Below are 55,877 nucleotides of genomic sequence, written 5' to 3' on the forward strand. Positions count from 1 at the left end.
CGGGCTCGTCGGCGCGGTCATCGGCGTCGCCCTCTTCGGCGCCGCCAGCTATCTGCCGACCTTCCTGCAGATGGTCGACGGGGCCAGCGCCACCGAGTCCGGGCTGCTCGTCCTGCCCATGATGGGCGGCATCGTGGCCGCCTCGATCATCTCCGGCCAGCTCATCAGCCGCACCGGGCACTACAAGCTCTACCCGATTCTCGGCGGCGCGGTCTCCGCCGTCGGCATGTGGCTGCTCTCCCGCCTCGGGACCGACACCCCGCGCCTCGACTACAGCATCTGGATGGCCGTGCTCGGCGCCGGCATCGGCCTCGTGATGCCGGTCCTGGTCCTCGCCGTGCAGAACGCAGTCGACCCCGCCGACCTCGGCACCGCCACCAGCGCCAACACCTACTTCCGGCAGATCGGCGGCAGCGTCGGCGCCGCCGTCTTCGGCACCCTCTTCACCAACCGCCTCGCCCACGCGCTCACGGAGCAACTCCCGGCCGGAGCCCGACTGCCCGACCCCGAGTCGATCACTCCGCAACTGGTCCACGCCCTGCCGCCCGCGCTGCGCGACGGCTACATCCGGGCGTACGCCGACGCCATGCCGCGGATCTTCCTCTACCTCGTGCCGGTGCTCGTGCTCGGCTTCGTGCTCGCCTTCTTCCTCAAGGAGAAACCGCTGGTGTCCCAGAACGCCCCCGCCGCCGAGACCGCCCCCCTGCCCCACGCGCGCACCGCCAACTCCGGCTACCAGAGCGGCGTTCCGGTCTGCGGCACGGTCCAGCACCACGACGGGACCACCGTGCCGCGCGCCGCCCTCACCCTCGTCGACGTACGGGGCCAGCAGGTCGGGCGCGGGGCCAGCGGCGCGGACGGGCGGTACGCGCTGAGCGTGCCCGGCGCCGGATCGTACGTCCTGATCGCGGCGGCCGGCGGGCACCAGCCGCAGGCCGTCGCCGTGACCGTCGGCGAACGGGCGGTCGACCTCGACGTGGTGCTCGGCGGCGCGGGCCGGCTCGCCGGGGCCGTCGTCACCGCCGACGGCAGCCCCGTGCGGGACGCCGCCGTCACCCTCACCGACGTACGCGGCGAAGTCGTCGCCTCCACCCGCAGCGGACGCGAAGGAGGCTATGTGATCGGCGAGTTGGTGGCGGGGGAGTACACCCTGGCCGCCAGCGCGCCCGCCTTCCGGCCAGCCGCCCTGCCGGTGAGCGTGCAGGCGTCCCGCGAGACCCGGCAGGACATCGAGCTGGCCGGCGGGGCCGTGCTGCGCGGCACCGTCCGAGCGGGCGGCGGACGCCCTGTGGAGGACGCCCGGGTGACCCTCCTCGACGCGGCGGGCAATGTCGTGGACACCCTCACCACCGGACCCGACGGCATCTTCCGGTTCGTCGACCTGTCCTCCGGCGAGTACACGGTGATCGCGGCGGGCTATCCGCCGGTCGCCACCGTCCTCCAGATCGCGGGCGGCGGACGCACCGAAAGAGACCTCCAACTCGGCCACGAGGACTGACTCTTCTTCAACTCCGGCGGCCCCTCCGCGCGGGCGTGCGCCTCTTGCGGAGTTGCCCCGCGCGCGGACGCCCGATGGCCGTACGGTGGTCGTACTGCCGCGGATCGAGGCGGCGGGGAAGGAGCCTTCCACCCATGGACAGTGGCACTCCGCCGACACCGCTGCGGCAGTTCGCCGTGGCCGGCCGGATTCCGCTTGCCGTGATCGTCGTGGACGGCGACGGCCTGGTGTCGCACTGGTCCTCCGGTGCGCGCAGGCTGTTCGGCCCCGCCAAGGAGGAGGCCGTCGGCAGGCCCGCCGCGGATCTGCTCCCGGTCTCCGGGGCGCTGGAGCAGGGATACGACGACTACGAGGCGTTCGAGGAGTTCGGCCCCGGGCTCGACGCCCCGCTGAACGGCCGCACCGCCTACCCCAGCGCGGGCCGGGCCGCCTTGTCCGAGCCCGGCCGCGACCGGGCCGACGTGCTGTGGTGGGCGTACCCGCTGATCGGCCCCGGCCCCGGCCGCCTCCTGGTGCTCGCCGCGGACGTCGCCCAGCTCCACCACGAGACCGGCGCCGACGGCGGCCCCGTCGAGCGGATAGCGCCCGGATTCGCCCTGCACACCGACTTCCCGGGCGCCGACGAACTGGCCCGGCGGCTGCCGGAGATCCTCCCCAGCATGAGCGTCGGCGAGAGCTCCCGCATCGTCGCCCAGGTCCTCGAACTGGGCTATCCCGTCCTGGAGTTCAGCCAGCACGACCGCGTCCCGGTGACACCCGACTGGGGAGTGCCCCGGCGTGCCGAACCGCGCTCCGCCCGGCGTCTGCACCCTTTGCAGCCGGTGTCGCGGACCTTCCCGCCCTCGCCCGAATTCGCCGCGGACCTCGAATACGCGGCGGTGCGCGAGCGGCTCGAATTCCTCAACGAGGTCAGCGGACGCATCGGCTCCTCGCTCGACCTGTCCCGCACGATCCAGGAAGTCAGCGCGGCCGTCGTGCCGCGCTTCACCGATGTCGCCGGTACTTACCTGCGCGAACAGGTCATAGCGGGCGAGGGCTTCCCCGACGGGCCGCCGGACGAGCGGACCCTGTGGCACCGCGTCGCCGTGGAGCACGTGGACGAACCGGGCCGCTGGGACGACGTGGTGCCGGTCGGAGAGTCCATGCCGTTCCCCGCCCACACCCCGTTCTTCCAGTGCATGACCTCGGGCGAGCCCGTCCTCGTGCCCCGCATCAGCGAGCAGATGGGCACCGCCATCGCCTCGCAGTTCGAGAAGCGCGACATCCGGCCGCTGATCAACGGCCGTTCGATGCTGGTGGTCCCCCTCAAGGCGCGCAACGTGGTGCTCGGCTTCATGATCCTGCTGCGGCACGCCGAGCGGGCCGAGTTCAACGACATGGACCGCGTGACCGGCGCCGAACTCGCCGCGCGCGCCGGGCTCGTACTCGACAACGCCCGCATGTACACCTACCAGGAGAGCGTCGCGGAGACGCTCCAGGACTCGATGCTGCCGCAGGTCACCCCGCGCATGGCGGGCTGCGACACCGCCACCCGCTATCTGCCCGGCACCCTCCTCGGCCGGGTCGGCGGCGACTGGTTCGACTCGATCAAACTGCCCGGCTCGCGGACCGCCCTGGTGGTCGGCGACGTCATGGGCCACGGCCTCAACTCGGCAGCGATGATGGGCCAGTTGCGTACGGCCGTGCAGACCATGGCCGCCCTCGACCTGCCGCCCGGCCAACTCCTGCGCAACCTGGACGACTTGGCGCAGCGCCTGGGCGAGCACTACCTCGCGACCTGCCTCTACGCCGTGTACGACCCCATCAGGGGCGAGCTGCTCATGGCCAACGCGGGCCATGTGCCGCCGGTGATCGTACGGTCCGCCGACGGCCGCAGCGAGCTCCTTGAACTGCCCACCGGCGCCCCGATCGGCGTCGGCGGGGTGCCCTTCGAGACGGCCCGCATCAGGGTCGAGCCCGGTGACCGCTTGGTCATGTGCACGGACGGTCTGGTGGAAGTGCGCGGCGAGGACATCGGCGTCGGCCTCGCCACGCTCTGCGAGTACGCGGCCCACCCCGCGGCCTCCATGGACGACGCCTGCGACGCGATCATCCGCGCCCTCAACACCCGCGGCGGCCGCAAGGACGACGTGGCGCTGCTCATGGCCCGGCTCAACGGCATCGGCCGTGACGACGTCGCCGAGTGGCGGCTCGCCACAGATCCGCGGGAGGTGGGCCGGGCCCGCCGCCTGGTCCGCCGGCAACTCGCGCTGTGGGGCCTGCCGGAGATCTCCGAGACGGTCGAGCTGCTGGTCAGCGAGGTCGTCACCAATGGCATCCGGCATGCGCACGGCCGCCGGGTGGAGCTCCGCCTGGTCCGCGCCGAGGCGCTGCTGTGCGAAGTGGTGGACGACGACCACACTCTGCCGACGCTGCTGAGCGCCGGCCCGCGCGACGAGGCGGGCCGCGGGCTCCGGGTGGTCAGCGCGCTGGCCAGGGAGTGGGGCACCAGCCGCACCGGCGACGGCAAGACCGTCTGGTTCGACGTGGCGCTTCCCCGCACCCGGCGCGGGCCCCGCTGACCTGTGCCGCCCTTTCCGGCGCCCCCTCAACACGCCCCCTCAACTCCCCTTCTTCGAACGGCAGGTGAAGGTATGCGCCGGGCGCTTGTCCGCGCGCGGCCCGGCGCGGTAGACCGATCTTGACACTGTGCATGCTGCCCGGGGAGTCGGTCGTGAGTGTGACAAGTAGGTACAGGGACGCCTGGGAGGCCTTCTGGCGCGAGGCGCCGAACGAGCCGGGCGCGGTCTTCTGGGATGCGGAACCGGCCCTCACGGCCGCCCGCCACCTGGCCCATTTCGCCCCCCGCATCGACCTGCCCGACCTGCCCATGGTGGACCTCGGCTGCGGCAACGGCACCCAGACCCGGTACCTCGCGGAGCGCTACCCGCAGGTGACCGGGGTCGACCTCTCGCTCGCCGCCGTCGAGCACGCCCGCCACCAGGACCCGCGGGGCCTTGCCGAGTTCGCTCAGATCGACGCCGCCGATCCCAAGGCCGTCGACGGGCTGCACACCCGGCTCGGCGACGCCAACGTGTATGTACGGGGCGTCCTGCACCAGTGCGAACCCGCCGACCGCCAGCCCGTGGCCGACGCCATCGCGACGCTGGTCGGCGCGGGGGGCCGGGCGTTCGTGGTGGAGCTCGCCGAAGCCGCGAAGCCGGTCCTGATGGGACTCGCCGCAGGTCCGGCGGGGCCGCCGCCCAAGCTCCGCCCCGTCTTCGCCCACGGCATCGCGCCGGGCGAGGTCACCGACGACGCCCTGGCCGGCCTGCTCAGGGCCGCCGGTCTCACCGTCCTCGCGGAGGGCGAACTGCCCCTCACCACAACTGAGTTCACCGAGGAGGGGCGGCGCCTCGAGCTGCCGTCCCGCTGGCTGGTGGTGGGCGCGGCGCGATCCGGCCGCGACCGGGCGCCCGTACACTGACCCGAATTCACTCGCGTACGGCGCAACGCACCGCGCTCGGCCTCCCTCTTCCCGGGCAAGCGACAAGCAACCCCCTGAGAAACCCCCGGGCCCTCGCCGGTTCCCGGGAGAAGGAGAGCCGTGTTCCGCAGAGCGGTCCGTGCCGTGACCGTCGCCGGTCTGGCCCTGCTTCCCCTCCTCGGGGCCGGAGCCGGCGGCGCCGCCGCGGCCGGGGACGCCCCCGCGCGTGACGCGAGTCCCGCCGGGCCGCGTCTGGTGCTCGACTGGGAGCAGGTCGAAGTGGGCGGCTGGGTCGGGGTCGGCATCACGGGCATGCCCGCGGGCTGGGACGCCGTGACGGTCAGCTCGCCCGCCCTTGAGGCGCCGGTCCGCCTCACCCCCAAGCGGAGGGGCGCGCCCGACTCGCGCCGGTTCCCCGAATCGGAGGGCGAGGACGTCCGCTCCGGGATCGCGCCGGGCACCTATCCGGTGACCGCCACCCGCGACGGGCACACCGTGGCCACCACCCGGCTCACCGTCACGGCACCGGCCCCCGCGCTCATCACCCGGTTCGTGGCCGGCCCCAAGAGCGGCAATCTGGGCAGCGCGGACTCCACGCCCCGGGTGACCGTGCGGCCCGGCAGCGAGATCGTCGTGCTCCTCGCCGACCACAACCCGGCCCGCGACGAGGCCACCCTCACCGTCCGGTCCAAGGCGTTCCGGGAGCCGTTGACCATCAGCACGGACAACTCCGACGACCCCGGCTGCAAGTGCGACGACGGCGCCACCGTGTACGCGGGGCACACCACCCTGCGCGGCGACCTCCCGGCAGGGACGTACGCGCTCACCGTCGCCAGCCACCAGGGAAAGCGGACCAGCACCGCACAGCTGTCGGTGGGCGGCAGGCCCGTCGTCACGCACTACGGCCGCTGGCTGGCCCTGGGGGGCGTCGGGCTGGCGCTGACCGGAGTGCTCGCGCTGGTCCTGCGCCGCTCGCGGCTCAAGCGCCGTTAGGCGGCGGCCCGTTGGGGGTCAGGACACGTTGTCGCTCAGGGTGAAGGTCGCCCCGTCGGGGTCGCTCAGGCGGGCCCAGGAACCGGTGGGGGAGGCACCGGAGGCCAGGATCGTCGCGCCGTACGCGCGGGCCTTCTCGGCCTGGCCGTGCGGGTCCTGGACGGCGAAGTGGGTGTGCCAGTGCGGCCGCAGGGAAGGGTCGGGGGCGGCCTCGACGGCGCCGGACGTCAGCCGGGCGACGACGTGTCCGGCATGGCGCAGGACCACCTCGTCGTGCTCGTACTGGACGTCGCAGCACCCCGGGCGCCCGCAGGCCCAGTCGAGGACCTCGCCGTAGAAGATCGCGGCTTCGAAGGCGTCGCGGGTGTGCAGCCGGGTCCAGGCGGGGGACGTGTCCCGCCAGGACTCCCAGTTGGTGATGAGCGAGCCCTGCCAGATGCCGAAGACGGCGCCGTCGCGGTCGGCGGCGAGCGCGCCGCGCCCGGTGTGCAGGGCGACGGGGCCGACCGCGACCGTGGCGCCGCGTTCGCGGATGCGGGCGGCGGTGTCGTCGGCGTCCGCGACGGCGAAGTACGGCGTCCAGGAGACCGCCACCTGAAGGGCCGGAGCGAGCGCCCCGATACCGGCGACGGGAACCCCGTCCGCGAGGGCGATGCGGAACTCCTCGCCCAGGGATCCGGGCCGGAACGTCCAGCCCATCACCGCGCCGTAGAAGTCCAGGGCCGGATCGAGGTCCCTGGCCATCAGGCTCACCCAGCACGGCGCGCCGAAGGCATCCGCGCTCGAAGGGCGCGCGCCGTGGGCGGCCCCGGTTTCTGTGTCTCTCGGTGACGGTGTCACGAAAACCCTCGCTCTCAGGAATTCGGCAAACCGGCACATAGTCACTTGCATTATCGCGCGCCGGGTCCGGCGCCGCACCCCGGAGCTCGCGTTGCGGATCCGACCGCACGAGCCGATGTCGGGGTTGTCCGCGCTGTGCTCATTCGGCTACTTCTGGTAGCCCGTGCGTGGTGGCGGACGCCCTCGACCCCTGCCACCTGGTCAGCGGTCCGGATCGCAGCTCGCTCTGCGGCGGCCGATCGTACGCAGAGCGAGCATGAGGGCCTCGTCGTCGCCCCGGGCCGCCATGTGGACGGCCCCTTCCTCCAGGACCGTCCACAGCTCGGGGAGCGGGGCGGTCGCCGGGGTCGTCCGCAGGATGACGCCGCTGGGCGGATCGAGGGAGCGCAGCCCGGTGAACAGGGTGACGGGATCGCTGTCCCCGTTCATGCTCGGGTCGAGCACGGTGACGTCGGGCAGCAGGACATGGGCCTGCGCCAGGGCGAGCCGCGGGCTCGGCGTGTGGGCGATGACGCGGAAGTGCCGGTCGCGGTGGATCCGCGCGCGCAGCACCGCGGCTTCCTCGTCGGCGGCTACCAGCAGCACGGTGATCACGCCTCCAGCATGGTCGCACCGGCCGGTACCAGCCACGCGAACCCGGACCCCGCGCCCGGCCGGGGCCCGTCAGCCGAGGGCGGCGCCCGCGATGAGGCGGGCCGTCTCCCGGCCGGCCCGCAGGGCGCCGGCACCGGTGGCGGGTACGCAGTGGCCGGCCGCCGGGTCCCACTCGGCCATGATGACGCCCGCGTGGTCGCTCTCCGCCTCGTGCAGGCTCGACGGCCAGTGCCGCTCGGCGAGGGCGGCCAGGAAGTCGCGGGAGTTGCGGCAGTCCACCGCCGTGTCGGCCGTGCCGTGCACCAGCACGACGGGCACACCGGTCGCGGGCGCCGCGGCCAGGTCCTCCAGCGGGACGGAACCGGTGCTGCGGGCCGGGCGCCCGTACAGCCCGGCGATGCCGACGACCGCCCGGGGCGGCGGGCCGCCCACCAGGTCCGGGCGCAGCGCCGTCCCGATCGCCGCGCCCGCCCCGGCCGACCACCCCGCCACGACGAGCCGCCCCGGGTCGCCGCCGAACCCGGCCGCGTTCTCCCGTACGTACCGCAGCGACGCGGTGAGGTGCGCGCGGCCGCCGTCGGGGGCGTCGGGGCGCCAGTCGGGGACGAACACGGTCACGCCGTGCGCGGCGACCTCGCGGGCGAGCGGCGCGAGGACGTACCGCTCGTCGGGTCCGCTGCCGTGCCAGAGCAGGACGACCGGGGTCGGGCCGGGGGCGTCCGAGGGGCGGTGGATGTCGAGGAGTCGGGGCGTGGGTGTGCTCTCCGCCGCGTACGGGACGGACTGGAAGGTGCTGTGCGGCATGGGGTTCGGTCCTCGGGGTGGGTGCGTTCGGTGAGCCGGTTGGTTGGCTCAACTGGTGTACTGCTGCGGTGAGTTCAGGTCGGCGGGGTGCTCAGGCGTCCCCGCGCCCCCATCGCGCGTACGGCACGCGGCCGAGCTCGCGGACGTCGCCGAGCGTGCCCCACTCGTCCTTGCCGAGGCGGGACAGCGGCAGCAGCCTCGTGATGTCGGGGTGGCCGTCGACCATGGCCTCCTCCGACACCGCCGCGTGCACGACGCGTCCGAAGACGACGGTCGAGTCGCCGATGCCGAGGGTGCTGTGCAGCTCGCACTCCAGCGCCACCGGCGACTGGGCCACCCGCGGCGGCTCGACCCGCAGGCTCGGCTCGGCGGCCACGCCCACCGCCTCGAACTCGCTGACGCCGGGCGGGAAGTCGGTCGCGGTGTCGTTGATCTGGCCGAAGAGGGGTTCCGGCGCGAAGCTGACCACGAACTGCCCGGTGGCCTCGACGTTGCGCAGCGAGTCCTTGCGGCCCACGGAGGTGAACTGCACGACGGGCGGTGCGACCGAGGAGATGGTGAAGAAGGAGTGCGGCGCGAGGTTGGGGGTCCCGTCGGGGGCCACCGTCGACACCCAGGCGATGGGCCGCGGCACCACGGTCGCGGTGAGCAGCCGGTAGAAATCGGCGCGGGACATGGCGGCGGGATCGAAGTCGATACGCATGGTGATCAGTATCCAACGGCACATCGTCGCCGCCCGCGGCAGCGGACAGGCGGAGGAGGCGGTACGGGATTCCGGCCGCGGACCTCGGCCCGACCGGTTCGGGCCGGGGCTCCGCGTGGGAGGATGCCGCCATCATGAGTGCGTCCTGGGCGGTGCGGAGTCTGCGCGCGGCGGTGTTCGCCGCCGTCTGCGTGCTGCTGGCCGCCGGGGGGCACGGACTCGCGATGGGGGAGCTGCCGCCGCTATGGATCCAGGGCGCGGGGTTCCTCGGGATCTTCGTCCTCGGTTTCCTGCTGGGTGGCCGGGAGCGGTCGCTGGCGGGGATCGGTGCCGCGATGCTCGCCACTCAGGCGGGTCTGCACGTCGCGTACGAGGCGGCCCGGCCCCGCACCGCCATGGCCATGCACGGGATGCGGATGACGCACGCGCACGCGGTGACGCCGCACGCTGTCGCGGCGCACGGCGCGGCCGCGCTGGTGGCGTCCTGGTGGCTGCGGCGCGGGGAGGCCGCCGTCTGGTCCCTGCTGCGCAGGGCGGTGGCGTTCGTGCCCGGCCTCGCGGCCTGGTGGCGGGCCGGGGCGAACGCGCTTCCCGATCCCGCGCACCTCGGGCCCGTACACCGGGAGGCGGCCGAGCCGCAGCCGCTGCGGCAGGTGCTGCTGCGGCACGCCGTGTCGCGTCGGGGGCCGCCGGCGGCGTGGTCGTAGCCGCGCTGACCTCAGACCACCTCTCCCGTACGGAGTTCCGCTCATGTTCCCCATCCGCACCTCCCTTCGGCATGCCCTGCGCCGGACCGGACTCGTCGCGGCCCTCGCGTCGGCCGGAGTCCTGGCCGCCGCGGGCGCGGCCTTCGCCCATGTGACGGTCCACCCCGGCAGTTACGCGAAGGGCGCCACGGACGGCACCCTCACCTTCCGCGTCCCCAACGAGGAGGACAACGCCGGCACCACGAAGATCGACGTCGTCGTGCCCACCGACCACCCGGTCCTGGGCGTGCTCGTCACCCCGCAGGCCGGCTGGACCGCGCAGGTGACGACCGCCAAGCTCAAGACCCCGGTCAAGACCGACGACGGAACCATCACCGAGGCCGTCTCGGAGATCACCTGGACCGGCGGGAAGATCGCGCCCGGCCAGTACCAGGACTTCGACGTGGCCTTCGGTCAACTGCCCTCCGATGTGGACCAGTTGACGTTCAAGACCTTGCAGACCTACTCCGACGGCAAGGTCGTCCGCTGGATCGACGAGGCCAAGCAGGGGCAGCCCGAGCCGGCGAACCCGGCGCCGGTCCTGCACCTCACCAAGGCGGCGAACGGGGAGACCGGGCCGGCGGATTCCGCCTCCCCGAGCGTCTCACCCGCCGCGCCCAAGGCCACCACGGCGTCGTCCAGTGACTCCACTGCTCGCGGTCTGGGCATCGCCGGGCTGGTCGTCGGCGTGCTGGGCCTGGCCGCCGCCGTGATCGCGATCCGTCGCGGCCGGTCGCCGCAGTCCTGACGCGACAGCGGTCCGTCCCGTCCGGCAGCGCCGCCGACGGGACGGACCGCATCGGCCCACCCTGCCAACGGAGTTGACGCCGGTGCCGGGTCAGCGGCAGTAGAGGGCGGCGCGCAGGTCGAGCTTGTGGTCGAGGCGCGTGAGGTCGCGGCCGGTGAGGCGTTCGATGCGCTGGATGCGGTAGTGCACGGTGTTGACGTGCAGGTGCAGGGCTTCGGCCGTGCGGGCCCAGGAGCCGTTGTGCCTGAGGAAGACTTCGAGCGTCTCCAGGAGCATGCGGTGGGAGGCGCCTTCGCCGCGGGCGAGGGGGCCCAGAACGCGGGAGCTGTAGATGGCGCGTACGTCGGCGGGTATCCCCGCGAGGAGGGCGTCCAGCGTCGTGAGGTCGTCCACCGAGGTCACGAGGGCGGATCGCGGCGCGGTCGCCGCTGCGACGGCGCGGGCGTAACGGGCTTGCGCCAGGCTGCCCGCCAAGCCTTGTGGCGCGGGTGCCGCGGCGCCGATCCCGCCGTGGAGCGGGGCGGCGGGGCGGCAGGCGTGGACCAGCGGCCAGCTCTCGCGCAACTCCCTTGCCGTTTCCCCTGATTCGTCGCCCTGGACGACGGCTACGGCCTCGCCTCCCGCGAGTTCGGCGACGGCGAACGTCCGGGAGGGGGCGTAACGCAGGGCCTCGGTCAGCGCGGCAGCCGCGGTGCCGGTCTCCTCGTCGCCGCCCTGCCGGGCTGTGATCACCTCGTACGGGCCGGGCCCGGCCAGACCGCAGGCACGCAGTGCGGTGTGCAGCGATGCCTCGTCGGTGCTGCCCGCGTCGATGAGGGACACCAGGGCGAACGCCCTGCTCGCGGCCGTGACCTCGCCGCGGGCGAGGCCGTCTCGGTACCGGGTCAGGATGTCGGCCGTCTCGGCCAGGGCGCGCGGCGGGGCCTCGGCGGCGCCGGGCAGGTGGAGGTACCAGCGGTCGAAGGGGGAGCTGTCGGCGTCGACGCGCACCGTGACGCCCGTGTGCTGCTTGAGGTCCTGCGCGGCGCGCTGGGCGGGCAGCCGCGGAGCCGTCGGGGTCCGGGCGACGGTGCGGCCGGACGCGCTGAGCAGGTAGCAGGCCGGCATGCCCAGGTGGGCGAACGCCCGGTTCAGCAGGACGTCGGGTTCGGCCCCCTCGGCCAGCAGGCCGCCGAGCTCGTTGCGTACGTTCTCCGGCAGCGCGTAGTGCGGCGTGGGGCGACGGCTCAAGTCGCCCCACTGGCGCAGGTACACCGCGTCGGTGATCGCCCGGAAGCTGGTACGCGCGGGCACGGCGAGCAGGACGATGCCGTGCTCACGGCAGGAGTCCACGAGAGTGCGCGGGACGGTGCCGTGGGTCTCCTCGCCCGCCAGGAGCGCGGCGGCCCCCGCCCCGCGCAGCGCCGACACGAAGCGGTCGGTCTTGGCCCCACCGTCCTTGGCGCTCCACCAGACCAGTCCGCTGAGCACGATCTCGCCCTGCTGCAGAAACCTGGCCGGATCCTCCAGGTCGGTGGCGGTGACCCCGCTGATTTCCCGCGTGAGGAGCCGCTCCTCTCCCCAGAGGAGGCTGAGGCCGAGCGGTTCGAGCTGGAGGAGGTCTTCGATGCGCATGCTCTTGCTCCCTTGCGTGCAGCCGGGCGAGGCACCCCAGCACCTCGCATCCACGAAGCAAATGCGGGCTGGCCCATCATAAATACCAAGGAATTCGACGCATATGCCTCTTGGTTGATCACGGGACCGGGTCGTGGAGCGCGGGGGCGGCCGAGGGTGGGCCGGGACTCGGAGGAAGACCTGGAAGATGCTGCCCAGGTATTCGTATCAAGCTCACAATTGCGGCAGGGAAGGCCGTAAGTGGGTCGCAGTCGAGATTCCGGGAGGCCGCCCCCGGGTACCCTCGCGGCAGTCGCAGCAGGGACTGTCCGATTGGGGACCCGATGAGCCACCTCAGCACACCGCCCCGTATCTCTCCCGACGCCTCCCGTGCGCACGGCGGCTCCTTCGTCGTGTACGGGGAGGTGGACCATCCGGCCACGTTCACCGTCCCGCAGCTGCGGGACGGCTGGGAGCAGCACCGGGCCGAGGTGGTCTTCGACTGCGCCACCAACGGACCGCAACACCACACCTTCGAAGGCCCCCTGCTCCGCGAAGTCGTCGCCGACGCCGGTCCGGCCTTCGACCCCCGGCGCCGCAAGGACCGCTCACGCTTCCTGCTGGCGGTCAGCGGCGGCGACAGCCATCGCACGGTCCTGTCCTGGGCGGAGATCGACGCCGACTTCTGCGACACACCCATCCTGCTGGCCACCCGCATGGACGGCGAGGACCTCGACCTCGCCGGAAGCCAGCTGGTGGTGCCCTCGGACCGCTGCGGGGCGCGCTACGTCAGCGGCATCACCAGCATCTGGATCGGCACCCCGGACGGCGAAACGACTCTCCGGTCCTCGTAGAAGTTCACCTCCGAAGCCGGACCGGGACGGCTTGCGAAGATACCGTCGGCGGCATGGTTGGTGATCTCCGAAGGTGGCGTCAGTGTCTGCTCAGCGGGGCGGTGTTCGCCGTGTGCATGGCCGGCACCACGCTGCCGACTCCCCTCTACAGCCTCTACCAGGAGAAGTTCGGATTCTCCGAGCTGACGGTCACCGTCGTGTACGCCGTGTACGCCTTCGGGGTCATCGGTGTGCTCCTGCTGGCGGGCAACGCGTCGGACGCCGTGGGCAGGCGCCCGGTGCTGCTGTGGGGCCTGGGGTTCTCGGCGGCGAGCGCCGTCTGTTTCCTGTGCGCCGCGGGGCTGGACTGGTTGTACGCGGGGCGGCTGCTGTCAGGGCTGTCCGCCGGCCTGTTCACCGGGGCCGCAACCGCGTACGTCATGGACCTGGCACCGCACGGCGGCGCCTCCCGGGCCACGTTCGTGGCGACGGCGGCGAACATGGGTGGGCTGGGCTGCGGTCCCCTGCTCGCCGGAGTGCTCGCGCAGTACGCCGGCTGGCCGCTGTACCTGCCGTTCGCCGTCCATCTCACACTGGTGGCCGGCTCGGTCGCCGTCCTGCTGCGGCTGCCGGAGACCGTACGGGAGCCACGGCCGCTGAGCACGGCACGACCGCAGCGGCCCGGTCTGCCCCATGAGGTGCGGGCGGTGTTCGTGCCCGCGGCGATCGCGTCGTTCGCGGGGTTCGCCCTGTTCGGGGTGTTCACGTCGGTCAGCCCCGCCTTCCTTGCGCAGTCCCTGAACGTGCACAACCGCGCCGTGAGCGGGTTGGTCGTCGCGCTGGCCTTCTTCGCCTCGACCGCCGGGCAACTGGCCGTCCCCCGGGTCGGGGTGGACCGGTCGTTGCCGCTGGGCTGTGCGGCCCTCCTCACCGGACTGGCGCTGCTGGCGGGCGCGCTCCGGTGGGACCTGATGCCGCTGATGGTGCTGAGCGCAGTCGTCGGCGGAGTCGGGCAGGGGCTGTCGTTCCGCGCGGCACTGTCCGCGGTGGCCGAGGCGTCGGCCGCGGACCGGCGCGCGGCGGTGATCTCCACGCTGTTCGTGGTGGCCTACGCGGGCATCTCGGTCCCCGTGATCGGGGTCGGAGTCCTGACGAGCCTCATCGGCCTGGAGGGCGCGGGGCTGGTGTTCATCGCGTGCATGGCCGTCCTGGCCTCGGCCGCGGCGGTCTACCTGCTCCGGCGGCCACGACGAGCGAGGGCCTGAGCGTACGCACCCGGCGACCCGAGCACGCCGGTTGGCGAACGGCGTCCCCCCGACCCGTTCGAAGCTGTTCCGGCGCGCCACCGCGGGCTTCTCGGCTGTGCGGTATCACGATGAGCCTGCTGACCCGATATGAGTCATTCGCCGCTTCCTGGCATCTGGGCGCGGTCGTAGGTCGCCACGTATACGCGCGGAGGACGGCTATGGAGGAGAACGACGACACCGAGGCCGTTCGCCGCTCCGCCCGGGGCGAGGACACCGCGGTGCCGGCTGCCGGACGGGCTCGGTTTCGCGCCCCGTGGGCAGGCGGGCCGCCGCCCGGCCCGGCCCGCCCGGAGTTCTGGCGCAGTCCGTTGCGGGGGCCGTGGCTGACCTCGGTGTTCGGGCTGATCCTGCTGATCGGTGTCACGGTGCTGTTCGTGACGGGCCTGCTGTCCTACGCCGCGTACAACCCGGAGCTGGCGACGGTCAACGATCAGACGCCGGACAAGGGGTGGCTCGGGTTCTATCTGTTCTCCTGGCCGACGAGTCCGTACTGGTTGTACCGGCTGAACCAGGGTGTGCACGTCACCCTCGGTGTGGTGCTCGTCCCGGTGCTGCTGGCCAAGCTCTGGTCGGTCATCCCCAGGCTCTTCTCCTGGCCGCCCCTGCGATCGCCGAGCCACGCCATGGAGCGGCTGTCCCTCCTGCTGCTCGTCGGCGGTGCCCTGTTCGAGTTCGCCACCGGCGTGCTCAACATCCAGCTGCACTACATCTTCCCCGGCTCCTTCTACACCCTCCACCTGTACGGCGCGTGGGTCTTCATCGGCGCCTTCGTCGTCCACGTCGCCTTCCGCATCCCGGTCATGACACGCGCGCTGCGCAGCCGCCGGCTCCGTACCGAGCTGCGCATCCCCACAGCCGGTACGGAGCCCGAGCCGCCGGACCGGACCGGACTGGTCTCACCCCGGCCCGCGCCGCCCACCATGTCCCGACGTGGCGCACTGGGCATGGTGGGGCTCGGCTCACTGGTGCTCTTCGGGGTGACGGCCGGTCAGAGCATCGGCGGGGTCTGGCGGAAGACGGCGCTGCTGGCGCCGCACGGCCGGGACCCGGGCTCCGGGCCCAACGGCTTCCAGATCAACAAGACGGCAGCGGCCCTGGGCGTCACCGCCCGCGACATCGGTCCCGACTGGCGGCTCACCGTGGGCGGCGGCGGCCGGAACGTCGTCCTGACCCGAGCACAGGTCCTGCGGCTGCCCCAGAACTCCGCCGCACTGCCCATCGCCTGTGTGGAAGGCTGGTCCACCCCCGACCAGCTCTGGAGCGGAGTACGCCTCGCCGACCTGGCCGCTCTCGTCGGACTCCACGAAAACCTGCCCGAGGTCTTCGTCGAATCGGTGCAGCGCGGCGGATCATTCCGTTCGACGGTCCTGCGCGACAACCAGGTCAGGGACCCGCGGTCATTGCTGGCACTGCGCGTCAACGGGGCCGACCTCTCCCCGGACCACGGATACCCCGCCCGCATCATCGTTCCGGGCAATCCGGGCGTGCACAACACCAAGTGGGTCACCCGGCTCGCCTTCGGGGCAGCGGCATGAAGAGTGTCCGCGAACGCTACGGTGCCTCCCCTCTGCATCTGCTGCTCGTCCTGTGCTCGTTCGCCCTGACCCTCTACGCCGGGCTGCGACTGCTGAAGGGAGACGCGGCCGCGGTCGCGGTGTGGTTCGTCGGATCCGCGCTCCTGCACGACCTGCTGCTTGTCCCGCTCTACGTCGCGACCGACCGCATCGCGCAGCTACTGCTCGGAGGCCGCCGTCCGGCTGCCGCAGGGCCGGGCCGGACGAGAACGCCGCGGGTCAACTACATCCGTGTACCTGCCTTCGTCTCCTTGCTCCTGCTGCTCGTCTGGTACCCGCTCGTACTCCACCGGGTACCTGATTACCAACTGGCGACGGGCCTCACGCCGGATGTCTTTCTCGGGCGGTGGCTCCTGATCACGGCCGTCCTCTTCGCGGCGTCGGCGCTCTGCCTCATGACAGCCATGTTCCGCGGCCGCCCGCCGAAATCCACGTGAGCCACGGGACGTGCTCGACCCCGGTGAGGCCGTCCTCGGTCAGGTCGGCAGGTGTGCCGTGGTGGGTCCGTGTGCGGTGAGCCGTCCGGCTTCCAGGATGTGCACGGTGTCGGTGTACGCGGCGACCAGGTGTGTCTCGTGGCTGACCAGGGTGATGGCCATGTCGCGTTCGGCGCGCAGGCGTTGCAGGAGTTCCATGATGGCGATGGAGGTGTCGGGATCGAGTGCGGAGGTGATCTCGTCGCACAGTAGGAAGTCGGGGTCGGCGGTGAGGGCGCGGGCGATGGAGACGCGCTGGCGCTGGCCGCCGGAGAGTTCGTGCGGGTAGCGGTGGACGAAGTCGGCGGGCAGCTGGACCTGGTCGAGCAGCTCGGTGATCCGGGCTGCGGTCTGGGACTTGGTCAGCTCGGTGTGGCGGCGCAGGGGCCGGGCCAGGGCCGCGCCTATGGTGCGGGACGGGTTGAGTGCGGCCAGTGGGTTCTGCGGGACCAGCTGGATGCGCTGGTGGTGTTCGCGCCGACGCCCGCGGGCCGAGTGGGCCAGCGGCTGCCCGTCGAGGGCGAGGGACCCGGCATCGGGCCGCCGCAGGCCCGCGAGGACGCGCAGCAGGGTGGTCTTGCCGGATCCGGAGGGTCCGATGATCGCGGTCGCCGAGCCGACGGGCGCGGTGAAGTCGACTGTGTCGAGGGCCAGTTGGGATGCGCCTCGGCCGCGGAACGTCACGCTGACGGACCGTGCCGTGATCCCGGCCGAGCGAGGAACCGCGGATTCCGCCTTCTGCGGTGGGCGCGGCGCGCGTTGCCGGGGGAGGCGTGGTTGCGTGGTGGTGAGGCGTACGACGTGGTCGGCGCAGGCGTCGACCAGTTCGGGGTCGTGGCAGGCCATGACGATGGCCAGGCCGCGCGAGGTGGCCAGGTGGCGCAGCAGGCCGGCGATGTCGTCGCGCAGGGCCTCGTCGAGACCCGCGGTCGGCTCGTCGAGGAGCAGCAGGTCAGGGGTGCGGGCGAGGGCGCGGGCGAGGGCGACGCGGCGCTGCTGGCCGCCGGAGATCGCGGTGGGCCTGCGGTCGGGGAATCCGTCGTCCGTGGGCAGCTTGCATTCGCGCAGCAGGTCGAGGACGCCCCGGCCGCTCGCAGTGGTGGCGGTCTCCGCGATCAAGTGGCGGATCTTCATCCGGGGGTTGAGTGCGGAGCCCGGGTCCTGGCCTACGTAGGCGACCTGGGTACGGCGCATGGTCCGCAGCGCCGCTGCGTCAAGGCCGGGGACGTGGTGGCCCAGGACGTCGAACGCGGCGCTGTGGGTGGTGGCCTGGGCGGGCAACTGGCCGATCAGGGCGCGCAGCAGGGTGGTTTTTCCGGAGCCGGAGGCCCCGGTGAGGGCGTTGATCTCGCCGGGCCGGACGGTCAGGCTGGTGGGCCGGAGCAGGACGGGTCCGTCGGGGAACCGGATGCTGAGGTCGGTCACCGTGACGACGGGCGCGGATGCGCCGCCGCCGGATGACGCAGCGCCGGAGGCCTCGTTGACGGTGGACGACGGCAGGGGGTTGTTCACGGGGTGGTCACCGCCTTGCGTGCGGAGCGGGGGGCCAGGGAGGTGGCGGCCAGGTTGACGCTGATGGCGAGTGCGGCGATGGCCAGGCTGGGGGCCACGACCGCCCACGGGTTGAGGAGGATGCCCGAGGAGTTCTCCCGGATCATCAACGCCCAGTCCGCGGCGGGAGGTTGGGGGCCGATCTGGAGGAATCCGGCCATGGAGATGACGTAGACGGCCTCGACGAAGCGCAGGCCGAACAGGGCGAGGACGGTGGCGCGCAGGTTCGGAAGGAGTTCTCGGGTGGCGGTGTAGGTGAGGGATTCACCGCCGGCGAGGGCGGCTTCGACGTATCCGGCCCCGGCCAGCGGGGCGGCCGCGCTCGCGACGACGCGTACCGCGTAGGGGGTGCCCAGGACGATGGCGGCGCTGATGACGGCCCATCGTCCGCCGTCGGGCCAGGCGAGTGCGATGAGCATGATGCCCAGGACCGGCGGGAGCAGGATGAAGACGTCGGCGGTGCGTTCCACGGCCCGCCCCACGGCCGGGTGCAGGACGGCGAAGCAGCCCGCGAGCGCGGCGAGCGCGGTGACGACGACGGCGACCAGGAGGGCGCTGCCGATCAGGGCGGTTCCCCCGTGCAGGAGCCTGCTGAGAACATCGCGGCCGAGCTGGTCCCCGCCCAGCGGTGCGCCGTCGCCGGCGGCGGCGAAGGGAGCGGTGACCGGTGTGTCGAGGGGATGCGCGGCGAGGAACGGGCCGGTGAGGGCCAGCAGAACGAGCAGGACACCCGGTGTCAGACGGCGGACGACCCGGCCGCGGCCGTCGGAGAGCGAGCGGGCGCGGGCGGTGGCGAGGGTGCTCATGCGTGGCTCCCCAGGACTCGGGCGCGGACGAGGTCGGCGGCCAGCAGGACGACGCTGATGGCAGCGCCGGCGCAGACGACGACTCCGGCGATGAGGGGGGTGTCGCGGGTGGAGACCGCGCTGGCGAGCACGCTGCCGATACCGGGGTAGTTGAAGAGGGTTTCCACGACTGCGGTGCCGCCCAGGAGCATGCCGGTGGAGGTGGCCAGGCCGGTGGCGATGGCCGGGAGGGCACCGGGCAGTGCGTGGCGCCAGATGACGCGGCGCACCGGCAGGCCGTCCAGGTGGGCGGCCTCGACGTGCGGTGCGGCCGCCTGGTCGGCGAGCGCGCCGCGCACGATGGTGGTGTTCCATCCGGTCTGCGGGATGACGAGCGCGAGGACCGGCATGACCAGCATGGTCCAGGTGGCGGGTCTCCCGTCGGCACCTGCCACCGTCACCGCGGGCAGCCAGTCGGTCCACAAGGACAGGAGCACCAACAGGCCTACGGAGACGACGAATTCGGGGATGGCGAAGGCCGAGGTCGCGGCGTGGCCGATGACCCGGTCGGTGATCCGGCCCGGACGGGCGGCGGCCCAGCAGCCCAGCGCCAGCGAGGCCACTGCCGTCAGGGCGAAGGCGACGGCCGCCAGGAGCAGCGTGTTCGGGAACGGGTCGGCCAGCATGTGCGCGACCTTCTCGCCACGGGCGCTGACGCCCAGGTCCCCGGTGAACAGCCCCGTCATCCAGTCCCAGAACCGTTCCCACGCCGGCCGGTCCAGGCCCAGCAGGTGACGCCGTGCCGCGATGTCCGCGGCGCTCTCGCCCCGCTCGGAGGTTGCGGTGGCCGCGTCGCCCGGCAGCAGCTCGACGGCGGCGAACACCAGGGCGAGCAGGACGGCCAGCATGAGGACCCGCCGCCCCACAACCGCAGCCACGCGGCCGAGGAGCGGAAGCGGGAGGTGTCGCGCGGTGGCCGCCCGGACGGGGGCGGCCACCGCGCTGTCCTTGAGTGCGCGGCTCAACTCAGCCACGCGTTCTCAAGCTGGACGCGGCCGTAGCCGGGCAGCTTCGGCAGCCCCTGGACCTTCGGAGCGGCCAGGTCGACGCCGTCGGCCATGCCCCACAGCAGATAGCCGGAGCGGTCGTACTCGATCTGCTGCAACTCGTGCATGGCCTTGGCCCGCGCCTGCTGGTCCGTGGTGCCGATGACCTTGCGGTAGGTGGCGTCGAACTCCGGGTCGCTGAAGCCCGATTCGTTCTGGCCCGCGCCGCTGAGCAGGGTCTTGGATGCGAAGAACACGACGGAGTCGTTGGTGCCCCAGTAGTTCGTGTAGAGGTCGCCCTTGAGCCAGGTCTTCTCGTAGAACGCCCCCGACTCCTGCTTGACCACCTTGATCTTGATCCCGGCCTCCCGCGCCTGCGAGGCGAACAGGGTCGCGGAGTCGGCGATGCCGGAGACGTCCTCGGTGGTGTAGAGCTCGTAGGTCTTGGAGAGGTCGAACTTGGCGTCCGCCAGGAGGGTCTTGGCCTTGGCCAGGTCGCGCCGGCGCTGCGGAATGTCCTTGGCGAAGTCGGGGTCGCCGGTTCCCATGATGTCGTTGGCGACGTTTCCGTACCCGGACAGCGCCTGCTTGACCATGGCCTCGCGGTCCACCACCAGGCGCATCGCCTCCCGCACTCGCGGATCGGCGAACGGGCCGTCGGCGGTGCGCATGACGATGGGCATCGACATGTCGTCGGGCCGGCGGATGACCTGGATCTCCTTGCGGGACTGGGCGGTGCGCGCGGCGACCGGGCCGGCGTTGGAGGCGACGTCGATCTGCCCGGCGAACAGGGCGTTGGCCATGGCCTGCGGCGTCTCGAACATGGTCACCTCGACCGCGTCGAGGTGGACCGTGCCGCCGTACCACTTGTCGTTGCGCACCAGGCGGGCGTTGCCGCCCCGGTACCAGTCCAGCTTGAACGGACCGGTGCCCGGCGCCTTGTCCACCGCCTTGTCCGGAGTGTCCTTCTTCATGACGAACGTCGTGAACCGCGTCATGAGGGGCAGTTCGGCGTTGGCGTATTCGGAGGCCACGACCACCGTGTCGGCGCCTTCGGCCGTGATGCTGTCGGCGTTCTTGACTCCGGGCAGGCGAGCGGCGCCGGCCGGGGTGTTGCGCAGCCGGCGCAGCGACCAGACCACGTCGTCGGCGGTGACCGGGCTGCCGTCGTGGAAGGCGGCGCCCTTGGCCACCTTGAAGCGCCACGTCTTCAGGTCCGCCGAGGGCTCCCACGAGGCCAGCCGGGGCACGGTGTTGGACTTCGTACCCGGGACGGCGAGCGTGTCGAAGGTGAGCGCGAGGATGAGGTAGTCGCTCTCGTTGGCCTGTGTGCCGTGCGGGTCGCGGGTGATGGCGCCGGCCCGGCCGAGCGCACCGATGCGCAGGGTGCCGCCCGTCCTGGGCTTGCCGCCCTTGGCGGCGGAGCCGGCCGCGGTGCCACCGCTGCCCGAGGAGCACGCCGCCAGTAGTGCGGCCGCCCCCATCGCCCCGCCGGCCAACAGCACCTGACGCCTGTTGATGTCCACGTACGTCCTCGCTCAATGTTCCGGGCAACCCAAAGATGTCTTAGGTTTGCCTACCCTAACGACAATCATTTCTGCAAGAGGGGTGCGGTGGCTCGCCCGCGAATGACGGGGCGCGCGTTCGCGATCGGTCCCGCCTTGCGCGTTCCGGTGATCATAGGTCATAGGTAAGGTTTGCCTTACCTAAGTTTGATGCTAGCGTTCGAGCGCCGCCGGAAGTCGAACCATCCGCAGCGCTGAGTCAACTCGCCCTGTGAGAACGCCGGTTGGCGAGCGCCGCCGTCCGCGTACCGGCGGCGCTACCTGCCCTCCCCACACGGAACGGACTCCTTCGTCATGAGCACGGCAGCCGCACCTGTCCGCCAGCTCGCCCCCCACACCGTGGGTGAGCTCCGCACGGCAGCGGAGCGGATACTCGAAGAATTCGGAACCTCGGCGACATCCCCGGCGCTCCTGGAGCGCGTCGCCAAGACCGCGAGCGGGTTCAGTGACAGCCTCCGCCACGACTGCCGGCCCGTCGACACCGCGGACGGCCTGTTCGTACTGCGGGGCCTGGACGTCGATGACGCCTCCATCGGCGCCACGCCGGACAGTTGGGCCACCGCCGGCGACAGCGGCACCCTCCACGACATCACGCTCCTGCTGCTGGCCAGCGTGATGGGCAACCCGATCGCCTGGGAAGGCCAGCAGGACGGCCGCTTCGTCCACAACATCGTTCCCTCGCCCGGCCACGAGAGCGAGCAGACCGGCGCCAGCAGCAGCGTGCTGCTCAGCCCGCACACCGAGGACGCGTTCCACCCGGGCCGCGCCCACCTGCTGATGCTCGGCTGCATGCGCAACCACGACAACATCGCCACCACAGCGGCCAGCATCCGCAGGACGGCCCTGCCGGAAGCCGATGTGGAGACCCTGTCGCAGCCGGTGGTGCCGATCCTGCCGGACGACGCCTACGCCGAGGCCCAGGGCTACGCGGACGCGGAACCGCCCGCGGTTCCCGCCCTGTTCGCGGGCGAGGACGGGACGACGCTGCGCTTCGACCCCGCCTACACGCCTCTGGACCAGGCCGACGACACCTACCGCGCGGCCTACGGGCGCCTGTCGGACGAACTGGCCCGCGTCTCCGTCGCGGTCAGCCTGGCCCCCGGCGAAGTCCTCGTCGTCGACAACGACATCGTCGTCCACGGCCGTGTCCCCTTCCAGGCCCGCTACGACGGCACCGACCGCTGGCTCAAGCGCGCCTCGGTCCGCGTCCCCGGGCGCCGCACACGCCCCCTCGCCGAGGCCGAGGAGCACGGCTACGGCCAGGCCGCGATCGAAGCCCACGCCGGCTGAACCGCCCCTGACACTGGAGGACTTGACCCATGACCGACGCACAGACCCTCAAGGCCGACGGCGCGATATCCGCCGACGACACGCGCTTGCGGCTCCTGTCCAAGAGTGACCTCGCCGGGATCGACATCACCCCGGCCGATGTGGTCGCCACTGTCGAAGGCGCCTACCGCACGCTCCACGAGGGCCAGTCGGACAACCCCCGCAAGCTCACCGTCAAGCCGCGCGACGAGCACTCGGTCGCGTACGCGATGCTCGGCCGGGACGGCTCGCGCAACGTCGTCGCGATCAAAACCTCGTACAAGCACGGCCTCGACGTCGGGCGCGCGGAGCAGCACTACTACACGACGCTCAGCCTCTACGACGACGTCACCGGTCTTCCGGTGGCGATGATGGACTGCTCCCGCATCGGCTCTCTGCGCACCCCGGCCGTCTCTGCCCTGCTGGCCCGTGAATGCGCCGTACCGGGTGCGCGCAGCGCCCTGGTCATCGGCACCGGCACCCAAGGCCGCCTGGCGCTGCCGTTCCTGCTGACGACGCTGCCCGATCTGGACCGGCTGACGCTCTTCGGTACGCACCCGGACGGCATCGCCGCGGTGCGTGAACAACTGCGGGTGCACTTCCCCGAGCGGGACGTGGAGATCGTCACGGACGTACGGGCCGCCGCCGCGGACGCCGATGTCGTCGTGGCCACCGCCGGCGGCCACACTCCGGCCGCCGTCGAAGCGGGCTGGCTCAAGCCGGGTGCCCTGTCGATCCTGGTCGGCCACGGCCTGGCGCCCTCGACCCTGCACCGCGCCGACCGGGTGATCGCCACCAGTGAGGCCCAGATGAAGGTCACGGGCACCGACATGGCCGACGCCGACGGCCAACTGCCCCCGGTCGACAGCGAGTTGGCGCCGGTGATCGCCGGAATCACCGCGGGCCGCCGCTCCGCCGAGGAGAAGATCTTCGCCTACAACAGCGGCCTCGTCGTCACCGACATCGCGCTCGGCCACCGGTTCGCGCAACTCGCCCTCGCGCAGGGCCTGGGCACCGAGGTGCCGCTGTGGCAGTGACCGCCCCGCACAAGACGGACGTGCCGAGCCTGGCCGCCCACCCCGATCCGGATACCGACGGGGTACTGGACAGCGGACTGCTCCACGAGCTGTCCTACGCCTTCGGCGGCCCCTTCCACTTCCTGCTGCCGCATCGCTTCGACACCAACCTCGCCGCCTTCCGCACCGCGCTCGGCGACGCCGGTGTGGAAGGGCGCGTGTACTACGCGAAGAAGGCGAACAAGGCGGCCGTATGGATGGAGCGCTGCGCCCTCCACCAGGCCGGGGTCGACGTGGCCAGCGTGGGTGAACTGCGGGAAGCTCTCGGCCACGGGGTACGCGGCGAGAACATCGTGGTCACCGGTCCCGCCAAGAGCGACGAGCTGCTGAGGCCGGCCCTGGCGCAGGGCTGTCTGATCGCCGTCGACGCACTGGACGAACTGGACATGCTCATCACGCTGGCACTGACCGGCGCGGTGCGACCGGCCAGGCTGCTGCTGCGCCGCCTGCCTCCCACGCAGCCCCACAGCCGGTTCGGCATGAACACCGCAGAGCTGGAGACCGCCCTGGACCGATGCGTACGCGTCGGCGACGCGGTGCGGATGGAGGGCTTCAGCTTCCACCTGTCCGGCTACGCAACCCAGCCCCGGGCCGACCTCGCCGCGGAACTGGTCGAGTGGTGTCTCAAGGCCCGGGTCCTCGGGCTGCAGGCCGACCGGATCAGCATCGGCGGAGGCTTCGCCGTCGACTACACCCCGGCCGAGGCGTGGCACACCTTCCTCGCCGAGCAGCGTCCCGAGCACTACCACGCACGCAAGACGTTCCAGAGCGGCGACTTCTACCCGTACCACTCCCCGGTCGCGGGCGCGGACGCCCTGCGCACCATCCTCGCTTCCGTCCCCGAAGGCGGGCAGGCCAGCCTCGCCGAGCGTCTCAAGGAGACGGGGACGCTGCTGATGATGGAGCCCGGACGCGCCCTGCTGGCCGGCGCCGGTTCCACGGTCTTCCGCATCCAGGGCCTCAAGGAACGCGACGGGTACCGGATCGCCACCGTCGACGGGACCAGCCTGAGCCTGTCCGAGCAGTGGTTCAACAGCGAATACCTGCCCGACCCGGAACTGGTGACCCCCACGGGCCGCTCCCGGGGCACGGGCATCCGTCCCACATGCGTCGGGGGAGCCTCATGTCTGGAGTCGGACATGGTCACCTGGCGCAAGAGCGCGCTGCCCGCCCGCGCCAGGGTCGGCGACCTCCTCGTGTACCCGAACACGGCCGGCTACCAGATGGACTCCAACGAGTCCCCCTTCCACGACCTGCCGCTGCCCCCCAAGGTCGTCCTCGACCGGCTGGGCGACCGCCCGCGCTGGCGCCTGGACCGCCGAACCGCCGGCTGACATCCCCCCACTCACCCAGGAGCTCTTCCATGAACGCGGCCCTCGCCCGCCCAGCCGTGGTCTCACAGGTATCCGACCTCATCGGTTGCACCCCGCTGCTGGAACTCGCCACCACGGAGACCGGCAGCCGTCTGCTGCTGAAGCTGGAGATGTTCAACCCCACCGGCACCGCGAAGATCCGGATGGCACGCGCGATGATCGACGCCGCGGAACACTCCGGCGACCTGCGGCCCGGTGGCCGCATCATCGAATCCACCTCCGGGAACACCGGGCTCGGCCTCTCCGTCATCGCCGCCGAGCGCGGCTACACCTTCACGGCAGTGGTCGACCACCACGCCGCCGCCGACAAGCTCCGCGCCATGAAGGCCCTGGGCACCGAGCTGGTCTACGTCGTGGACGACGGCGCCGAGGAACTGGCCACCGCCGCCCGCGAGGAACTCGCCGAAGACATGGCCCGCGGCCAGGACAACACCATCTTCACCGAGCAGCACAACAACCCCGCCAACGGAGTCGGCTACTTCCCCGTCGCCCACGAACTGAACGCGGCCCTCGACGGAAACCTCGACGTCCTCGTCGGCGCCGTCGGAACCGGCGGCGGCCTGTGCGGCACCGCCCGCGAACTGCGCACCCTCATACCCCACTTCTCCACCGTCGGAGTCGAACCCAAGGGATCGATCGCCTTCGGCGGGCCGGCCCACGACTACTACCAGTCCGGCACCGGCACCCCCGAGGGCGCCGAGATCGGAGCACTGGTGGACTTCGACCTGATAGACGAGGGCGTGAAGGTCGGCGACGTCGAGGCGTTCGCGACCTGCCGGGCCGTTGCCCGTACCGGCCTGCTCATCGGAGGCTCCGCCGGGGGCGTGGTCCACGAGGCACTGACCCGCCTGCCCTCGCTGCCGCCCGGGACGACTATGGTCGCCCTGATCAATGACGGCGGGGAGAAGTACATGGACACCGTCTTCAACGACGCATGGATGCAGGCCCGCGGCCTCCTCGACCCCGACGCGGAACGGGAGATCGACGAAATCCTCACCAAGCTCCGCAGGAACCGATAACCGATGCTCACCACCCTCCTCCGCGACAGCCGCGCCCTCGCCGCGCTCGCCGTCCCGCTGATCCTCACCCAGCTCGCCCAGGTCGCCCTGACCACCACCGACACCGTCATGATGGGCTTCCTCGGCACCCAGGAACTGGCGGCGGGCGGCCTGGCCATCGTCATCTTCAACCAGCTGCGCACCATGGGCGTCGGCCTGGTCACCTCCGTCGGCAACCAGATAGCCGCCGCCGGAGCCCGCGCCGAGCAGGAAGCCGCTCAGGGAACGGAGCAAGGCCGCGAGGAGGTGCGGGGCATCGTCCGCGCCGGCATGGCGCTGGCCACGCTCGCCGGCATCGCCGGCGCCGTCCTCATGATCCTGATCGGGCGGGCACTGCCCTGGCTCGGTCAGGACGCCGGTGTCGCCGACCGCGCCCAGACCATGATCTTCGCGCTGGCCCCCGGTCTGCTGCCCTGCCTCTGGTTCCAGGTGATCCGCCAGTTCACCGTCGGCATGCGGCGCCCGCAGGCCCTGCTCCAGATCACCATCGCCTCCGTCGCGGTCAACGCGGGCCTCAACTGGCTCTTCATCCAAGGCACTTGGGGCCTGCCCCGCATGGGACTGACCGGCATCGGCATCGCCACCTCCAGCGTCTACCTGCTCACCTTCGTCGCCCTGTACCTCTCGGCCCGCAAGGACAGCGCGCTCGCCCCCCTGCTGTCCCTGGACCTGATGAAGGCGGACCCCGCCGTCCTCGGACGGCTGCTGCGCCTGGGCATCCCGATCGCCGCCACCTACGGCTCCGAGGCCGGCTTCTTCTCGCTCACCGCGCTGATGGCCGGATCCTTCGGACCGGCCGCCCTGGCCGCACACACCGCGGTCAACCAACTCGTCTACATCGTCTTCCAGGTCGCCGTCGGCCTCTCCCACGCCGCATCGATCAACGTCAGCCGGGAACTGGCACTGGGCCGCTACGACGACGTCCGCAGGATCAAGAACACCGCGCTGGCCTGCGCCGGTGCCGTCATGACCGTCGTCGGCATCCTCTACCTCACCCTGCCGAAGCTCGTCCTGGCCCCGTTCCTGGAGTCCGGCTCCGGCCGGGCCCTCACGATCGCGAGCCATCTGCTGATCGTGACCGCGTTCCTCCAGTTCTTCGACTGCGCCCAGAACATCGGCGTCGGCCTGCTGCGCGGACTCGACGACACCAAGAGCGGATTCCGCATCACCCTCATCGGCTACTGGGCCGTCGGTCTGCCCGCGGGATGGCTCCTGGCCTACGCCGTGCACCTCGAAGCCGTGGGCCTCTGGCTCGGCCTGCTCACCGGCCTCGCCACCACCGCCATCCTGCTCCTGCGCCGCTACTCCGCCTCCCTCACCGCACGGGCCGACGACCGCACCGCCGTGGCGGCCTGAACAATGTCTACAGTCATGTAGACGCTGGGCCGAATTCTCACTAAGGTATGCCTCAGCTAACCAACGCGGGGGCCGATCCTGCATGGCCGTCCGCCTTTCCCGGCGGCGCGGTCGCAGTGACCGCAGGCCGCCCGGCATTCCTGCTCGCTCCATATGTAAGGACGTTCATCGTGCCCAGACCTGGACGGTCGATCGTGGCCCTGCCGATCGTGGCTGCTTCGCTTCTCGTACTTGCGGGCTGCGGCGGCTCGGGGAACGGCAAGAGCGCCGACAGCACACCGACGGCGGGCGCCTCAACCTCTCTGGCCGGTCAGTCGATCACCGTCTACAGCGGGCAGCACGAGCAGACCGTCAAGGCGCTCACCGCGGACTTCGAGAAGCGCACGGGCATCAAGGTCCAGCTCCGCTCGGGGGACGAGGCCGAACTGGCCAACCAGATCCTGCAGGAGGGCGAGGCGTCGCCGGCCGACGTGTTCTACGCCGAGAACCCGCCGGCGCTGACCGTCCTGGAGGAGAAGAAGCTGCTGGCGCCGGTCGCTCCCGAGACCCTCAAGGCCGTCCCGGCGGCGGACAGTTCGCCGACCGGCGGCTGGGTCGGCGTCTCCGCCCGTACCGCCGCGTTCATCGCCGCCTCCGGCACCCCGGCCGACAGCGCCCCGCCCGCCTCGGTGCGGGACCTCGCCTCGCCGGCGTGGAAGGGCCGGCTCGGCATCGCCCCCGGCGAGACCGACTTCGCCCCGATCGTCACGCGCATGATCAAGACCGATGGGACCGACGGCGCCAAGAAGTGGCTCCAGGGTCTGAAGGCCAACGCCAAGGTCTACAACAGCAATGAGGACCTGTCCGCCGCCGTCAACAGCGGTGAGGTGCAGGGCGGTGTCGTGGACCACTACTACTGGTACCGCCTGCGCGACGAGAAGACCGCCGCCGCCACCCACAGCAAGCTGCACTACTTCGCCAAGGGCGACCCCGGTGCGCTCGTCGACGTCTCCGGCGCCGGCATCCTGAAGACCAGCAAGCACCAGGCAGCCGCCCAGGCCTTCCTCGCCTACCTCGACAGCAAGGGCGCCCAGCAGCTGATCGCCGGCTCCCAGAGCTACGAGTACCCCCTCCTCGCGGGCGTGCCGGGCAAGGCCGGGCTCGCGCCGCTCGACTCCGTCGGAACCGTCGCACCCGTCGCCGACCTCGGCGACGGCAAGGCCGCACTGCAACTCCTCCAGGACACCGGCCTCCTGCAGTGACCACCCACCCCGGCAACGGCCCGTCACCGCTACGGCGGTGGCGGGCCACCGCTCTGCTCTCACCGCTCGCCCTGCTCGCCTTCGGCGTCGTGGCGCTGGTGGTCTCACCGCTGGCATTCGTGGGAATGCAGGCGGCCCAGGCCGGCTGGGACCAGGCCAACCGGCTGCTCGGCCGGCCGGTCCTCGCCACCCTGATCGGCAACACGGTCACCCTGGCCGCGGCCGTGACCCTGGCCACCGCGGTCATCGGCTTCACCGCCGCCTACCTCATCGAGCGCACCGACCTCCCGGGACGACGCTGGTGGACGGTACTGCTCGCGCTGCCGCTGGCCGTGCCCGAGTTCGTGCGCGGCTACTCCTGGGTCTCGCTCTACCCGTGGATGCACGGCTACTGGGCCGCGGTCCTCGTGATGACCTGCTCGCTCTACCCGCTGGTCATGCTCCCGGTCGCGGCCACCCTGCGGCGCACGGACGGCGCCGCCGAGGAAGTCTCGCGCAGCCTGGGCCGCGGGCCGTGGGCCACGTTGTGGCGGGTCACCGTGCCGCTCAGCCGGCCCGCGCTCGCCGGCGGCGCGCTGCTGGTCTCGCTCTATCTGCTCGGCGAGTACGGCGCGTTCGCGATGCTGCGCTACACCACGTTCGCCACCGCCATCTTCACCGAGTACAAGCTCGGCTTCGACGCCGCGTCGGCCTCCCTGCTCACCCTGGTACTGGTCGCACTCGCCCTGCTGCTGGTCGGCCTGGACGCCTGGGCCGGCCGTCGCGGCCGCGTCACCCGTCCCGGCAACGGGGGACGCCACGCCGCTCCCGCGCCGCTCGGCCGCTGGAAGCCGGCGGCGCTGAGCGCACTGGCCGCGGTGGCGGCCCTCTCGCTCGGCGTCCCGCTCTACGCGCTGGGCTACTGGCTGGTGAAGGGCGATTCGACCTCGCTGCCGTCGGCCTCCGTGTGGTCCTCGGCACTGACCACCCTCGGCTACGCCTCCACCGCGGCCCTGGTCGCAACGGCCGCCGCCGTGCCGGTGGCGCTGTACGGCTGGCGGCGCGGCACCCGGCTCGCCCGGACCGCCGAACGCGCGGCGTACCTCACCCGCGCACTGCCCGGCATCGCCGTCGCCCTCTCCGTGGTCTTCTTCGCCATCCGCTACGCCCAGCCGCTCTACCAGCAGCCCCCGATGCTCGTCACCGGGTACGTCATCCTCTTCTTCCCGCTCGCCCTCACCGCGGTGCGAGCCGCCCTGGCCCAAGTGCCGCCGGGCGTCGAAGAGGTCGCCCGCTCACTCGGTACGCGCCCGCTCGCCGTGTTCACCCGGGTCACACTTCCCCTGGTGCTGCCCGGACTCGGCGCCGCCGCCGCGATGGTGGCCCTCACCGCCAGCACCGAGCTCACCGCCACCCTGCTGCTTCGCCCCACCGGCACCCAGACCCTGGCCACCCAGTTCTGGATCTACACCAGCGGCCTCGCGTACGGAGCCGCCGCCCCGTACGCGGCGCTGATGGTCGTCATGTCCGTACCACCCGTGCTCCTGCTGACCCGCCGTGCCCTCGGCTCCCACCCCACCCCGGAGACCTCCCCATGAGCGGCCTCGCGATCACCGCCCTGCACGCGGCCCACGGCCGCACCCCGATCCTCCAGGGCGTCGAACTCACCGTTCCCGACGGCGAACTCGCCTGCGTCCTCGGACCGTCGGGCTGCGGCAAGAGCACCCTGCTGCGCGTCATCGCCGGATTCCACCCCGCCCAGCGCGGACAGGTCGCGCTCGGCCACACCGTGCTCGACGACGGGCGGCGCCGGCTCCCCGCCGAACGCCGCCGCATCGGCTACGTACCGCAGGACGGCGCCCTCTTCCCCCACCTCACCGTCGCGGCCAACATCGGCTTCGGACTGCCCCGCCCGCAGCGCCGCGACCGCGTCGCCGAACTCCTCGGCCTGATCGGCCTGCCCGGACTCGGCGACCGCCACCCCCACCAGCTCTCCGGCGGCCAGCAGCAACGCGTGGCCCTCGCCCGCGCCCTTGCCCCCAGGCCCGAACTCCTGCTCCTGGACGAGCCGTTCGCCGCCCTCGACGCCACGCTGCGCACCGACCTGCGCGCCGAAGTCGCGGCGACCCTGCGCGCCGCCGGAGCGACCGCGGTCCTCGTCACCCACGACCAGGACGAGGCGCTCTCCTTCGCCGACACCATCGCCGTGATGCGGGCCGGCCTGATCGTGCAGCAGGCCGCACCCGAGGTCCTCTACCGCGAACCGGCCGACACCGCGGTCGCCGGCTTCCTCGGCGAAGCCAACATCGTCCCGGCCGGTATCGAGGGCATGCGCGCCGACACAGCCTTCGGCATCCTCAAACTGACCGTCAACGCCGGTGCGGCGCGCCGGGGACCGGTGCTCCTGAGGCCGCGCCAGCTGCGGCTGAGCGTCACCCCGGGCCCCGGCAAGGTGCGCACCCGGGTCCACCGGTGCCACTTCCGGGGAAGTGATCACCGGGTGGAACTCGTCGCACCGGAGACCGAGGGACTGCCCGGCCTCCTGGTCGCCTACACGGACGTGGCATGGCCCGAGGGCGAGGCGTACGTCGAGGTCGACGGCCCCGCCCACCCCGTCGAGGAACCCGCGACGCTCCCGCCTCGTTGACAGCGAGACGGGAGCGCGCCGTGAACTCGTCAGCCTGATACGGGAGTTGGCCGTGCGGTCGCGTCCTTCCTCGCGGCGGCGGCCGGACGGGGGTTGAGGAGCCGCTCGGCCAGGTGCCCGAAGACCAGGCCGAAGCAGGTCCAGAGGGTGAGCTGGATGCCCAGGGCGGCCAGCCGGAACTGCCACAGCAAGGTGGCGGAGAAGTCCTTGGGGACTTCGTTGATCGCCGGGAGGAACGCGTAGGCCAGGCCGACGGCGAGCACGAAGAACGCTCCGGCCGCGACGGTGGCGTACCAGTTGCCCAGGCGGGGTGCCAGGCGCTTGCCCAGGATGACGGTGGCGATCGCGAGGAGCACGCTCAGCACCATCATCAGGAAGTACAGCGTGGTGCGCTTGCCGATGGTGTCGGGGTCGCCGATCGACGGCGGGTTGGCGGGGTACTTCAGGAACGGCACCACGTACACCGCCAGCAGACCGGCGCCGGACAGCAGGAGTGCGGTGGCGCGCGGGCCGAAACGGCCGGTGCGGCCGAGGGCGAAGCAGTAGGCGAGGGCGGCGATGCCACCGAGCGCCACGCCGTAGACGAGGACGCCGGTGGCGAGACCGGCGGTGGACTGCAGGGAGCGGCTGACCACTGCCATGCCGTGGTCATGGGTGTGGGCGTCTTCGTAGGCGATGGCCGCGTCCACGCGGGGCTCGCCGAGGAAGTAGGCGACGGCGAGCGCGAGCAGCCCGGCGGCGAGGCCGGCGAGCATGCCGCGCACCAGGAGGTTTCTGACGGTTGCGGAGTTCATGGTGTCGGGTCCCCGGTCAGTGGCAGGGGAAGCCGAGCAGGTGGCGGCCGTCGTGCACCCACTCGTGCACGTTCTCGCCGGAGATCACGGAGGTGGCGCCCTGCTCGGCGCCGACGAAGTAGAGCAGGACCAGCATCAGGATGCCGAAGAAGACCGCCCAGGGCAGGATCGCCCCGACCGGCAGCTTGGCGGGAAGTGCGGGGGTGGCGGCGGGCTGGGCGACGGACTGCGCCATGGCAGGAACCTCCTGGGGAACTCGCGTCCCGTTTCGGTGGTGCACAGGACGACGGCAGCGGGTCTGACTTGCTCGACGTTCGCCGCCCCACGGACGGGGCGGCTGCTGCTGGGCTTACAGTGGCGCGACCGTGCCGGGCTCTCACCGGCTTCCGTCATGCCGTCGTCAATATCGGCGGAAAGGTACCGCGAAGCGGTGGGCACGCCAAGGGCGTACGCGGCGGTCATGAGGGGCGCAGCGGATCCGGTGTGCTCCCAACACCCGTCGTACGAAGGCCGGTTGACCGTGAAGGGGCGCACATGACCACCCGAGTGATCCTGGTCTCGCCGGCGAGCAGTGAGGCACTGCGTCAGGCGCGCTTCGATGCCGACAGCCCGCTGGACGCCGCGGGGATCCGCCGGGCCCGCTCGGCCGCCGATGCGCTGCCGGCCGCCACCCGGACCGCGGTCTCTCCCGGCGTCCGCTGCCGGCAGACCGCTGACGCACTCGGCCTGTCGGCGGTGCCGGACGCGGCCCTGGCGGGCTGCGCCATGGGGCGCTGGCACGGCAGGACCCTGGACGAGGTGAGTGCCGCCGAGCCGGCGGAAGTGGCCGCCTGGCTGGCGGATCCGGCGTGTGCCCCGCACGGAGGGGAGTCGCTGCTGACGCTGTGCGGCCGGGCCGGTGACTGGCTGGCGGCAGCGGCACGCCAGGAGGGCCGGGTGATCGCGGTGGCGGAGCCCGATGTCGTACGGGCCGCGGTGGTACGGGCCTTGGGGCTGCCGGAGCAGTTGTTCTGGCGGATCGATGTGCCCCCGCTGACCGCGGTGGAGCTGAGCGGCCGGGCCGGCCGGTGGAATCTGCGGGCCGGGCGGCCGCTGGGAGGCGCCGGGTAGGCTGGCGGGTGCAGCTGGTTCGCCCTGTCCGCCAGGCAGGTGCGTCGCAAGAGGGAACCCGGTGGGAATCCGGGACTGCCCCGCAGCGGTGAGTGGGAACGACCGCCGTCATACGCACTGGGTCCGGGAGTCCGGGTCCGGGAAGCGACGGCCAGTAGGTGTCTGCCCCGGCAGACGTGCCCGCGAGTCCGAAGACCTGCCACTGCCCGTACGCGATCGGTCGCGTGCGGAGATCCGGTGACCTCGAGGGCGGGTCGGCGCACACATCTGGCGGGCACCCGCGGCGACACAGCGCCGGGGACCGCCCGGTCTGCCGTCCCTTCGCGCTCTCGCCCCGTCTCCGGGTCGCTCTGAACAGCTCGCGAAGGAGAGTCCTGTGACCAGCAAGTCCACAGCCGCGGCAGCACGGGCCACCGTGCACGGCTACCCCCGCCAGGGGCAGCGGCGGGAACTGAAGAAGGCCGTCGAGGGGTACTGGAAGGGCCGCGTCAGCGCCGTCGAACTCCGGCGGACCGCCGCCGAACTGCGCGCCGCCAACTGGCGACGGCTCGCCGACGCCGGCATCCACGAGGTCCCGACCGGCGACTTCTCGTACTACGACCACGTCCTGGACACCTCCGTCATGGTCGGCGCGATCCCGGCCCGCCACCGGGCCGCCGTCGAGGCCGACGCCCTGGACGGCTACTTCGCGATGGCCCGCGGCACCCAGGACGTGGCGCCCCTGGAGATGACCAAGTGGTTCGACACCAACTACCACTACCTCGTCCCCGAACTCGCCCCCGACACCGTCTTCACCGCCGACAGCGCCCAGCGGGTCGCCGAGCTGAAGGAGGCCCTCGCGCTCGGCCTCACCGCGCGCCCGGTCCTCGTCGGCCCGGTCACCTACCTGCTCCTGGCCAAGCCCGCCCCGGGAGTCACGGCCGACTTCGAGCCGCTGACACTCCTCGACCGGCTGCTTCCCGCATACGCCGAGGTCCTCGCCGATCTCCGCGCGGCCGGGGCGGACTGGGTGCAGCTGGACGAGCCCGCCCTCGTCCAGGACCGCACCCCGGCCGAACTGAACGCGGCCGCCCGCGCCTACCGCGCCCTCGGCGCCCTCACCGACCGCCCGCGACTGCTGATCGCCTCGTACTTCGACCGGCTCGGCGAGGCCCTGCCCGTCCTGGCCAAGGCGCCCGTCGAGGGGCTGGCCCTGGACTTCACCGGCCCCGCCGCGGCCAACCTCGACGACCTCGCGGCCGTCGGCGGCCTGCCCGGCAAGCGCCTGGTCGCCGGCGTCGTCAACGGCCGCAACATCTGGATCAACGACCTGCAGAAGTCCCTGTCCACCCTGGGCACCCTGCTCGGCCTGGCCGACCGTGTCGATGTGGCGTCCTCCTGCTCCCTGCTGCACGTCCCGCTCGACGCCACCGCCGAACGCGACATCGAACCGCAGATCGCCCGCTGGCTGGCCTTCGCCCACCAGAAGACCACCGAGATCGTCACGCTCGCCCGGGGCCTCGCCCAGGGCACCGGCACCATCGCGGCCGAACTCGCCGCCAACCGCGCCGACCTGGCCTCCCGCGCCACCTCCCCGATCACCCGCGACCCGGAAGTACGCGCCCGCACCGCCGCCGTCACCGAGGAGGACGCACGCCGCGCCCAGCCCTACGCCGAGCGGGCCGCAGCCCAGCGCGCCCGCCTGCGCCTGCCACTGCTGCCCACCACCACCGTCGGCTCCTTCCCGCAGACCGCCGAACTGCGCACCGCCCGCGCCGACTTGCGCGCCGGACGCATCGACTCCGCCGCGTACGAGGAGCGGATCGAGACCGAGATCCGCGAGGTCGTCTCCTTCCAGGAGAAGACGGGCATCGACGTCCTGGTGCACGGCGAGCCCGAACGCAACGACATGGTCCAGTACTTCGCCGAGCAGCTCACCGGCTACCTCGCCACCCAGCACGGCTGGGTCCAGTCCTATGGCACCCGCTACGTCCGCCCGCCGATCCTGGCCGGGGACATCTCCCGACCGGAACCCATGACGGTGCGCTGGACGACGTACGCACAGACGCTGTCGGACCGCCCCGTCAAGGGCATGCTCACCGGCCCGGTCACCATGCTCGCCTGGTCCTTCGTCCGCGACGACCAGCCGCTCGGCGACACCGCCCGCCAGGTCGCCCTCGCCCTGCGCGAGGAGGTCAACGACCTTGAAGCAGCCGGGAGTTCGGTGATCCAGGTGGACGAACCCGCGCTGCGCGAGACGCTGCCGCTGCGTGCCGCCGACCGACCCGCCTACCTGGAGTGGGCCACCCGGGCATTCCGTCTGACCACCGGCGGCGTACGCGCGGACACCCAGATCCACACCCACATGTGCTACGCCGAGTTCGGCGACATCCTGACGGCCATCGACGACCTCGACGCCGACGTCATCAGCCTGGAGGCCGCCCGCTCCCACATGCGCGTCGCCGACGAACTGGCCACCGCCGGCTACCCGCGCGAAGTGGGGCCCGGTGTCTACGACATCCACTCCCCGCGCGTGCCCGGCGCCGACGAAGCAGCGGCCCTGCTGCGCAAGGGACTTGAGGCCATCCCGGCCGAGCGGTTGTGGGTCAACCCCGACTGCGGCCTCAAGACCCGCGGCTGGCCCGAGGTGCGAGCCTCGCTGGAGAACCTGGTGAGCGCGGCCCGTGACGTCCGAGGCGGCTTGCCCGGCACGGCCTCCTGAGCCGACCAGCGGCCGGGGCGGGCCCGCCCGGTGCCCGCCCCGGCCCAGCGCGGCCCAGGTCTCCCCGACTTCCTCGGCTCACGGGGCGGGTCTCCCCGGTCTTCGCAGCCGGTTCGCCGCCCGGCGCGTAACGTGGCGCGCCATGAAGATCCTCATCTCTGAGGAGCTTCGCTGCGGCCTGCGGCGATTCGTAGTGCGGGGCCCTGTGCAGGGTGTGTGAGCGGAGCTGCGAGCACAGATGGATGGCGATCTGCCGTCCGGGCACGGGCTGTTGGGGGAGCTGATCAGGCATCCGGAGGCATTGCGCCTTGCGGAGCTGTCGGAGCATCTGGCCTCTTCCGGCTGCCCGCCGAAGCACCCGCCGATGCGCTCCTCCCTGGGGGTGCCGACGCGGGCAACTCGCCGATTTTCAGCGGAAGTTCATCGATCCCCACCCGCCGATCGGCAGGTTCGGCCCTTGCCCCGACCGGCTGCGGGATCATCTCGAAAGGGGCGATCCGGCGGTTCCGGTCCAGCGCGGGAGACGCCCGGTGAGTTCGGTCCCTGGAAACGCGGACAGTTGGCCCACCACGTCGCCGACGTGCATGCCGAGCGCCTGCGCGGGGCCTCCGGGGGCGTGGTCGCCTCGATCCGCCACGTGGCGCCGGTAGACGCGTGGGCGACCCGCTGCCCTGCCGCGTACGAAGGCACGGCGGTGCGGGGCATGGCCTGACGGGGCGTCAGTCGCGTCGGCGTTGTGTGGTGCGGGCAGGGTGATCCGCTCAGGCTTGCTCGTTGTCGCGATCGACCGCGGGTGGGGGTTCCGGGCTTGCCGGGGCGGACTCGTGTCGGTCGGCGAGGTAGCGTTGAGTCCAACGGGACCTCTGCGGCAGGCCGGACGCAAAGTCCGAGAAGAAGCCGGTCTCGTCGTCCCGGTGGCCTGGCTGCTGGACATCGACGACACCCCTCTCAGCCAGGAATCCCTCTCGGCCTCCGATTCGTGTTCGACATCGAACCGATCGACTCGGCGCCCCCTAGCCCGCAAGCAAGCGACATCATCGCCGCCGACTGGTTGGCCCGCTGGATCCGGCGTCATCGCCCGCCACACCGAAGCCGGGCAACAGCGCCCCGACGCGACGTTCGCTCGCAAACACCGACAGCCCAATCGATCGGAACCGTGAACTCCAACGCTGTCCACGAAGGGAAACACCCGACATGAACGACCCGACTCGTATCACCCACGGCCCCGAGCGCCAGCTGCTCGAATACCTCCTTGACCACACTCGGGCCGAACTGATCGACACGGTGCGCGGCCTGTCTGAAACAGAGGCCCGCCGCCGTCTCGTCCCGTCCATGACGACATCGATCGGACTGGTCAAACACGCCGCGTTCGCCGAACGGAAGTGGTTCCAGCGCATCCTGGCAGGGCTGGAGGACTCCGAATGCGACGGTGCGATGGTGGGCGAGGCCAGTTTCGTGGTCAGCGACGACGAAACGGTGGCCGACGTGATCGCCGAATTCGAGCGCGCCAGCGAGCGCGCACGAGCGATCGCCGCGGACATCGATCTCGACGCCATCCGACAGCACCCTGTCTTCGGCACCGTCAGCCTGCGATGGATCTACCTGCTCATGATCCAGGAATTCGCCCGCCACGCCGGCCACAGCGACATCCTGCGTGAGCAGACCGACGCCACCCGCCGGACTTGAGCCAGACCACCAGCCCCCGCCCAGGCGGCCCCACGACGGGCGTCGCTCGACGCACCGAATCGGCGGACGGCACACTCGTATCAGGTGGGTGACCGAGCGACGGGGCACAGGCCCACTGTCCACCAGCCCGGAATTCCATTGCTGCCAGACGCCCGGGTATCGGACGGCCCGGCTCTTTACAGGAGCCGGGGGCCGTCCATACCTGAACTTGCCCGAGCCGAAGCCGGACCCCCACATCATCAAGCCTCTGGAGGGCCCTCCGCCAGTGGAGTTCAAGCCCAGTACCCGTGCCGTCCCACGCGTCGACGACACCCCCGGCCGAAGCGAAGAAATGGCCAGTCGCCGGATAACAGAAGATGGCCCGGATCCTTGAGGATCCGGGCCATCTCTGCAGTAGCGGGGACAGGATTTGAACCTGCGACCTCTGGGTTATGAGCCCAGCGAGCTACCGAGCTGCTCCACCCCGCGTCGGTAAACCCCACCGTACGCCATCACAGCCAGGCCGGAGACCACCGCCTGCCAGGAGCTTCTGTACGGCGAAGCCGACATCGGTGCAGTACTCGTACGCCCCCCGGCCTGGCCGCCCAGGCCGGACGGAACATCGGTGGTCCACACGTCATCGAGGCTCGCGTCCGCGTAGTCCGGCCGGATCGAATGTGCGGCCCGCGGCGCATACGGCGTAGGCCGTGAGGACTCTGTCCCCGACGGTATCGGTACGTACCAGCACCCGCGCTTCCGCCACGTCCTCGTGCGCGAGCAGCGCCGCTTCCATCTCTCCTGGTTCGATGCGGAAGCCGCGGAGCTTGATCTGGTCGTCCGCCCGTCCCAGGTACTCAAGCCGACCCTCCGGCGTCCAGCGCGCCAGGTCGCCGGAGCGGTACAGGCGGCTGCCGGGCGGCCCGAAGGGGTTGGCGACGAACCGCGCTGCGGCCAGCTCCGGGCGTCCGAGGCAGCCGCGGGCCAGCTGGGCACCCGCCACGTACATCTCCCCCGCCACGCCGGGTGGGACGGGAAGGCACGCGCTGTTGAGTACGTGTACCTCCAGGCCCGGCAGGCCGATGTGGAGCGCCCACGGCATCCCCTCAAAGGTGCTCTGCGAGTTCCTCGACCGCGTCTTTCCCACACGGGCGCTGGACTTGAACTCGACGGAGTGCTCAGAGACTTCAGCCCGACAGGCAAACTCTGACTCATATTTCCCGGGACCCCCTTCCGGGGTGTCGCGAGCACGCCGAGATCTTCCTGGCGTCGGGCCACATCCAGCGCCCGGCCGTAGGGAGGAGAGCGCATGATGCCTCAACGGCATCGGCGGCGCATGACCTGCACCGTCGTGGCCGCCGCGTTCGGAGTGGTCAGCAGCCAGCCGTTCGCGGCTTCCGCACCATCGACACCCTTCAGTACTACTCGGTGGCGTCGGCAAGGACCTCGCCTACGGCGGGGTTTCGGTGACCGGCGGGCTTCAGGACAACGGCCAGTCGATCCTGCGCGGCCGCGACAAGGTGATGGGCTCGAACTTCGGCGGCGACCTCGCCGTCTTCTACCGCCCCGCAGGCACCGACCAGTGGCAGGTGCTCGGCAAGGGCCTGCCCACCACGGCAGTCCTGCGACTGAGCCTCGGCCCGGACAGCCTGTACGCCGCCACCCACGGACGCGGCATCCGGTCCTTCGACGTACGGCGCTTCAAGGGACGCACGAACGACTGACCGGGCTCTGATACGACAGCTGGTGTGTGCCTCGAACTGCGACGGGGCGCACACCGGCCGTCGCGTTTCCCGTTCACCCCGAAGCCTGAGCTTCAGGAGATCAGATAGGCGGCCACATCCAACTGCAAGGCGAGTACGGTCGCCCCCTCCGTCCCCCAGGTCACCGTTGCCGAGCCCGGCCGGGCGGCGCGAATGGTGACATGCCAGGTTCCGTCCGGATCCATCGACTTGGCCGTGATCACGGCCAGCATCGGACCGCTGGTGTGCGGCTCCGGCCAGGGCCCGTTGCGACGTGGCGGCACCACCGCCGTGATGCCGGCCCCGACCCGCAAGCACAGCCGCTGGGTGGCGAGTTCCCCCGGGCGCAGAGTGACAGCGACCCTGCCCGTCAGACAGCCGGGGTGCGTGCGCGAGGCTCCTGTTGAGGGCGGCGGCGCATCGTGCGGTGGGGGCTTGCGCCCCGTGGCGGGCGGAACGGCAGGAGCGGATGAAGGGGCACTGGGCGGAGAGTCCGGCAAGGGGTTCGGGTTGGTGCTGTCCGCGCGCCCGGTCGATACAGGAACCGACGGCTGCTGCGGGGCAGCGCCCCCTTGGAAGCCGCTGCTGTTCGTGCAGGACACAGCCGTCAGGACCAGAGCGGCAAGCACCGGCAGCCGCCACAGCCGGCGATCCCCTTGCCTCGCACAGAGCAGGGCGACCGCCCTTTCATCTCCTTCACCAGGCACAGTGCTTCGACGTCGCGACCGGCCGAACGGTTCCGAGGGCACCCTCGGGCACGCCCGCCCGGCCGGAGCCAGGATGGCCTTACGGACCGAGCCGAAAGGGCTGCCATGCAGCGACGCCAGGATGCCGACGCGCGGGCGCGTGAGATGTGGGGACGCGACGCGCCCCGTTACGACAGCTGGATGCGCCACTACGACCGGTTCATGGTCCGCGACGGCCGTCAGTGGATCTTCGCCCAGGGGCCGCGGGACAGCCGTGCGAGTCAATGGCTGTGGGCGGCCACGGCCGCTGCGAGTCGCGCGGAGGTGAACGGCGTCCCGCACACGAGGCGCAGCACCGGCCCGAACGTGCCCGCCGTCGACAGCCCGGTGAAGTACAGCCACGACCCGCGTCCGGCGACAGGTTGTGAGTCTTCGAGGGCACACGCCGGCCCGCGGGATCCACGGTGCCGTGGGCCGGGAATGAGGGGTGAACCTCCTCTCCTCCTCGTAGCAGGTTCATTCGCCGGCGCGTAACGTCACGCCTCATGAAGATCTCCGTCTTTGCTGATGCGAGAGGCATGAGGTTTCCCGCCTCTGCTCGTGCAAGCTGTCGAGAACTGCTGTCAGAATCCCAACGCCGAGCCTCTGACCTGCGGTTGGACCACATTTCATGAAGATCCTCATCAGCGCCGACATGGAAGGCGCCACCGGAGTGACCTGGCCGGCCGATGTGCTGCCGGGGACACCGCAGTGGGAGCGCTGCCGGGCGATGTTCACGTCCGACGTGAACGCGGCCGTGCTCGGCTTCTTCGAGGGGGGCGCCGACGAGGTGCTCATCAATGAGGCGCACTGGTCCATGCGCAACCTGCTGCTCGAACGGCTCGACGAACGGGCCCAGATGCTGACCGGCAAGCACAAGTCGCTCTCCATGGTGGAGGGGATCCAGCACGGAGACGTCGACGGCGTCGCCTTCGTCGGCTACCACACGGGCGCCGGTACGGAAGGCGTCCTCGCGCACACCTATCTCGCCAACTCCATCACCGGCGTCTGGCTGAACGGCGTCCGCGCCAGCGAGGGACTGCTCAACGCCCATGTCGCCGCCGAGTACGGGGTGCCCGTGATCCTGGTGACCGGCGACGACCTCACCTGCGCCGACGCCGAGGGCTACGCACCGCTCGCCCGCAAGGCGGCCGTCAAGGACTACGTCTCGCGGTACGCGGCGGTGTGCCGCACCCCGGCGCGTACCGCCCGGGACATCAGGGCCGCGGCGCTGGAGGCCGCCCCGCTCGCCCGCCGGGTCGCACCCGTGGACGGCGGGCCCTTCACCGTGGAGCTGGAATTCGACGCCGAGCACCTGTCCGCCGCGGCCACTGTGGTGCCGGGCGTGGCGCATACGGGTGAACGGCGCGTCGCCTACACCAGTCCGACGATGTATGAGGGCATTCGCACTTTCAAGGCGGTCACGACGATCGTCTCGTCCGCGGTGGAGGAGCAGTATGGCTGAGGTGGAGACGGCGGATCAGCTGGCCCGTGACGAGGTGGTCGATTTCACCTCCGAGCTGATCCGGATCGACACGAGCAACCGGGGCGGCGGCGACTGCCGGGAGCGCCCGGCCGCCGAGTACGTCGCCGAGCGGCTCGCCGCGGCGGGACTTGAGCCCCTGATGCTGGAGCGCACCAAGGGCCGTACCAACGTGGTCGCCAGGATCGAGGGCAGCGACCCGTCCGCCGATGCCCTCCTCGTGCACGGGCACCTCGACGTGGTGCCCGCCGAGGCCGCCGACTGGAGCGTGCATCCCTTCTCGGGAGAGGTCCGCGACGGCGTGGTCTGGGGCCGGGGCGCCATCGACATGAAGAACATGGACGCGATGGTCCTCGCGGTCGTACGGGCCTGGGCCCGGCGCGGTGTGCGGCCCCGGCGGGACATCGTCATCGCGTACACCGCCGACGAGGAAGCGAGCGCGGTCGACGGGGCGGGCTTCCTCGCCGACCACCACCCCGAGCTCTTCGAGGGCTGCACCGAGGGCATCAGCGAGTCGGGCGCCGTCACCTTCCACGCCGGGCAGGGCATGGAGATCTACCCCATCGGGGCGGGGGAGCGCGGCACCGCCTGGCTCAGGCTCACCGCCCGCGGCCGGGCCGGCCACGGCTCCAAGGTCAACCACGCCAACGCGGTCAGCCGGCTCGCCGCCGCCGTCGTCCGCGTGAGCCGGCACGAATGGCCGGTGCGGATCACCCCGACCGTCCGCGCCAGCCTGGTCGAACTCGCCGCCCTGCACGGCATCGAGGCCGACCCGGACACCGAGGGGTTCGACGCCGACGAACTCCTCGGCAAGCTCGGGCCCGCGGCCGCCCTGGTCGAGCCGGTGATCCGCAACAGCGCCAACCCGACGATGCTGGAGGCCGGTTACAAGGTCAACGTCATCCCGGGAACCGCGACCGCGTACGTCGACGGGCGGATCGTGCCCGGCGGCGAGGCCGAGTTCCGTACCACCATGGACCAGCTGACCGGGCCCGATGTCGACTGGGACTTCCACCACGGCGGGGTCGCCCTCCAGGCGCCGGTGGACTCGCCGACGTACCAGAAGCTGCGGGCCGCCGTGGAGCGGTTCGCGCCCGAGGGGCATGTGGTGCCGTACTGCATGTCGGGCGGGACGGACGCCAAGCAGTTCTCGCGCCTCGGCATCACCGGCTACGGCTTCGCACCGCTGCGGATGCCCGCCGGACTCGACTACCAGGCGCTGTTCCACGGCGTCGACGAACGGGTGCCCGTGGCCGCCCTGCACTTCGGCGTCCGGGTCCTCGACCACTATCTGCGGTCCGCATAGGGGGAGTTGGAGACATGGTGCCCACCGGGCCTTACGGAAGCTGGCCTTCGCCGATCGACGCGGCGCTCGCGGCCGCGAACGACGGTCACGCCGAGTACGTCGGTGCGGTCGGCGACGAGCTGTGGTGGACCGAGCCGCGCCCCACCGAGGGCGGCAGGCGGGTCCTCGTGCGCCGCCGGTCCGACGGCACGGCGCAGCCGGTGCTGCCCGAACCGTGGAACGTGCGCAGCCGCGTGATGGAGTACGGCGGCCGGCCCTGGGACGGCGCCGACCGCGCCTCCGCGGGCCCGCTCCTCGTCTTCGTGCACTTCGCCGACCAGCGGCTGTACGCGTACGAGCCGGACGGCACCGGGGAGCCGAGGCCGCTCACCCCGCTCGGTGCGGTCGGCGGCGGGCTGCGCTGGATCGACCCCCGCATCGACCTCGCCCGGGGCGAAGTGTGGTGCGTCCTTGAGGAGTTCACCGGCGAGGCGCCCACCGATGTGCGCCGGGTGATCGTGGCGGTGCCGCTGGACGGATCGGCCGCCGAAGACCGCACCGTGGTACGGGAGTTGAGCGACGGGCGGCACCGCTTCGTCACCGGCCCCCGGCTCTCGCCCGACGGAGAGCGGGCCGCCTGGATCGCCTGGGACCACCCCCATATGCCGTGGGACCGCACCGAGTTGATGCTCGCGGACGTGGGGCAGGACGGCGACCTCCGCGCGGCCCGGCGGTTCGCCGGAGGAGCGGGCGAATCCATCGCCCAGGCCGACTGGGCCGCCGACGGGCGGCTGCTCTTCGCCTCCGACCGCAGCGGCTGGTGGAACCTGTACCGCGCCGACCCGGCCGAGGGGACGGCCGTCGCGCTGTGCCCCCGCGAGGAGGAGTTCGCCGGGCCGCTCTGGCAGGTCGGACGGCGCTGGTTCCAGCCCCTGGAGAGCGGTCTGATCGCCGTCGTCCACGGCCGGGGCACGACCGCGCTCGGCATACTCGACCCGGAGAGCGGCGACCTCGTGGACGCCGCAGGCCCCTGGACCGAGTGGACCCCGACGCTCGCCGCGCACGGCAGCCGCGTCGTCGGCGTCGCCGCGAGCCCGCGCACCGCGTACGAGGTGGTGGAACTGGACACCGCCACCGGCCGCGCCCGCGTGATCGGCCGCGAACACCGGGACGCGGTGGACCCCGCGTACTACCCCGAGCCGCTGATCCGCACGTTCACCGGGCCCGGCGGCCGGGAGATCCACGCCCACGTCCACCCGCCGCACCACCCCGGCCGGGCCGCCCCCGCCGGCGAACTGCCGCCCTACGTGATCTGGGCCCACGGCGGCCCCACCGGCCAGTTCTCCCTCGTACTCGACCTGGGGATCGCCTACTTCACCTCACGCGGCATCGGTGTCGCCGAGGTCAACTACGGCGGCTCCACCGGCTACGGGCGCGCCTACCGCGACCGGCTGCGCGAGCAGTGGGGCGTGGTCGACGTGGAGGACTGCGCCGCCGTGGCGCGGGCGCTCGCCGAGGAAGGCAGCGCCGACCCGCGCCGTCTGGCGATCCGCGGCGGCAGCGCGGGCGGCTGGACCGCGGCCGCCTCCCTCGCCGCCACCGACGTGTACGCCTGCGGCACCATCACCTACCCCGTCCTCGACCTCACCGACTGGGCGGCCAGCGGCACCCACGACTTCGAATCGCAGTACCTGGAGAGCCTCATCGGGCCCCGCGCCGAACTGTCGGGACGCTACCGCGAACGCTCGCCCGCCCAGCACGCGGACCGGATCACCGCGCCCTTCCTGCTGCTCCAGGGCCTGGACGACGTGATCTGCCCGCCCGCGCAGTGCGAACGCCTCCTGGAGAAGATCGAGGGCCGCGGCATCCCGCACGCCTACCTCACCTTCGAGGGCGAAGGCCACGGCTTCCGCCGGGCCGACACCATGATCCGCGCCCTGGAGGCCGAACTCTCCCTGTACGCCCAGGTGTTCGCGATCGACCGGACCGACATCCCCCTTCTGGAGCTCACCAAGTGACAGCCGTACCACTCACCCGCCCCGCACGCCTTCGTCCGGGCGCCAGGATCGCCGTGGTCGCCCCCAGTGGCCCCGTCGTCGAGGACCGGCTCCGGGCCGGCCTCGACATCCTGCGCGGCTGGGGCCTCGAACCGGTCGCCACCACCCAAGTCACCGAAAAACACCCGGAGTTGGGATACCTCGCGGGCGAGGACGAGAAGCGGGCGCGCGACTTCCAGGAGGCCTGGTGCGATCCCGGAGTCGACGCGGTGATGTGCGCCCGGGGCGGCTACGGTGCCCAGCGGATGGTCGACCTGCTCGACTGGACCGCGCTGCGGGCGGCCGGGCCCAAGGTGCTCATCGGCTACAGCGACGTGACCACCCTGCACGAGGCGTTCGCCGTGCGCCTGGGCCTGGCCACGCTGCACGGCCCGATGGCCTCCGCCGCCGCCTTCCTCCAGAACGCCGCCACCCAGGAATCCCTGCGCACCACCCTGTTCGAGCCGGAGGCCGCGATGACCCTCGGCCTGCCCGGCGCCCGGCCCCTGGTGCCCGGCAGCGCCCGCGGCATCACCCTCGGGGGCTACCTGGCCCTGCTCGCCACGAGCCTGGCCACCCCGCACGCCCGGCCGTCCGCGGCGGGCGGGCTGCTCCTCCTCGAAGACGTCGGCGAGGAGGACCACCGCCTGGACCGCTCCCTGACCCAACTCCTGCGCGCGGGCTGGCTGGAGGGCGTCACCGGCATCGCGCTCGGCTCCTGGCAGGAGTGCGGCCCGTACGAGGAGAGGGTGCGCCCGGTGCTGTACGAACGCCTGAGCCGGCTCGGCGTGCCGGTCGTGGAGAACCTCGGATTCGGGCACTGCGACACCGCGCTGACCATGCCCCTCGGTGTACCCGCGGTCCTGGACGCGGAGGCGGGCACGATCACGCTGGACGTGCCCGCCCTGTCATGAGACACCGGATCCGAACTCCCGTTCACCCCAAGAAACTTGTGTCCCGGGCGTTGACGCCGCAGTTTCACGTGTCACAGCATGAGGGCGCCCGGACCTGCCACGCGGGAGGTCCGGCTCTCCTGGGGAGGACGCCGTGACCCGTCGCCGTACCGTACCCGCGATCCGCAAGTCGCTGGCGACCGCCCTCGGCGCGGCGCTCGCCCTACCGCTGCTGGCGGCCGCACCGGCCGTCGCCAAGACGGACGGCCAAGTCACCGTCAGCGCACTGAAGTTCACGGTCCAGGTGGGCGGCCGGACCTGCGCGGTCGACGCCGACCTCTACCGTCCGGCCGGTGTCGACAAGGCGCACCCGGCGCCCGCCGTACTCACCACCAACGGGTTCGGCGGCAGCAAGTCGGACGGCTCGACCGACGCCACCGCCAAGGCGTTCGCCGCCCGCGGCTATGTCGCCCTCGCCTACTCGGGGCTCGGCTTCGGCACGTCGGGATGCCTGATCTCCCTGGACGACCCGGGCATCGACGGGCGCGCGGCCTCCCGCCTGATCGACTTCCTGGCCGGGTCCCGCGCCGCCGACGACGGCACGCGCATCGACTTCGTCACCCAGGACGGCCCGGACGACCCGCGGGTCGGAATGATCGGCGGCTCGTACGGCGGCGCCATCCAGATGGCCACGGCCGCCGTCGACCACCGCGTCGACGCCCTCGTCCCGCTGATCACCTGGAACGACCTGTCGTACGCGCTCGACCCCAACAACGCGGGCGACCCCAAGGTGCCCGGCGCCTTCAAGTGGCAGTGGACCAACGGGTTCTACCTCATGGGCGAGAGCCAGCCCATCACGCTGCCCAACCTCGACCCGTCCCGCTGGGGCTCGCTCGGCTGTGTGCACTTCGTGCCCGACGCCTGCAAGACCATCGGGCTGCTCAACTCGGGCCGCTACCGGGCCGCCCCCACCGCCGCGATGCAGCGCTACGCCCGCAGCGTCTCCCCGGTCAGCTACCTCGACCGGGTCCAGGCGCCGACCCTGCTCATCCAGGGCCAGAGCGACAACCTGTTCAACCTCAACGAGGCCACGGCGACGTACAACACGCTCAAGGAGCAGGGCACCACCACCAAGATGATCTGGCAGTCCTGGGGCCACAGTGGCGGCCAGGCGCCCGGTGAACTCAACCTGGCCGAGGGCAACCTGGAGACCAGCTACACCGGCAAGCGCATCCTCGCCTGGTTCGACCGCTATCTCCGCAAGCAGAAGCACACCGACACCGGGCCCGCCTTCGCCTACTACCGCGACTGGCGGAGCGGCTACGGCGAGGCCGCGGCCGTGCCCGCGCTCTCGCAGAAGGTCTACCTCTCCGGCGACGGCAAGCTGGTCGGCACCCGCTCGAAGGTGGTGCGCGGCAGTCGCGAGTACACCAACTGGCTCGTCCCGACGAGCCATTCGGAGAGTCCAATTGCCGGCCTGATCGGCCTGCCCGACCCCCAGCCGTACGACACGCCGGGCACCTACCTCGGCTGGGACACCGACCCAGTGAAGGCGCCCGTCGACATGGTCGGCTCGGCGAAGGCCACCCTCAAGGTCGTCTCGCCGAAGACCGAGAAGGTGCAGAACTCCGGCGACGCCGCCGACAAGCTCGTGCTCTTCGCCAAGCTGTACGACGTCGCCCCCGACGGCACCAAGACGCTGGTCCGCCGGCTGATCGCGCCGGTGCGGGTGCCGGACGTGACCCGGCCGTTCACCGTCGCGCTGCCCGGCATCGCGCACCGCTACGAGACCGGGCACCGCATCGAGTTCGTGATCGCCGCGAGCGACGACTCCTACCTCGGCAACAAGGGCGTCAAGCCGGTGACGGTCCTCAGCGCCCCCGACGGTACGGGGACGCTCCAACTGCCCATCGTCAACGGGAGGTTGAACTGATCTCCGCGTAGCCGGGACGCACGATCTCGTCGATGATGCGACGGCGTTCCGGCAGCGGCAGGAACGCCGCCTCGACCGCGGCGACGGTGAACTCCTCGAAGACCTCCGGGCCGTAGCCGAAGGCGTCCGCCATGTGCTGGAACTCCTCGCTCATGGTCGTGCCGGACACCAGGCGGTTGTCGGTGTTGAGGGTGACCGTGAAGCCGAGCCTGCGCAGCTCGTCGATCGGGTGCTTCTCGTACGAAAGGGCCGCGCCGGTCTGGAGGTTGGAGGTCGGGCAGACCTCCAGGGCGATCCGGTTGTCCCGGATGTACGCGGCCAGGTGGCCCAGGGTGCCGTCGGCGGCGATGTCGTCGGTGATCCGCACCCCGTGCCCGATGCGCTCGGCGCCGCACACCTGGACCGCCTCGTGCACCGACTCGGCGCCGACGGCCTCACCGGCGTGAATCGTGAAGTGGCAGTTGGCCCGCTTCAGGTGCTGGAAGGCGGGCAGGTGCTCGGCGGGCGGGTTGCCGATCTCGCCGCCCGCGATGTCGAAGCCCGCGACGCCGCGCTCGCGGTGGGCGACGGTGAGCTCGGCTATCTCAAGGGAACGTCGGGTGTGGCGCATGCCGGTGAGCAGCGCGCGGACGGTGATGCGGCCGCCGGTGCGGTGCTCGCCCGCCCGGAAGCCCTCGTTGACCGCGTCCACGACCTCGTCCAGGGTCAGGCCGCGCTCCAGGTGCTGCTCGGGCGCGTACCGCACCTCCGCGTAGACCACCCCGTCGGCCGCCAGGTCCTCGGCGCACTCGGCCGCGATGCGGTGCAGCGCCTCGCGGGTCTGCATCACCGCGCAGGTGTGGGCGAAGGTCTCCAGGTACCGCTCCAGGGAGCCGGAGTCCGCGGCGTCGCGGAACCAGAGCGCCAGCTCGGCCGGGTCCTCGGTGGGCAGGCCCGCATATCCGCAGGCGCGTGCCAGCTCGATGATGGTGGCCGGGCGCAGCCCGCCGTCGAGGTGGTCGTGGAGGACGGCCTTCGGGGCGCGGCGTATCCAGTCCGCGGGGGAGACCGAAGCGGCGGCGGCAGGGTTGTCTGACAAGTGCATGAGGCGGGAGTGTACAGCGTCCTGGGCGCGGACCGCCCGGGGCGTACCAAGCGCTCTGGGGGAAGCGGCGTTCGCCGGCTGCGGGCGGGCCGTGGCCGGTCGCAGTTCCCGGCGCTCCTTCAGGGCGCGACGCCGCACCGGACTTCCACCGGACCGCTCAGTTCGACTGGAGCACCGGGAGGGCCGGCGCGCCCGTCGGGAGCATGTGCTTGGCGGCCATGACCGGGGTGCCGTCGACCCGTACCACCTGCGTGATCAGCACGGCCGGGGTGTCCGCCGGGCGGTCCAGCTGCTCGCCCCTGCGGCGGCCCAGCAGCGTGGCGCTCACCCCGCTGTGCGCGCTCAGCGGCATCCCCCGAGAAGCCTCTACGAGGACGGTGAGCATCGAGGACGCGGGCTCGGCGGACAGGGCCTCGCCGAACCTCGGGTGCAGCCGCTCCAGTACGTCCTCGGGCGCCGCCCATTCATGGCTCAGGGCGACCGCGAGGCTCTCCCCGACCAGGACGGACTCCCAGAACCGCAGCTCCGATCCGGCGGGCGCGAGCAGGTGCTGGGTGGTGAAGTCGGTGGGCTCCTCCCGGCTGCGCAGCAGGGCCCGCACCCGGACCGGACCCAGCAGCTCGTCGAGCGGCTGGAGCTGTTCGAAGCCGCGCCTGGGCGGCCGGTCGTTGACGGTGCGGCCCACCCCGCGCCGCACCGAGAGCAGCCCGTCCTCCTGGAGCAGGAGCAGCGCCTCGCGCAGGGCGGGGCGGCTCACGCCGAGTTCGCCCGCGAGCTTCGGCTCCGAGGGCAGGGTGGAGCCCGGGGGATAGGTGCCGTCGTGGATCGCGTCCGCGATCCGCTCGTACAGCGCGACGACCGGCCTGCGCTGCTGCCCGCTCACTGCCATGAACCTGCCCTCCGTGTACCGGAGGGCCCAGCATGCCCCACCCCCACTTGTCTGACAAGGTGACCCGCCCGTTGTGCGCTCACCCGTACGGACCGCTCCACCGCACCCCGTAGCGGCGGATCCGTCAACCTGGGCGGAAGGGGAGCGGCGGCACCACACCCCAGAAAGGGCCGGCCATGAGCCCCAAGGACGCGTCGAGCGGTACGAGGACCAAGGCGGGCGGCAGCGCGAAGGGCAGGGCGGGCGGCGCGCTCACGCCGGCCAGGATCGCGGTCCTCGCGCTCGGCGTCCTGGCGCTCGTCTTCATCTTCGAGAACACCCGCCAGGTCAAGATCCGGCTGCTGATCCCGGAAGTCTCCATGCCCCTGTACCTCGCGCTGCTCGCGGTGTTCGTGGTGGGGCTCGGCTGCGGCGGCTACTTCATGAGGAGACGGAGCAAGTGATGCGCCTGCGGGCAGGTCAGTAACCTGGCCCGATGCGAAATGAGGCTGGCTTCCTCGCCGAGGGCCCCCGCGTGGGCATACGGAACTTCACCCGCCAGGACTCCGAGGAGTTCACCGCCCTCGCCGCGGCGAGCCGCTCCCTGCACGCACCCTGGCTCTTCCCGCCGACCGACGCCGAGGCGTACGCGATGTACGCGGACCGGCTCATCAACGACCCGGCCAGGCACGGCTTCCTGGTGTGCGAGCGGGACGGCGGCCGCATCGCCGGATTCATCAACATCAACAACGTGGTCGAGGGGGCCTTCCTGAGCGGAGCGATCGGCTACGGCGCCTTCGGGCCCGCCGCCGGGCGCGGCCTGATGAGCGAAGGCCTCGCGCTCGTCATCCGGTACGCGTTCGGAGCGCTCGGCCTGCACCGCCTCGAAGCGAACATCCAGCCCGCCAACGAAGGCTCCATCAAGCTGGTCCGCAGGGCCGGATTCCGTCTGGAGGGCTACTCGCCGGACTTCCTCTTCCTGGACGGCGCCTGGCGCGACCACGAGCGGTGGGCGGTCACCAAGGAGATGACCGAGCGGAGCGAGCGAGCCGTCGGCCAGGGCGTGTCCGGCGGGCCAGGGTCGTACACCCCCTAGCGCCGTCCGCCCTTGTAGTTGATCTTCATCGTGTCGAGATCGGTCACGGTCGACCGCAGATCGCGGAACCCGTGACCGAGCGCCTCCAGCGCGGACTCCGCCCGGTCCTCGGCGATCGCACCGGCCATCTCCTCGCCGTCGGCGGCGTCCGAGACGACGGTGAACCGCCACGAGAAGTGCTTCAGCGTCCGGTCGTAGGCGAGCGAGCCCTCCTCGGTGAAGGTCATCGCGGTCAGCCCGTGGTCGTCCACCTCGGCGAGCAGCCGCGCCCGCGAGGCCTCGCTCAGCCCGTCCCACACGCCGCGCACGATGACCCGGTAGGTGTGCCGCTCGCTCATGTCCCGCTGTCCTTCCGTACCGCACGTCCGTTGCGCGTAGATCGTCGCCGATGGGCGCAAGGGTGTCGACCGATATTCCACGGGCCGCACGCAATTCACGGCCTTTGCGCAATCCTGACCGGGTGGTCCTCTGGCCGTTGTCAGTGCCGCGGTGTTCCATGGTCATCGGGGGGTCGGCCGAAAGGGCTGCCGGGGCCCCGCACGAGGGAGTGAGGTTGCCTTGGCCACGACTGTGCGACGTGCCGTACTGACCCTGCCCGGCGCCCCGTTGGGCGAGCCGAACCCCCTGCCCGCGCTGCGGCCGCGCGACGAGACGCACGTTCTCGACGAGAAGGCGCGCGACGGGCTGCCCCGGGACATGGCCCGCCAGATCGGGTACGAGCCGCTGGAGACGCTGCTGCCCGTGCGCGTGCTGGACGGCTACGGGCGGGAGCGGACCGCGGTCGAGCTCGACTCGATCGTGATCGAGAACGACCGGCTGCGCGCCACCGTGCTGCCGGGCCTCGGCGGCCGCGTGCACTCCCTGCTCCACAAGCCGACCGGCCGCGAACTGCTCTACACCAACCCGGTGTTCCAGCCCGCCGACTTCGCGCTCAACGGCGCCTGGTTCTCCGGCGGCATCGAGTGGAACATCGGCGCCACCGGCCACACCACCCTGTCCTGCGCCCCCGTCCACGCGGCCCTGGTCCCGGCTCCGGACGGCGGCGACATGCTCCGCCTGTGGGAGTGGGAGCGGCTGCGCGACCTCCCCTTCCAGGTGGACCTCTGGCTCCCCGACGACTCCGACTTCCTGTACGTGGGCGTCCGCATCCGCAATCCGCACGAGAAGACCGCGCCCGTCTACTGGTGGTCCAACATCGCGGTCGAGGAGGGCGAGCGCACCCGGATCGTCGCCCCGGCCGACGAGGCCTGGCACTTCGGGTACGAACACGCCCTGCGCCGCGTGCCCGTCCCTGCATGCGACGGCGCGGACCGCACCTATCCGCTGCGCAGCGAGTACCCCGCCGACTACTTCTACGAAGTCCCCGACGGCGCCCGCCGCTGGATCGCCTCACTGGACGAGAGCGGCCGGGGGCTCGTCCAGACCTCCACGGACACCCTGCGCGGCCGCAAGCTCTTCCTGTGGGGCGCGGGGCGCGGCGGCCGCCACTGGCAGCAGTGGCTGACCGAGCCGGGCACCTGCGGATACGCCGAGATACAGGCGGGCCTCGCCCGGACCCAACTGGAGCACGTTCCGCTCGATTCGGGTGCCGAGTTCGCCTGGTTGGAGGCGTACGGGCCGCTGTCCGCAGAGGGGCCCGTCGTGCACGGCGCCGACTGGAAGGCCGCCCGCGCCGAGGTGGCCGGCAGACTGGAGCAGGCCCTTCCGCGCGCCGCGGTGGACGAGGCGTACGCCGCCTGGCGTCCGTTCGCCGACGCCGAACCCGGTGAGCGCCTGGCCACCGGATCGGGCTGGGGCGCCCTCGAAGTCCTGCGTACGGGAATGAAGCTGCCCGGCACCCCATTCCCCGAAGTGACGCTGACTCAGGAACAGCGTCCCTGGCTGGAGTTGCTGCGCACCGGTGTCCTTCCGGAGCCGCGCAAGGTGACCCCGCCGGGACCCACCCTGGTCGCCCCGCACTGGCGCGACATGCTGGAGACGGCACCCGCCGACCCGCTCACCGAATACCACCTGGGCGTCGCCCAGTGGCATGCGGGCGACCACGCCCAGGCCGTCCGCAGCTGGGAACGCGGCCTTCAACTCGCCCCGTCCCGCTGGCCGTTGCTGCGCTGCCTCGCCGTCGCGGACCGGCTGTCCGGCAACACCGGCCGGGCCGCCGACCGCTACGCCGAGGCCTTCGACGACTTCTGCGAGGAACGCAGGGAGGGCGCCCAGTGGACGGCCGCCTCCGCCGCGCTGGGCCGCGAAGCCATCGAGACGCTGCTGGCCGAGCACCGCCACGAGGAGGCCCGAGCGCTCTGGGGCCGACTGCGCCCCCCGGTCCGCGACCGCGGCCGGTTCCGCCTCATCGAGGCCCAACTCCTCCTGGCGGAGGGCGCCCCGGCCGCCGCCCGCGCCCTCTTCGACACGGGCTTCGAGGTCGCCGACCTGCGCGAGGGCGAGGAGACCCTGAACGACGTATGGACCCACCTCACCGACGATCCGCTCCCCGACAGATATGAGTACCGGATGCGGCCGGGGCCGGGTTAGGGGGTGTCCGGTGGGTCATGGCCGGGGTCGCGGCGGCTGGCACGGCACCTCGCCGCGTTGCCGAAACGTCCCGATAGCTCCGCTATCAGGCCGCTCCGGCGCCTTGCGATGCACCGCACCAGCCGCCGCGCCCTGTCCGACCCTGACCCACCGGACACCCCCTAGGGTGCGCCTCTGCACAGGCTCTGAGCGCCCCCGGACCGCAGATCACTGGACGGGTTTGCGGTCCACGTACTCGAAGACCGAGCCGTCGGGGTGGAGGGCGATCAGGTTGCGGCCCACCGGGGTCGGGACCGGGCCCGCGATGATGCGGGCGCCGGCCTCGGTGAGGGTGGTGTGCGCCTCGTCCACGTCCTTGACCGCCACCGTCGCCGCCACCTTCCGCAGTACTTCGATCTCCTCTTCGGGCCCGCTCATCAGCAGGAAGCAGCCGACGGCGGCGACGGACACGCCGCCCCGGTCGAAGCGGAGCGCCCGAGTGCCGGTGACGCGCTCGTAGAAGACGATCGCGCTCTCCAGGTCGGAGACGCAGATGCGCAGCGTGGTTCCGAGAATGTCCATGCGCCGAAGCCTAGTTGGGGGAGATCGTCCGAGGCGGGCGATCCGGGCGCCCGGAGCCGGCGGCCTTGCCGTACGCGACAGAGGATCTCGCCGTTCGGACAACTTCTACCGCGACGCCGTCATCCGTGGGCACACCCGCCCTCGGGGCAACGCTGATCGCATCGCGCAGGCAAGCCGCCGCACCGGTGCGTCTGCCGAGCGTCCGGTCACACGCGGCAGAGGATCTCGCCGTGCGGGACCATGAACCAGGCGTCGTCCCGCGCACCCCAGGCGCGCCAGGCCTCGGAGATCGCGGTCAGTTCGGCAGCTGTGGCATGACCGCCGTCCACCGCCAGGCCCGCGTACGCGGAGGCGACCGTACGGTCCGCCCACAGCCCGCTCCACCAGGCGCGCTCCTCCTCGGTGGCGAAGCACCATGTGCTCGCGGAGGACCTGATGTCGGAGTAACCGGCCTTCAGCGCCCAGGACTTGAGACGCCGCCCGGCATCCGGCTCGCCGCCGTTGGCGCGGGCGACCCGGCGGTACAGCTCCAGCCAGCCGTCCAGTGCGGGTGTCTCGGGGAACCAGGTGAACGCGCCGTAGTCGCTGTCGCGGACCGCGACGATCCCGCCCGGCCGGGTGACCCGGCGCATCTCGCGCAGCGCCAGCACCGGGTCGCCGACGTGTTGCAGCACCTGATGCGCGTGCACGACGCAGAACGTGTCGTCCGGGAAGTCCAGCGCGTGAACGTCCGCGACGGCGAACGACATGTTCTCCAGGCCGCGTCCGGCCGCGTGAGCGCGCGCCTGCTCGACGATGCCCGGCGCGTGGTCCACCGCCGTCACATGGCCGTCCGGCACCAGCGCGGCCAGATCGGCCGAGATGGTCCCCGGTCCGCAGCCGATGTCCAGGACCCGCATGTGCGGCTTCAGTTCACCGACGAGGTAGGCGGCCGAGTTGGCCGCGGTGCGCCAGGTGTGCGAGCGCAGTACGGACTCGTGGTGGCCGTGGGTGTAGACGGCGGTCTCGCGCGCCGCTGCCCGAGGCGTCTCCTGCGACATGACCGGACTCCCTTTCGGTGAACTGCCCTGGTGGTGCTGCCACTTTAGAACGGCTGGCCGGATGGTGAGATCCATGTCTTGCGATATGGACACGCCCCTTGGGTCGCCTCCCACCGCACGGGCGGCAAGCCGCGGGGCGCTCGACGGGAATAGGCCGGTGCCGGACCGGGTTGTCCCCCCGCCAGGCAGTGATCAACTCGGGAGGGAATCATGAGCGATCTCGCCATCCAGTACGTGGGCGGCCCCACCGCCGTCATCGAGATCGGCGGGGTGCGGCTGGTCACCGACCCCACCTTCGACGCCCCCGGCGACTACCCCATCGGGCAGCGCAAGCTGGTCAAGAGTGCCGGGCCCGGCATCGGAGCCGAGGAGATCGGCGCCCCCGACCTGGTGCTGCTCTCGCACGACCAGCACCCCGACAACCTCGACCGGTCCGGCCGCGACTACCTCGACCGGGCTCCCGTCGTGCTCTCCACGGCCGCCGCGCACGGCAGACTCGGCGACCGCGTCACGGTGCTGCCCACCTGGGAGACGTACCGGACCGGGCGGTTGAGCATCACCGGCGTGCCCGCGCTGCACGGCCCCGACGGCAGCGAACCCGTGGTCGGCGAGGTCACCGGATTCGTCCTGCACGGGGACGGCCTGCCCACGGTGTACGTCAGCGGCGACAACGCCTCCCTCGACCACGTGCGCACCATCGCGGAGCGCTTCGGACCCGTGGACGTGGCCGTCCTGTTCGCGGGCGGCGCCCGCACCGCGCTGCTCGACGCCGACCTCACACTGTCCAGCGCGGCCGCCGCCGAGGCCGCTGCGATCCTGGGCGCGCGGCACGTCGTACCGCTGCACTTCGAGCACTGGGCCCACTTCACCCAGGGCCCGGACACCCTGGTCGAGGCGTTCGCCGCGGCCGGACTCAGCGAAAAGCTGCACCTCCTCAAGCCGGCCGGACGCTTCACGCTCTAGCCGCGTGCGCCGAACCGCCTGTTTCGAGCAGAGCGGGTCATGGGGTGCGGGTGCCCGGTGCCACCCGGCGTAATGCGCTTGAGGCCCGGTGGGTGTGCGGGGATGGTGGGAGGTATGGATGAGCGCCGATCTGCCCTTCGCCACCACGCCGACGCCCTCGACCTCTTCGGCTCCCGCGTCCATCAGGTGCGCCGGGACCAATGGGGCGCCCC

50 protein-coding genes, 1 tRNA gene, 1 pseudogene and 2 riboswitches (2 of these 54 cut by a window edge) are annotated in these 55,877 nt (G+C 71.9%); of the genes and pseudogenes, 33 read left to right on the top strand and 19 right to left on the bottom strand.

Annotated elements, in window-relative coordinates:
• The 4 genes from ACIQ8J_RS15220 to ACIQ8J_RS15235 all read left to right on the top strand — a co-directional run.
• Positions 1–1,498: the 3' portion of an MFS transporter gene (locus ACIQ8J_RS15220; RefSeq protein WP_403272268.1), read on the top strand. 896 nt of this gene lie to the left of the window's left edge; the window shows 1,498 of its 2,394 coding nt (coding positions 897–2,394); its start codon lies beyond the left edge, outside the window; it ends in the stop codon at positions 1,496–1,498.
• A gap of 134 nt (positions 1,499–1,632) precedes the next feature.
• Positions 1,633–4,059, top strand: a complete 2,427-nt coding sequence (locus ACIQ8J_RS15225; protein ID WP_403272267.1) for a SpoIIE family protein phosphatase — start codon at positions 1,633–1,635, stop codon at positions 4,057–4,059.
• A 152-nt stretch (positions 4,060–4,211) separates the two neighbouring features.
• Entirely contained in the window at positions 4,212–4,964 is a 753-nt protein-coding gene (locus tag ACIQ8J_RS15230; protein ID WP_403272266.1) for a class I SAM-dependent methyltransferase, read from the top strand.
• Between the two features lie 120 nt (positions 4,965–5,084).
• Complete coding sequence (locus tag ACIQ8J_RS15235; RefSeq protein WP_403272265.1) at positions 5,085–5,957, top strand: hypothetical protein; 873 nt, start codon at positions 5,085–5,087, stop codon at positions 5,955–5,957.
• Positions 5,958–5,975: 18 nt separating this feature from the next.
• Here the strand turns inward: ACIQ8J_RS15235 and ACIQ8J_RS15240 are convergent, their stop codons facing one another.
• The 4 genes from ACIQ8J_RS15240 to ACIQ8J_RS15255 all read right to left on the bottom strand — a co-directional run bounded on the left by ACIQ8J_RS15240 (position 5,976) and on the right by ACIQ8J_RS15255 (position 8,898).
• A complete protein-coding gene (locus tag ACIQ8J_RS15240) occupies positions 5,976–6,701 on the bottom strand; it encodes a VOC family protein (RefSeq protein ID WP_403272264.1) in 726 nt (241 codons plus the stop codon).
• Positions 6,702–6,998: 297 nt separating this feature from the next.
• The gene (locus ACIQ8J_RS15245; RefSeq protein WP_403272263.1) at positions 6,999–7,391 is read right to left on the bottom strand and encodes a hypothetical protein; all 393 of its coding nucleotides are present in this window, start codon (positions 7,389–7,391) and stop codon (positions 6,999–7,001) included.
• A gap of 69 nt (positions 7,392–7,460) precedes the next feature.
• Complete coding sequence (locus ACIQ8J_RS15250; protein WP_403272262.1) at positions 7,461–8,195, bottom strand: alpha/beta hydrolase; 735 nt, start codon at positions 8,193–8,195, stop codon at positions 7,461–7,463.
• A 91-nt stretch (positions 8,196–8,286) separates the two neighbouring features.
• On the bottom strand, positions 8,287–8,898 hold the full coding sequence (locus tag ACIQ8J_RS15255) for a flavin reductase family protein (protein ID WP_403272261.1): 612 nt from the start codon (positions 8,896–8,898) through the stop codon (positions 8,287–8,289).
• A 134-nt stretch (positions 8,899–9,032) separates the two neighbouring features.
• Here ACIQ8J_RS15255 and ACIQ8J_RS15260 point away from each other — a divergent pair, with 134 nt between their 5' ends.
• Positions 9,033–9,605 (top strand): hypothetical protein, encoded by a 573-nt coding sequence (locus tag ACIQ8J_RS15260; protein WP_403272260.1) that lies wholly within the window; start codon positions 9,033–9,035, stop codon positions 9,603–9,605.
• Positions 9,606–9,648: 43 nt separating this feature from the next.
• Positions 9,649–10,392, top strand: a complete 744-nt coding sequence (locus ACIQ8J_RS15265) for a YcnI family protein (RefSeq protein ID WP_403272259.1) — start codon at positions 9,649–9,651, stop codon at positions 10,390–10,392.
• A 90-nt stretch (positions 10,393–10,482) separates the two neighbouring features.
• Here the strand turns inward: ACIQ8J_RS15265 and ACIQ8J_RS15270 are convergent, their stop codons facing one another.
• A complete protein-coding gene (locus tag ACIQ8J_RS15270; RefSeq protein ID WP_403272258.1) occupies positions 10,483–12,006 on the bottom strand; it encodes a helix-turn-helix domain-containing protein in 1,524 nt (507 codons plus the stop codon).
• Positions 12,007–12,329: 323 nt separating this feature from the next.
• On the opposite strand from ACIQ8J_RS15270, the gene ACIQ8J_RS15275 reads away from it, so the two are divergent.
• The 4 genes from ACIQ8J_RS15275 (at position 12,330) to ACIQ8J_RS15290 (ending at position 16,136) form a co-directional block, all read left to right on the top strand.
• Complete coding sequence (locus ACIQ8J_RS15275; protein ID WP_403272257.1) at positions 12,330–12,839, top strand: molybdopterin-dependent oxidoreductase; 510 nt, start codon at positions 12,330–12,332, stop codon at positions 12,837–12,839.
• A gap of 53 nt (positions 12,840–12,892) precedes the next feature.
• Positions 12,893–14,083 (top strand): MFS transporter, encoded by a 1,191-nt coding sequence (locus tag ACIQ8J_RS15280; protein ID WP_403272256.1) that lies wholly within the window; start codon positions 12,893–12,895, stop codon positions 14,081–14,083.
• Positions 14,084–14,283: 200 nt separating this feature from the next.
• Entirely contained in the window at positions 14,284–15,660 is a 1,377-nt protein-coding gene (locus ACIQ8J_RS15285; protein WP_403272255.1) for a molybdopterin-dependent oxidoreductase, read from the top strand.
• On the top strand, positions 15,657–16,136 hold the full coding sequence (locus tag ACIQ8J_RS15290) for a hypothetical protein (protein ID WP_403272254.1): 480 nt from the start codon (positions 15,657–15,659) through the stop codon (positions 16,134–16,136). The genes ACIQ8J_RS15285 and ACIQ8J_RS15290 overlap by 4 nt, the downstream gene beginning before the upstream one ends.
• A 39-nt stretch (positions 16,137–16,175) precedes the next feature.
• Here ACIQ8J_RS15290 and ACIQ8J_RS15295 read toward each other — a convergent pair whose 3' ends face one another.
• From ACIQ8J_RS15295 to ACIQ8J_RS15310, 4 genes are read right to left on the bottom strand one after another with little or no spacing between them, the layout of a single operon-like run.
• The gene (locus ACIQ8J_RS15295) at positions 16,176–17,687 is read right to left on the bottom strand and encodes an ABC transporter ATP-binding protein (protein WP_403272253.1); all 1,512 of its coding nucleotides are present in this window, start codon (positions 17,685–17,687) and stop codon (positions 16,176–16,178) included.
• The gene (locus ACIQ8J_RS15300) at positions 17,684–18,532 is read right to left on the bottom strand and encodes an ABC transporter permease (RefSeq protein WP_403272252.1); all 849 of its coding nucleotides are present in this window, start codon (positions 18,530–18,532) and stop codon (positions 17,684–17,686) included. The genes ACIQ8J_RS15295 and ACIQ8J_RS15300 overlap by 4 nt, the downstream gene beginning before the upstream one ends.
• Positions 18,529–19,545 (bottom strand): ABC transporter permease, encoded by a 1,017-nt coding sequence (locus ACIQ8J_RS15305; RefSeq protein WP_403607822.1) that lies wholly within the window; start codon positions 19,543–19,545, stop codon positions 18,529–18,531. The genes ACIQ8J_RS15300 and ACIQ8J_RS15305 overlap by 4 nt, the downstream gene beginning before the upstream one ends.
• Positions 19,533–21,083 (bottom strand): ABC transporter substrate-binding protein, encoded by a 1,551-nt coding sequence (locus ACIQ8J_RS15310; RefSeq protein ID WP_403272250.1) that lies wholly within the window; start codon positions 21,081–21,083, stop codon positions 19,533–19,535. Before ACIQ8J_RS15310 ends, ACIQ8J_RS15305 begins: the two co-directional genes overlap by 13 nt.
• Positions 21,084–21,416: 333 nt before the next feature.
• On the opposite strand from ACIQ8J_RS15310, the gene ACIQ8J_RS15315 reads away from it, so the two are divergent.
• The 8 genes from ACIQ8J_RS15315 to ACIQ8J_RS15350 all read left to right on the top strand — a co-directional run bounded on the left by ACIQ8J_RS15315 (position 21,417) and on the right by ACIQ8J_RS15350 (position 31,160).
• On the top strand, positions 21,417–22,412 hold the full coding sequence (locus ACIQ8J_RS15315) for a TauD/TfdA family dioxygenase (RefSeq protein ID WP_403272249.1): 996 nt from the start codon (positions 21,417–21,419) through the stop codon (positions 22,410–22,412).
• 29 nt (positions 22,413–22,441) lie between these two features.
• Positions 22,442–23,467: an ornithine cyclodeaminase family protein gene (locus tag ACIQ8J_RS15320; RefSeq protein ID WP_403272248.1), complete on the top strand. Its 1,026-nt coding sequence runs from the start codon at positions 22,442–22,444 to the stop codon at positions 23,465–23,467.
• Complete coding sequence (locus tag ACIQ8J_RS15325) at positions 23,458–24,840, top strand: Y4yA family PLP-dependent enzyme (RefSeq protein ID WP_403272247.1); 1,383 nt, start codon at positions 23,458–23,460, stop codon at positions 24,838–24,840. The genes ACIQ8J_RS15320 and ACIQ8J_RS15325 overlap by 10 nt, the downstream gene beginning before the upstream one ends.
• Positions 24,841–24,869: 29 nt before the next feature.
• Positions 24,870–25,898 (top strand): cysteine synthase family protein, encoded by a 1,029-nt coding sequence (locus tag ACIQ8J_RS15330; RefSeq protein WP_403272246.1) that lies wholly within the window; start codon positions 24,870–24,872, stop codon positions 25,896–25,898.
• Positions 25,899–25,901: 3 nt separating this feature from the next.
• Positions 25,902–27,293, top strand: coding sequence for an MATE family efflux transporter (locus tag ACIQ8J_RS15335; RefSeq protein WP_403272245.1), 1,392 nt, complete (start codon positions 25,902–25,904; stop codon positions 27,291–27,293).
• Between the two features lie 170 nt (positions 27,294–27,463).
• Entirely contained in the window at positions 27,464–28,534 is a 1,071-nt protein-coding gene (locus ACIQ8J_RS15340; RefSeq protein ID WP_403272244.1) for an iron ABC transporter substrate-binding protein, read from the top strand.
• Positions 28,531–30,111, top strand: a complete 1,581-nt coding sequence (locus tag ACIQ8J_RS15345) for an ABC transporter permease (RefSeq protein ID WP_403272243.1) — start codon at positions 28,531–28,533, stop codon at positions 30,109–30,111. Before ACIQ8J_RS15340 ends, ACIQ8J_RS15345 begins: the two co-directional genes overlap by 4 nt.
• The gene (locus tag ACIQ8J_RS15350) at positions 30,108–31,160 is read left to right on the top strand and encodes an ABC transporter ATP-binding protein (protein ID WP_403272242.1); all 1,053 of its coding nucleotides are present in this window, start codon (positions 30,108–30,110) and stop codon (positions 31,158–31,160) included. The genes ACIQ8J_RS15345 and ACIQ8J_RS15350 overlap by 4 nt, the downstream gene beginning before the upstream one ends.
• Positions 31,161–31,189: 29 nt before the next feature.
• Here the strand turns inward: ACIQ8J_RS15350 and ACIQ8J_RS15355 are convergent, their stop codons facing one another.
• Together ACIQ8J_RS15355 and ACIQ8J_RS15360 are read right to left on the bottom strand one after the other, a co-directional pair.
• Positions 31,190–31,954 carry a CbtA family protein gene (locus ACIQ8J_RS15355; protein ID WP_403272241.1) on the bottom strand — a complete coding sequence of 255 codons (765 nt, stop codon included), beginning with the start codon at positions 31,952–31,954 and terminating at the stop codon, positions 31,190–31,192.
• A gap of 16 nt (positions 31,955–31,970) precedes the next feature.
• Positions 31,971–32,189: a CbtB-domain containing protein gene (locus tag ACIQ8J_RS15360; protein WP_403272240.1), complete on the bottom strand. Its 219-nt coding sequence runs from the start codon at positions 32,187–32,189 to the stop codon at positions 31,971–31,973.
• Between the two features lie 61 nt (positions 32,190–32,250).
• Positions 32,251–32,342: riboswitch (cobalamin riboswitch) on the bottom strand.
• Between the two features lie 146 nt (positions 32,343–32,488).
• On the opposite strand from ACIQ8J_RS15360, the gene ACIQ8J_RS15365 reads away from it, so the two are divergent.
• From ACIQ8J_RS15365 to ACIQ8J_RS15380, 4 genes are all read left to right on the top strand, one after another.
• On the top strand, positions 32,489–33,064 hold the full coding sequence (locus ACIQ8J_RS15365; RefSeq protein ID WP_403272239.1) for a histidine phosphatase family protein: 576 nt from the start codon (positions 32,489–32,491) through the stop codon (positions 33,062–33,064).
• Positions 33,063–33,283, top strand: a riboswitch (cobalamin riboswitch). Its footprint overlaps the gene before it by 2 nt.
• Positions 33,284–33,440: 157 nt before the next feature.
• Positions 33,441–35,765, top strand: coding sequence for a 5-methyltetrahydropteroyltriglutamate--homocysteine S-methyltransferase (metE, locus tag ACIQ8J_RS15370; protein WP_403272238.1), 2,325 nt, complete (start codon positions 33,441–33,443; stop codon positions 35,763–35,765).
• A gap of 559 nt (positions 35,766–36,324) precedes the next feature.
• Positions 36,325–36,477, top strand: a complete 153-nt coding sequence (locus ACIQ8J_RS15375; RefSeq protein ID WP_403272237.1) for a hypothetical protein — start codon at positions 36,325–36,327, stop codon at positions 36,475–36,477.
• Between the two features lie 482 nt (positions 36,478–36,959).
• Entirely contained in the window at positions 36,960–37,451 is a 492-nt protein-coding gene (locus ACIQ8J_RS15380) for a DinB family protein (RefSeq protein WP_403272236.1), read from the top strand.
• Positions 37,452–37,845: 394 nt separating this feature from the next.
• Here ACIQ8J_RS15380 and ACIQ8J_RS15385 read toward each other — a convergent pair.
• Together ACIQ8J_RS15385 and ACIQ8J_RS15390 are read right to left on the bottom strand one after the other, a co-directional pair.
• Positions 37,846–37,919: transfer RNA gene (locus tag ACIQ8J_RS15385), tRNA-Met, on the bottom strand.
• Positions 37,920–38,085: 166 nt separating this feature from the next.
• A pseudogene (locus ACIQ8J_RS15390) lies at positions 38,086–38,574 on the bottom strand (hypothetical protein); the annotation flags it as partial.
• 319 nt (positions 38,575–38,893) lie between these two features.
• Here ACIQ8J_RS15390 and ACIQ8J_RS15395 point away from each other — a divergent pair.
• Positions 38,894–39,151 (top strand): hypothetical protein, encoded by a 258-nt coding sequence (locus ACIQ8J_RS15395; RefSeq protein WP_403272235.1) that lies wholly within the window; start codon positions 38,894–38,896, stop codon positions 39,149–39,151.
• A gap of 92 nt (positions 39,152–39,243) precedes the next feature.
• Here the strand turns inward: ACIQ8J_RS15395 and ACIQ8J_RS15400 are convergent, their stop codons facing one another.
• Positions 39,244–39,453 (bottom strand): hypothetical protein, encoded by a 210-nt coding sequence (locus ACIQ8J_RS15400; RefSeq protein ID WP_403607824.1) that lies wholly within the window; start codon positions 39,451–39,453, stop codon positions 39,244–39,246.
• 1,072 nt (positions 39,454–40,525) lie between these two features.
• Here ACIQ8J_RS15400 and ACIQ8J_RS15405 point away from each other — a divergent pair.
• The 5 genes from ACIQ8J_RS15405 (at position 40,526) to ACIQ8J_RS15425 (ending at position 47,524) form a co-directional block, all read left to right on the top strand.
• Positions 40,526–41,359, top strand: coding sequence for a M55 family metallopeptidase (locus tag ACIQ8J_RS15405; protein WP_403272233.1), 834 nt, complete (start codon positions 40,526–40,528; stop codon positions 41,357–41,359).
• On the top strand, positions 41,352–42,683 hold the full coding sequence (locus ACIQ8J_RS15410) for a M20/M25/M40 family metallo-hydrolase (RefSeq protein WP_403272232.1): 1,332 nt from the start codon (positions 41,352–41,354) through the stop codon (positions 42,681–42,683). Before ACIQ8J_RS15405 ends, ACIQ8J_RS15410 begins: the two co-directional genes overlap by 8 nt.
• Positions 42,684–42,697: 14 nt before the next feature.
• The gene (locus tag ACIQ8J_RS15415) at positions 42,698–44,680 is read left to right on the top strand and encodes a prolyl oligopeptidase family serine peptidase (protein ID WP_403272231.1); all 1,983 of its coding nucleotides are present in this window, start codon (positions 42,698–42,700) and stop codon (positions 44,678–44,680) included.
• A complete protein-coding gene (locus ACIQ8J_RS15420) occupies positions 44,677–45,612 on the top strand; it encodes an LD-carboxypeptidase (protein WP_403272230.1) in 936 nt (311 codons plus the stop codon). The genes ACIQ8J_RS15415 and ACIQ8J_RS15420 overlap by 4 nt, the downstream gene beginning before the upstream one ends.
• 133 nt (positions 45,613–45,745) lie before the next feature.
• Positions 45,746–47,524 carry a CocE/NonD family hydrolase gene (locus ACIQ8J_RS15425; protein WP_403272229.1) on the top strand — a complete coding sequence of 593 codons (1,779 nt, stop codon included), beginning with the start codon at positions 45,746–45,748 and terminating at the stop codon, positions 47,522–47,524.
• On the opposite strand, the gene ACIQ8J_RS15430 is transcribed toward ACIQ8J_RS15425, so the two are convergent.
• Both ACIQ8J_RS15430 and ACIQ8J_RS15435 read right to left on the bottom strand, forming a co-directional pair.
• Positions 47,505–48,608: an adenosine deaminase gene (locus ACIQ8J_RS15430; RefSeq protein ID WP_403272228.1), complete on the bottom strand. Its 1,104-nt coding sequence runs from the start codon at positions 48,606–48,608 to the stop codon at positions 47,505–47,507. The genes ACIQ8J_RS15425 and ACIQ8J_RS15430 overlap by 20 nt on opposite strands.
• 157 nt (positions 48,609–48,765) lie before the next feature.
• Positions 48,766–49,497 carry a GntR family transcriptional regulator gene (locus ACIQ8J_RS15435; RefSeq protein ID WP_403272227.1) on the bottom strand — a complete coding sequence of 244 codons (732 nt, stop codon included), beginning with the start codon at positions 49,495–49,497 and terminating at the stop codon, positions 48,766–48,768.
• Between the two features lie 176 nt (positions 49,498–49,673).
• Here ACIQ8J_RS15435 and ACIQ8J_RS15440 point away from each other — a divergent pair, with 176 nt between their 5' ends.
• Together ACIQ8J_RS15440 and ACIQ8J_RS15445 are read left to right on the top strand one after the other, a co-directional pair.
• The gene (locus ACIQ8J_RS15440) at positions 49,674–49,940 is read left to right on the top strand and encodes a DUF1049 domain-containing protein (protein WP_403272226.1); all 267 of its coding nucleotides are present in this window, start codon (positions 49,674–49,676) and stop codon (positions 49,938–49,940) included.
• Positions 49,941–49,972: 32 nt separating this feature from the next.
• The gene (locus ACIQ8J_RS15445) at positions 49,973–50,572 is read left to right on the top strand and encodes a GNAT family N-acetyltransferase (protein WP_403272225.1); all 600 of its coding nucleotides are present in this window, start codon (positions 49,973–49,975) and stop codon (positions 50,570–50,572) included.
• Here ACIQ8J_RS15445 and ACIQ8J_RS15450 read toward each other — a convergent pair.
• Positions 50,569–50,910 (bottom strand): DUF6204 family protein, encoded by a 342-nt coding sequence (locus tag ACIQ8J_RS15450; protein WP_403272224.1) that lies wholly within the window; start codon positions 50,908–50,910, stop codon positions 50,569–50,571. The genes ACIQ8J_RS15445 and ACIQ8J_RS15450 overlap by 4 nt on opposite strands.
• A 220-nt stretch (positions 50,911–51,130) precedes the next feature.
• Between ACIQ8J_RS15450 and ACIQ8J_RS15455 the strand changes: the two genes are divergently transcribed.
• Positions 51,131–53,101, top strand: coding sequence for a DUF5107 domain-containing protein (locus ACIQ8J_RS15455; protein ID WP_403272223.1), 1,971 nt, complete (start codon positions 51,131–51,133; stop codon positions 53,099–53,101).
• 207 nt (positions 53,102–53,308) lie between these two features.
• On the opposite strand, the gene ACIQ8J_RS15460 is transcribed toward ACIQ8J_RS15455, so the two are convergent.
• Together ACIQ8J_RS15460 and ACIQ8J_RS15465 are read right to left on the bottom strand one after the other, a co-directional pair.
• Positions 53,309–53,662 carry a VOC family protein gene (locus ACIQ8J_RS15460; RefSeq protein ID WP_403272222.1) on the bottom strand — a complete coding sequence of 118 codons (354 nt, stop codon included), beginning with the start codon at positions 53,660–53,662 and terminating at the stop codon, positions 53,309–53,311.
• Between the two features lie 206 nt (positions 53,663–53,868).
• On the bottom strand, positions 53,869–54,702 hold the full coding sequence (locus tag ACIQ8J_RS15465) for a class I SAM-dependent methyltransferase (RefSeq protein WP_403272221.1): 834 nt from the start codon (positions 54,700–54,702) through the stop codon (positions 53,869–53,871).
• Positions 54,703–54,912: 210 nt separating this feature from the next.
• On the opposite strand from ACIQ8J_RS15465, the gene ACIQ8J_RS15470 reads away from it, so the two are divergent.
• Entirely contained in the window at positions 54,913–55,665 is a 753-nt protein-coding gene (locus ACIQ8J_RS15470) for an MBL fold metallo-hydrolase (protein WP_403272220.1), read from the top strand.
• Positions 55,666–55,779: 114 nt separating this feature from the next.
• Positions 55,780–55,877, top strand: partial view of a TIGR03086 family metal-binding protein gene (locus tag ACIQ8J_RS15475; RefSeq protein ID WP_403272219.1) — the start only. 481 nt of this gene lie beyond the right edge of the window; the window shows 98 of its 579 coding nt (coding positions 1–98); its start codon is at positions 55,780–55,782; its stop codon lies off the right edge, out of view.

Origin of the sequence: Streptomyces sp. NPDC094147 (assembly GCF_044764265.1) — a bacterium.
GTDB lineage: Bacteria > Actinomycetota > Actinomycetes > Streptomycetales > Streptomycetaceae > Streptomyces.

What these genes read in the sequence shown, in the direction of transcription:
- ACIQ8J_RS15275 (WP_403272257.1), top strand. Translation starts at nt 12,330, where the DNA reads ATGAGCCACCTCAGCACACCGCCCCGTATCTCTCCCGACGCCTCCCGT.
- ACIQ8J_RS15330 (WP_403272246.1), top strand. Translation starts at nt 24,870, where the DNA reads ATGAACGCGGCCCTCGCCCGCCCAGCCGTGGTCTCACAGGTATCCGAC.
- ACIQ8J_RS15270 (WP_403272258.1), bottom strand. Translation starts at nt 12,006, where the DNA reads ATGCGCATCGAAGACCTCCTCCAGCTCGAACCGCTCGGCCTCAGCCTC.
- ACIQ8J_RS15405 (WP_403272233.1), top strand. Translation starts at nt 40,526, where the DNA reads ATGAAGATCCTCATCAGCGCCGACATGGAAGGCGCCACCGGAGTGACC.
- ACIQ8J_RS15440 (WP_403272226.1), top strand. Translation starts at nt 49,674, where the DNA reads ATGAGCCCCAAGGACGCGTCGAGCGGTACGAGGACCAAGGCGGGCGGC.
- ACIQ8J_RS15285 (WP_403272255.1), top strand. Translation starts at nt 14,284, where the DNA reads ATGGAGGAGAACGACGACACCGAGGCCGTTCGCCGCTCCGCCCGGGGC.
- ACIQ8J_RS15465 (WP_403272221.1), bottom strand. Translation starts at nt 54,702, where the DNA reads ATGTCGCAGGAGACGCCTCGGGCAGCGGCGCGCGAGACCGCCGTCTAC.
- ACIQ8J_RS15255 (WP_403272261.1), bottom strand. Translation starts at nt 8,898, where the DNA reads ATGCGTATCGACTTCGATCCCGCCGCCATGTCCCGCGCCGATTTCTAC.
- ACIQ8J_RS15365 (WP_403272239.1), top strand. Translation starts at nt 32,489, where the DNA reads ATGACCACCCGAGTGATCCTGGTCTCGCCGGCGAGCAGTGAGGCACTG.
- ACIQ8J_RS15450 (WP_403272224.1), bottom strand. Translation starts at nt 50,910, where the DNA reads ATGAGCGAGCGGCACACCTACCGGGTCATCGTGCGCGGCGTGTGGGAC.
- ACIQ8J_RS15315 (WP_403272249.1), top strand. Translation starts at nt 21,417, where the DNA reads ATGAGCACGGCAGCCGCACCTGTCCGCCAGCTCGCCCCCCACACCGTG.
- ACIQ8J_RS15460 (WP_403272222.1), bottom strand. Translation starts at nt 53,662, where the DNA reads ATGGACATTCTCGGAACCACGCTGCGCATCTGCGTCTCCGACCTGGAG.
- ACIQ8J_RS15445 (WP_403272225.1), top strand. Translation starts at nt 49,973, where the DNA reads ATGCGAAATGAGGCTGGCTTCCTCGCCGAGGGCCCCCGCGTGGGCATA.
- ACIQ8J_RS15250 (WP_403272262.1), bottom strand. Translation starts at nt 8,195, where the DNA reads ATGCCGCACAGCACCTTCCAGTCCGTCCCGTACGCGGCGGAGAGCACA.
- ACIQ8J_RS15300 (WP_403272252.1), bottom strand. Translation starts at nt 18,532, where the DNA reads ATGAGCACCCTCGCCACCGCCCGCGCCCGCTCGCTCTCCGACGGCCGC.
- ACIQ8J_RS15280 (WP_403272256.1), top strand. Translation starts at nt 12,893, where the DNA reads ATGGTTGGTGATCTCCGAAGGTGGCGTCAGTGTCTGCTCAGCGGGGCG.
- ACIQ8J_RS15415 (WP_403272231.1), top strand. Translation starts at nt 42,698, where the DNA reads ATGGTGCCCACCGGGCCTTACGGAAGCTGGCCTTCGCCGATCGACGCG.
- ACIQ8J_RS15240 (WP_403272264.1), bottom strand. Translation starts at nt 6,701, where the DNA reads ATGGCCAGGGACCTCGATCCGGCCCTGGACTTCTACGGCGCGGTGATG.
- ACIQ8J_RS15380 (WP_403272236.1), top strand. Translation starts at nt 36,960, where the DNA reads ATGAACGACCCGACTCGTATCACCCACGGCCCCGAGCGCCAGCTGCTC.
- ACIQ8J_RS15265 (WP_403272259.1), top strand. Translation starts at nt 9,649, where the DNA reads ATGTTCCCCATCCGCACCTCCCTTCGGCATGCCCTGCGCCGGACCGGA.
- ACIQ8J_RS15470 (WP_403272220.1), top strand. Translation starts at nt 54,913, where the DNA reads ATGAGCGATCTCGCCATCCAGTACGTGGGCGGCCCCACCGCCGTCATC.
- ACIQ8J_RS15430 (WP_403272228.1), bottom strand. Translation starts at nt 48,608, where the DNA reads ATGCACTTGTCAGACAACCCTGCCGCCGCCGCTTCGGTCTCCCCCGCG.
- ACIQ8J_RS15435 (WP_403272227.1), bottom strand. Translation starts at nt 49,497, where the DNA reads ATGGCAGTGAGCGGGCAGCAGCGCAGGCCGGTCGTCGCGCTGTACGAG.
- ACIQ8J_RS15290 (WP_403272254.1), top strand. Translation starts at nt 15,657, where the DNA reads ATGAAGAGTGTCCGCGAACGCTACGGTGCCTCCCCTCTGCATCTGCTG.
- ACIQ8J_RS15320 (WP_403272248.1), top strand. Translation starts at nt 22,442, where the DNA reads ATGACCGACGCACAGACCCTCAAGGCCGACGGCGCGATATCCGCCGAC.
- ACIQ8J_RS15225 (WP_403272267.1), top strand. Translation starts at nt 1,633, where the DNA reads ATGGACAGTGGCACTCCGCCGACACCGCTGCGGCAGTTCGCCGTGGCC.
- ACIQ8J_RS15360 (WP_403272240.1), bottom strand. Translation starts at nt 32,189, where the DNA reads ATGGCGCAGTCCGTCGCCCAGCCCGCCGCCACCCCCGCACTTCCCGCC.
- ACIQ8J_RS15335 (WP_403272245.1), top strand. Translation starts at nt 25,902, where the DNA reads ATGCTCACCACCCTCCTCCGCGACAGCCGCGCCCTCGCCGCGCTCGCC.
- ACIQ8J_RS15410 (WP_403272232.1), top strand. Translation starts at nt 41,352, where the DNA reads ATGGCTGAGGTGGAGACGGCGGATCAGCTGGCCCGTGACGAGGTGGTC.
- ACIQ8J_RS15260 (WP_403272260.1), top strand. Translation starts at nt 9,033, where the DNA reads ATGAGTGCGTCCTGGGCGGTGCGGAGTCTGCGCGCGGCGGTGTTCGCC.
- ACIQ8J_RS15355 (WP_403272241.1), bottom strand. Translation starts at nt 31,954, where the DNA reads ATGAACTCCGCAACCGTCAGAAACCTCCTGGTGCGCGGCATGCTCGCC.
- ACIQ8J_RS15350 (WP_403272242.1), top strand. Translation starts at nt 30,108, where the DNA reads ATGAGCGGCCTCGCGATCACCGCCCTGCACGCGGCCCACGGCCGCACC.